The organism is Synechococcus sp. CB0101, assembly GCF_000179235.2.
In the GTDB taxonomy this organism is placed as follows: Bacteria; Cyanobacteriota; Cyanobacteriia; order PCC-6307; family Cyanobiaceae; genus Vulcanococcus.
This window is the reverse complement of record NZ_CP039373.1, coordinates 270,163-325,476: the sequence shown is the minus strand read 5'-3', so window position 1 is coordinate 325,476 and position 55,314 is coordinate 270,163. Positions and strand designations below refer to the sequence as shown.

59 protein-coding genes (2 of these 59 cut by a window edge) are annotated in these 55,314 nt (G+C 66.3%); 35 read left to right on the top strand and 24 right to left on the bottom strand.

The window, feature by feature from the left end; all coding sequences use genetic code 11:
* The 5 genes in view from CB0101_RS01785 to fba are tightly spaced (at most 51 nt apart) and all read left to right on the top strand, a layout consistent with a single transcriptional unit that may run on beyond the window.
* Positions 1–89: the 3' end of an A24 family peptidase gene (locus CB0101_RS01785; RefSeq protein WP_029552994.1), read on the top strand. Its footprint begins 772 nt before the window's first position; 89 of the gene's 861 nt are visible here — the last part of the coding sequence; its start codon lies off the left edge, out of view; the stop codon is at positions 87–89.
* A gap of 35 nt (positions 90–124) precedes the next feature.
* A complete protein-coding gene (accD, locus tag CB0101_RS01780; RefSeq protein WP_010309264.1) occupies positions 125–1,000 on the top strand; it encodes an acetyl-CoA carboxylase, carboxyltransferase subunit beta in 876 nt (291 codons plus the stop codon).
* Complete coding sequence (locus CB0101_RS01775; protein ID WP_010309266.1) at positions 997–1,443, top strand: hypothetical protein; 447 nt, start codon at positions 997–999, stop codon at positions 1,441–1,443. The genes accD and CB0101_RS01775 overlap by 4 nt, the downstream gene beginning before the upstream one ends.
* Positions 1,444–1,460: 17 nt before the next feature.
* Entirely contained in the window at positions 1,461–2,570 is a 1,110-nt protein-coding gene (locus CB0101_RS01770; RefSeq protein WP_010309269.1) for a Gfo/Idh/MocA family protein, read from the top strand.
* A 51-nt stretch (positions 2,571–2,621) separates the two neighbouring features.
* Positions 2,622–3,695, top strand: coding sequence for a class II fructose-bisphosphate aldolase (gene fba, locus CB0101_RS01765; protein ID WP_010309272.1), 1,074 nt, complete (start codon positions 2,622–2,624; stop codon positions 3,693–3,695).
* A 61-nt stretch (positions 3,696–3,756) separates the two neighbouring features.
* Here the strand turns inward: fba and CB0101_RS01760 are convergent, their stop codons facing one another.
* Positions 3,757–6,615, bottom strand: coding sequence for a UPF0182 family protein (locus CB0101_RS01760; protein WP_246833803.1), 2,859 nt, complete (start codon positions 6,613–6,615; stop codon positions 3,757–3,759).
* Between the two features lie 140 nt (positions 6,616–6,755).
* Here CB0101_RS01760 and thrC point away from each other — a divergent pair, with 140 nt between their 5' ends.
* The 3 genes from thrC to CB0101_RS01745 are packed head-to-tail and all read left to right on the top strand — an operon-like array spanning position 6,756 to position 9,391.
* On the top strand, positions 6,756–8,057 hold the full coding sequence (thrC, locus tag CB0101_RS01755) for a threonine synthase (protein ID WP_010309280.1): 1,302 nt from the start codon (positions 6,756–6,758) through the stop codon (positions 8,055–8,057).
* A gap of 40 nt (positions 8,058–8,097) precedes the next feature.
* The gene (locus tag CB0101_RS01750) at positions 8,098–8,373 is read left to right on the top strand and encodes a MoaD/ThiS family protein (RefSeq protein ID WP_010309284.1); all 276 of its coding nucleotides are present in this window, start codon (positions 8,098–8,100) and stop codon (positions 8,371–8,373) included.
* Positions 8,374–8,431: 58 nt separating this feature from the next.
* Entirely contained in the window at positions 8,432–9,391 is a 960-nt protein-coding gene (locus CB0101_RS01745) for a cupin (protein WP_010309287.1), read from the top strand.
* 9 nt (positions 9,392–9,400) lie between these two features.
* On the opposite strand, the gene ftsH is transcribed toward CB0101_RS01745, so the two are convergent.
* On the bottom strand, positions 9,401–11,203 hold the full coding sequence (ftsH, locus tag CB0101_RS01740; protein ID WP_010309291.1) for an ATP-dependent zinc metalloprotease FtsH: 1,803 nt from the start codon (positions 11,201–11,203) through the stop codon (positions 9,401–9,403).
* Between the two features lie 88 nt (positions 11,204–11,291).
* On the opposite strand from ftsH, the gene rpmF reads away from it, so the two are divergent.
* Entirely contained in the window at positions 11,292–11,468 is a 177-nt protein-coding gene (rpmF, locus tag CB0101_RS01735; protein WP_010309295.1) for a 50S ribosomal protein L32, read from the top strand.
* Here the strand turns inward: rpmF and CB0101_RS01730 are convergent.
* From CB0101_RS01730 to CB0101_RS01720, 3 genes are read right to left on the bottom strand one after another with little or no spacing between them, the layout of a single operon-like run.
* Positions 11,432–12,280, bottom strand: coding sequence for a hypothetical protein (locus CB0101_RS01730; RefSeq protein ID WP_010309298.1), 849 nt, complete (start codon positions 12,278–12,280; stop codon positions 11,432–11,434). The genes rpmF and CB0101_RS01730 overlap by 37 nt on opposite strands.
* Positions 12,277–12,618 (bottom strand): DUF565 domain-containing protein, encoded by a 342-nt coding sequence (locus CB0101_RS01725; protein ID WP_010309301.1) that lies wholly within the window; start codon positions 12,616–12,618, stop codon positions 12,277–12,279. The genes CB0101_RS01730 and CB0101_RS01725 overlap by 4 nt, the downstream gene beginning before the upstream one ends.
* Entirely contained in the window at positions 12,618–13,376 is a 759-nt protein-coding gene (locus tag CB0101_RS01720) for an HAD-IA family hydrolase (protein WP_043717696.1), read from the bottom strand. The genes CB0101_RS01725 and CB0101_RS01720 overlap by 1 nt, the downstream gene beginning before the upstream one ends.
* Before the next feature lie 89 nt (positions 13,377–13,465).
* Between CB0101_RS01720 and recJ the strand changes: the two genes are divergently transcribed.
* Entirely contained in the window at positions 13,466–15,394 is a 1,929-nt protein-coding gene (gene recJ / locus CB0101_RS01715; RefSeq protein WP_050778782.1) for a single-stranded-DNA-specific exonuclease RecJ, read from the top strand.
* A gap of 70 nt (positions 15,395–15,464) precedes the next feature.
* On the opposite strand, the gene psb30 is transcribed toward recJ, so the two are convergent.
* Complete coding sequence (gene psb30, locus CB0101_RS01710) at positions 15,465–15,593, bottom strand: photosystem II reaction center protein Ycf12/Psb30 (RefSeq protein ID WP_246833802.1); 129 nt, start codon at positions 15,591–15,593, stop codon at positions 15,465–15,467.
* Between the two features lie 87 nt (positions 15,594–15,680).
* Between psb30 and CB0101_RS01705 the strand changes: the two genes are divergently transcribed.
* The 11 genes from CB0101_RS01705 (at position 15,681) to fmt (ending at position 25,987) form a co-directional block, all read left to right on the top strand.
* Positions 15,681–16,043, top strand: coding sequence for a YkgJ family cysteine cluster protein (locus CB0101_RS01705; protein WP_010309314.1), 363 nt, complete (start codon positions 15,681–15,683; stop codon positions 16,041–16,043).
* A 26-nt stretch (positions 16,044–16,069) separates the two neighbouring features.
* Positions 16,070–16,423: a TMEM165/GDT1 family protein gene (locus tag CB0101_RS01700; RefSeq protein ID WP_010309318.1), complete on the top strand. Its 354-nt coding sequence runs from the start codon at positions 16,070–16,072 to the stop codon at positions 16,421–16,423.
* 34 nt (positions 16,424–16,457) lie between these two features.
* Positions 16,458–16,856, top strand: coding sequence for a TMEM165/GDT1 family protein (locus CB0101_RS01695; RefSeq protein ID WP_246833801.1), 399 nt, complete (start codon positions 16,458–16,460; stop codon positions 16,854–16,856).
* 5 nt (positions 16,857–16,861) lie between these two features.
* Positions 16,862–19,171, top strand: coding sequence for an RNB domain-containing ribonuclease (locus CB0101_RS01690; RefSeq protein WP_010309340.1), 2,310 nt, complete (start codon positions 16,862–16,864; stop codon positions 19,169–19,171).
* A 4-nt stretch (positions 19,172–19,175) separates the two neighbouring features.
* On the top strand, positions 19,176–19,805 hold the full coding sequence (locus CB0101_RS01685) for a flavin prenyltransferase UbiX (protein ID WP_010309343.1): 630 nt from the start codon (positions 19,176–19,178) through the stop codon (positions 19,803–19,805).
* Positions 19,806–19,817: 12 nt separating this feature from the next.
* Positions 19,818–20,348, top strand: a complete 531-nt coding sequence (locus tag CB0101_RS01680; protein ID WP_010309345.1) for a hypothetical protein — start codon at positions 19,818–19,820, stop codon at positions 20,346–20,348.
* Between the two features lie 40 nt (positions 20,349–20,388).
* A complete protein-coding gene (locus CB0101_RS01675; protein ID WP_010309348.1) occupies positions 20,389–20,820 on the top strand; it encodes a DUF2996 domain-containing protein in 432 nt (143 codons plus the stop codon).
* A gap of 97 nt (positions 20,821–20,917) precedes the next feature.
* The gene (gene acsF / locus CB0101_RS01670; RefSeq protein ID WP_010309353.1) at positions 20,918–22,012 is read left to right on the top strand and encodes a magnesium-protoporphyrin IX monomethyl ester (oxidative) cyclase; all 1,095 of its coding nucleotides are present in this window, start codon (positions 20,918–20,920) and stop codon (positions 22,010–22,012) included.
* A gap of 114 nt (positions 22,013–22,126) precedes the next feature.
* Positions 22,127–23,554 (top strand): TldD/PmbA family protein, encoded by a 1,428-nt coding sequence (locus tag CB0101_RS01665; RefSeq protein ID WP_010309357.1) that lies wholly within the window; start codon positions 22,127–22,129, stop codon positions 23,552–23,554.
* A gap of 2 nt (positions 23,555–23,556) precedes the next feature.
* A complete protein-coding gene (locus CB0101_RS01660) occupies positions 23,557–24,942 on the top strand; it encodes a TldD/PmbA family protein (RefSeq protein WP_010309361.1) in 1,386 nt (461 codons plus the stop codon).
* A 7-nt stretch (positions 24,943–24,949) separates the two neighbouring features.
* Entirely contained in the window at positions 24,950–25,987 is a 1,038-nt protein-coding gene (fmt, locus tag CB0101_RS01655; RefSeq protein WP_010309363.1) for a methionyl-tRNA formyltransferase, read from the top strand.
* Here fmt and CB0101_RS01650 read toward each other — a convergent pair.
* The 5 genes from CB0101_RS01650 to CB0101_RS01630 form a co-directional block, all read right to left on the bottom strand.
* The gene (locus tag CB0101_RS01650) at positions 25,984–26,766 is read right to left on the bottom strand and encodes a J domain-containing protein (RefSeq protein WP_010309365.1); all 783 of its coding nucleotides are present in this window, start codon (positions 26,764–26,766) and stop codon (positions 25,984–25,986) included. The genes fmt and CB0101_RS01650 overlap by 4 nt on opposite strands.
* A gap of 18 nt (positions 26,767–26,784) precedes the next feature.
* Positions 26,785–28,008 (bottom strand): DEAD/DEAH box helicase, encoded by a 1,224-nt coding sequence (locus tag CB0101_RS01645; protein WP_010309367.1) that lies wholly within the window; start codon positions 28,006–28,008, stop codon positions 26,785–26,787.
* Between the two features lie 215 nt (positions 28,009–28,223).
* Positions 28,224–28,928 (bottom strand): hypothetical protein, encoded by a 705-nt coding sequence (locus CB0101_RS01640; protein WP_010309369.1) that lies wholly within the window; start codon positions 28,926–28,928, stop codon positions 28,224–28,226.
* Between the two features lie 4 nt (positions 28,929–28,932).
* Positions 28,933–29,283: a DUF6464 family protein gene (locus CB0101_RS01635; RefSeq protein WP_010309372.1), complete on the bottom strand. Its 351-nt coding sequence runs from the start codon at positions 29,281–29,283 to the stop codon at positions 28,933–28,935.
* Positions 29,284–29,288: 5 nt separating this feature from the next.
* Entirely contained in the window at positions 29,289–30,026 is a 738-nt protein-coding gene (locus CB0101_RS01630; RefSeq protein WP_010309375.1) for a TerC family protein, read from the bottom strand.
* Between the two features lie 62 nt (positions 30,027–30,088).
* On the opposite strand from CB0101_RS01630, the gene CB0101_RS01625 reads away from it, so the two are divergent.
* Positions 30,089–30,901, top strand: coding sequence for a hypothetical protein (locus tag CB0101_RS01625; RefSeq protein ID WP_010309378.1), 813 nt, complete (start codon positions 30,089–30,091; stop codon positions 30,899–30,901).
* An 8-nt stretch (positions 30,902–30,909) separates the two neighbouring features.
* Positions 30,910–31,293: a hypothetical protein gene (locus CB0101_RS01620; RefSeq protein ID WP_010309382.1), complete on the top strand. Its 384-nt coding sequence runs from the start codon at positions 30,910–30,912 to the stop codon at positions 31,291–31,293.
* On the opposite strand, the gene CB0101_RS01615 is transcribed toward CB0101_RS01620, so the two are convergent.
* A complete protein-coding gene (locus CB0101_RS01615) occupies positions 31,268–32,008 on the bottom strand; it encodes a hypothetical protein (protein ID WP_010309385.1) in 741 nt (246 codons plus the stop codon). The genes CB0101_RS01620 and CB0101_RS01615 overlap by 26 nt on opposite strands.
* Before the next feature lie 44 nt (positions 32,009–32,052).
* Here CB0101_RS01615 and mfd point away from each other — a divergent pair, with 44 nt between their 5' ends.
* Together mfd and CB0101_RS01605 are read left to right on the top strand one after the other, a co-directional pair.
* Positions 32,053–35,610, top strand: a complete 3,558-nt coding sequence (mfd, locus tag CB0101_RS01610; RefSeq protein WP_010309388.1) for a transcription-repair coupling factor — start codon at positions 32,053–32,055, stop codon at positions 35,608–35,610.
* A gap of 81 nt (positions 35,611–35,691) precedes the next feature.
* Positions 35,692–35,883, top strand: a complete 192-nt coding sequence (locus tag CB0101_RS01605; RefSeq protein WP_010309390.1) for a hypothetical protein — start codon at positions 35,692–35,694, stop codon at positions 35,881–35,883.
* A gap of 34 nt (positions 35,884–35,917) precedes the next feature.
* Here CB0101_RS01605 and CB0101_RS01600 read toward each other — a convergent pair whose 3' ends face one another.
* The 4 genes from CB0101_RS01600 to CB0101_RS01585 all read right to left on the bottom strand — a co-directional run bounded on the left by CB0101_RS01600 (position 35,918) and on the right by CB0101_RS01585 (position 39,664).
* A complete protein-coding gene (locus CB0101_RS01600; RefSeq protein ID WP_010309391.1) occupies positions 35,918–37,261 on the bottom strand; it encodes a S41 family peptidase in 1,344 nt (447 codons plus the stop codon).
* Between the two features lie 79 nt (positions 37,262–37,340).
* Positions 37,341–38,567, bottom strand: coding sequence for a (E)-4-hydroxy-3-methylbut-2-enyl-diphosphate synthase (gene ispG / locus CB0101_RS01595; RefSeq protein WP_010309394.1), 1,227 nt, complete (start codon positions 38,565–38,567; stop codon positions 37,341–37,343).
* 43 nt (positions 38,568–38,610) lie between these two features.
* Positions 38,611–39,255, bottom strand: a complete 645-nt coding sequence (locus CB0101_RS01590; protein ID WP_010309397.1) for a uracil-DNA glycosylase family protein — start codon at positions 39,253–39,255, stop codon at positions 38,611–38,613.
* 10 nt (positions 39,256–39,265) lie between these two features.
* Complete coding sequence (locus CB0101_RS01585) at positions 39,266–39,664, bottom strand: VOC family protein (protein ID WP_010309399.1); 399 nt, start codon at positions 39,662–39,664, stop codon at positions 39,266–39,268.
* 147 nt (positions 39,665–39,811) lie between these two features.
* Here CB0101_RS01585 and CB0101_RS01580 point away from each other — a divergent pair, with 147 nt between their 5' ends.
* The 7 genes from CB0101_RS01580 (at position 39,812) to CB0101_RS01550 (ending at position 46,369) form a co-directional block, all read left to right on the top strand.
* Positions 39,812–41,005 (top strand): pyridoxal phosphate-dependent aminotransferase, encoded by a 1,194-nt coding sequence (locus CB0101_RS01580; RefSeq protein ID WP_010309400.1) that lies wholly within the window; start codon positions 39,812–39,814, stop codon positions 41,003–41,005.
* Between the two features lie 75 nt (positions 41,006–41,080).
* Positions 41,081–42,040, top strand: coding sequence for a putative selenate ABC transporter substrate-binding protein (locus CB0101_RS01575; RefSeq protein ID WP_010309401.1), 960 nt, complete (start codon positions 41,081–41,083; stop codon positions 42,038–42,040).
* 60 nt (positions 42,041–42,100) lie between these two features.
* Positions 42,101–42,331 (top strand): hypothetical protein, encoded by a 231-nt coding sequence (locus CB0101_RS01570; RefSeq protein WP_010309402.1) that lies wholly within the window; start codon positions 42,101–42,103, stop codon positions 42,329–42,331.
* 124 nt (positions 42,332–42,455) lie between these two features.
* Positions 42,456–43,250 (top strand): ATP-binding cassette domain-containing protein, encoded by a 795-nt coding sequence (locus CB0101_RS01565; protein ID WP_010309403.1) that lies wholly within the window; start codon positions 42,456–42,458, stop codon positions 43,248–43,250.
* On the top strand, positions 43,247–44,788 hold the full coding sequence (locus tag CB0101_RS01560; protein ID WP_010309404.1) for an ABC transporter permease: 1,542 nt from the start codon (positions 43,247–43,249) through the stop codon (positions 44,786–44,788). The genes CB0101_RS01565 and CB0101_RS01560 overlap by 4 nt, the downstream gene beginning before the upstream one ends.
* Positions 44,785–45,462 (top strand): GDSL-type esterase/lipase family protein, encoded by a 678-nt coding sequence (locus CB0101_RS01555; protein WP_010309407.1) that lies wholly within the window; start codon positions 44,785–44,787, stop codon positions 45,460–45,462. The genes CB0101_RS01560 and CB0101_RS01555 overlap by 4 nt, the downstream gene beginning before the upstream one ends.
* A gap of 115 nt (positions 45,463–45,577) precedes the next feature.
* Complete coding sequence (locus CB0101_RS01550) at positions 45,578–46,369, top strand: sigma-70 family RNA polymerase sigma factor (RefSeq protein WP_010309410.1); 792 nt, start codon at positions 45,578–45,580, stop codon at positions 46,367–46,369.
* 3 nt (positions 46,370–46,372) lie between these two features.
* Here the strand turns inward: CB0101_RS01550 and CB0101_RS01545 are convergent, their stop codons facing one another.
* Positions 46,373–47,137 carry a DUF92 domain-containing protein gene (locus CB0101_RS01545; RefSeq protein WP_010309413.1) on the bottom strand — a complete coding sequence of 255 codons (765 nt, stop codon included), beginning with the start codon at positions 47,135–47,137 and terminating at the stop codon, positions 46,373–46,375.
* Between the two features lie 141 nt (positions 47,138–47,278).
* On the opposite strand from CB0101_RS01545, the gene CB0101_RS01540 reads away from it, so the two are divergent.
* Positions 47,279–47,671, top strand: coding sequence for a hypothetical protein (locus tag CB0101_RS01540; RefSeq protein ID WP_010309415.1), 393 nt, complete (start codon positions 47,279–47,281; stop codon positions 47,669–47,671).
* A 6-nt stretch (positions 47,672–47,677) separates the two neighbouring features.
* Here the strand turns inward: CB0101_RS01540 and CB0101_RS01535 are convergent, their stop codons facing one another.
* Both CB0101_RS01535 and CB0101_RS01530 read right to left on the bottom strand, forming a co-directional pair.
* Positions 47,678–48,445 (bottom strand): 16S rRNA (uracil(1498)-N(3))-methyltransferase, encoded by a 768-nt coding sequence (locus CB0101_RS01535; RefSeq protein WP_010309416.1) that lies wholly within the window; start codon positions 48,443–48,445, stop codon positions 47,678–47,680.
* A gap of 2 nt (positions 48,446–48,447) precedes the next feature.
* A complete protein-coding gene (locus CB0101_RS01530) occupies positions 48,448–48,909 on the bottom strand; it encodes a DUF3531 family protein (RefSeq protein WP_029553002.1) in 462 nt (153 codons plus the stop codon).
* Positions 48,910–48,980: 71 nt separating this feature from the next.
* On the opposite strand from CB0101_RS01530, the gene CB0101_RS01525 reads away from it, so the two are divergent.
* Positions 48,981–49,637, top strand: coding sequence for an ABC transporter ATP-binding protein (locus tag CB0101_RS01525; protein WP_010309420.1), 657 nt, complete (start codon positions 48,981–48,983; stop codon positions 49,635–49,637).
* Positions 49,638–49,691: 54 nt separating this feature from the next.
* Positions 49,692–50,606: an Hsp33 family molecular chaperone HslO gene (gene hslO, locus CB0101_RS01520; RefSeq protein ID WP_010309422.1), complete on the top strand. Its 915-nt coding sequence runs from the start codon at positions 49,692–49,694 to the stop codon at positions 50,604–50,606.
* A 2-nt stretch (positions 50,607–50,608) separates the two neighbouring features.
* Here the strand turns inward: hslO and CB0101_RS01515 are convergent, their stop codons facing one another.
* The 5 genes from CB0101_RS01515 to CB0101_RS01495 all read right to left on the bottom strand — a co-directional run.
* Positions 50,609–51,313 (bottom strand): CPP1-like family protein, encoded by a 705-nt coding sequence (locus tag CB0101_RS01515; protein WP_010309424.1) that lies wholly within the window; start codon positions 51,311–51,313, stop codon positions 50,609–50,611.
* Positions 51,314–51,377: 64 nt separating this feature from the next.
* Positions 51,378–51,614 carry a hypothetical protein gene (locus CB0101_RS01510; RefSeq protein WP_029553003.1) on the bottom strand — a complete coding sequence of 79 codons (237 nt, stop codon included), beginning with the start codon at positions 51,612–51,614 and terminating at the stop codon, positions 51,378–51,380.
* A gap of 101 nt (positions 51,615–51,715) precedes the next feature.
* Positions 51,716–53,362, bottom strand: a complete 1,647-nt coding sequence (locus tag CB0101_RS01505; protein WP_010309429.1) for a peptide chain release factor 3 — start codon at positions 53,360–53,362, stop codon at positions 51,716–51,718.
* Between the two features lie 12 nt (positions 53,363–53,374).
* A complete protein-coding gene (locus tag CB0101_RS01500) occupies positions 53,375–54,040 on the bottom strand; it encodes a trans-aconitate 2-methyltransferase (protein ID WP_010309431.1) in 666 nt (221 codons plus the stop codon).
* Positions 54,024–55,314 carry the 3' portion of a mechanosensitive ion channel family protein gene (locus tag CB0101_RS01495; protein ID WP_043717723.1) on the bottom strand. 902 nt of this gene lie beyond the right edge of the window, so 1,291 of the gene's 2,193 nt are visible here — the last part of the coding sequence; its start codon lies beyond the right edge, outside the window; it ends in the stop codon at positions 54,024–54,026. Before CB0101_RS01495 ends, CB0101_RS01500 begins: the two co-directional genes overlap by 17 nt.

Sequence of the window (55,314 nt, the reverse complement as noted above, 5' to 3'; positions counted from 1 at the left end):
TGGGCGGGGCTGGGTTGGCGGTGTGGTGCGCCGGCAATGGCTTCTGGCTGCAACGCTTCAGCCTGTGGCTGGGCTGGGGCGCCCTTTAATGGACTGACCTGTAGCTGCGGACACCGCTGGCCCGATGTCGCTGTTCGACTGGTTCGCCGATCGCCGCAAAACCGCACCGACGGTGCGGGTGGTCCAGGAGGTCAATGAAGACGATGGCCTCTGGAGCAAATGCCCGGAATGCGGCCTGGTGGTCTACCGCAAGGATCTGGCCGCCAATGCCAGCGTGTGTGCGGGCTGCGGCTACCACCACCGCATTTTCAGCGACGAGCGCATCAGCCTGATTGCCGATGAAGGCAGCTTCGAGGCCCTCGACAGCGACCTGAGCCCCACCGATCCGCTCGCCTTCAAGGATCGCCGCAGCTATGCCGACCGCATCCGCGACACCCAGCGCTCCACCGGTCTCAAGGATGGGGTGATCACCGGGCTCTGCCGGGTGGAGGGTCTGCCCCTGGCCCTGGGGGTGATGGATTTCCGCTTCATGGGCGGCTCGATGGGTTCGGTGGTGGGCGAGAAGCTCGCTCGTCTGATCGAAGAAGCCACCGCACGCCGCTATCCCGTGCTGATCGTGTGCGCCTCCGGTGGTGCTCGCATGCAGGAGGGGATGCTCTCGCTGATGCAGATGGCCAAGATCTCCGGCGCCCTGGAGCGGCACCGCCAGGCCGAGCTGCTCTACATGCCCCTGCTCACCCACCCCACCACCGGTGGCGTGACCGCCAGCTTCGCCATGCTTGGCGATCTGATCCTGGCCGAACCGAAGGCCTTGATTGGCTTCGCCGGCCGCCGCGTGATCGAGCAGACCCTGCGCGAAAAGCTCCCCGACGACTTCCAGACCGCGGAATACCTGCGCGACCACGGCTTCGTGGATCACATCGTGCCCCGCACCAAGTTGCGCAGCACCCTGGTGAGCCTGCTCAAGATGCATGGTGTGAGCAAGGCAGTGGCGGCATGAATCAGCCCACAGGCCATCAGGGCCTGCTCAGCCGCGGGCTGGCCCTTCTCCTGGGGCTGCTGCTGCTGGGCGGCTTCACGGCGCCGGCCTGGGCCGGGCCGGTGGATTGGCACGAAGTGCCCGCCAGTGCAGACGGCCGCCAGTGGTGGGATGCCGGGAGCTTGCGGATCAACCGCAGCGGCAACCTCACCGTGCTCAGCCGGTTCCAGCCCGCAACGCCGGCCGACCAGCCGCGCAATGCCGATGGCAGCGAGCCACGCCCGCCCGCCAGCGACCTCTACGTGATGGAGATCGACTGCGGCCAGACGCTCTTCCGCGACACCTCCATCAACGGCATTCCCCAGTGGGGAAGCAGCTGGCAGGCCGCCTCCGGCGACGATCTGATCAGCTCCACCATCAACGAAGCCTGCGCCGCTGGGGAGAACCTGCTGGCAGGCTTCTGAGGCGTGACCAACCGCCCGTGACGGCAGCCCCTTCTTCGCAGCGTCCCCTCGGTGTCGCCCTGGTGGGCCTCGGCTTCGGCGAAAAGGTTCACCTGCCGGCCCTGCAGGACTGCCCCCTCACCGAACCGGTGGCTCTCTGGCACCACAGGCCTGAGCGACTCGAACAGGCCTGCGCCGCCACGGGTTTACCAGGCTTCAACAGCTTTGAGGCGTTGCTGGCCGATCCCCGCGTCGACGCGTTGGTGATCGCCACCCCGCCCGAGCCGCGCTTCGCCCTGGCCCAGGCCGCCATCGCCGCCGGCAAGCATCTGCTGCTGGAGAAACCGGTGGCCCTGGAGGCCCCGCAGATCGAGGAGTTGCAACGCCAGGCCCTCAGCGCCGGCGTGTGTGTTGCGGTGGATTTCGAATACCGAGCCGTGCCGGCCTTCATGCAACTGGCAGCGCTGCTGCAGCAAGACGCCATCGGCACCCCCTGGCTGGTGAAGCTCGATTGGCTGATGGGCAGCCGCGCCGATGCCAGCCGCCCCTGGAATTGGTATTCCCAACGCGCAGCCGGTGGCGGCGTGCTGGGCTCCCTCGGCACCCACGCCTTCGACACGCTGCATTGGCTGCTTGGGCCGGCGCGGCAGGTGAGCTGCCTGCGCAGCATGGCCATCCCCCATCGCCCCCTGACCGATGGCAGTGGCCGCCTGGCGGCGGTGGACGCGGAAGACATCGCCCTGCTCCAGCTGGAGCTGGAAACCGCCAACGGCCAACCCCTGCCGGCCCAGGTGAGCCTGGCCTCCGTCACGCGTCCAGGGCGGGGCTACTGGATTGAGGTGTACGGCAGCGAGGGCAGCCTGGTGCTGGGCTCCAGCAACCAGAGCGATTACGTGCATGGCTTCCAGCTCTGGCGCTCACGCGCCGGCGGAGCGCTGGAGGAGATCGCGCCCGATCCGCAGCTGGCGTTCAGCCACACCTGGCCCGATGGCCGCGTCGCCCCGGTGCGGCGCCTGATCCACTGGTGGGCCGAAGCGGCACAGGAAGGCCGGCCGATGCGGCCGGGGCTATCGGAAGCCGTGCATAGCCAGCTGATCTGCGACCGAGCCCTGCAGGCAGCCGACAGCGGCATCCGCCAGCCGATTTAGACGAAAAAGGCGCCAGTTAGGATCGCCCGCATTCATTCTCCCGGTGTCCCCATGGCGCTCGTCCCGCTTCGGCTGCTGCTCGACCACGCCGCTGAAAACGGCTACGGCATCCCTGCTTTCAACGTGAACAACCTGGAGCAGGTGCAGTCGATCATGGAGGCGGCCTACGAGACCGACTCCCCGGTGATCCTGCAGGCCTCCCGCGGCGCCCGTCAGTACGCCGGTGAGAACTTCCTGCGCCACCTGATCCTGGCTGCTGTTGAGACCTATCCCGACATCCCGGTGGTGATGCACCAGGACCACGGCAACAGCCCCGCCACCTGCTTCGGTGCTGCCGCCAACGGCTTCACCTCGGTGATGATGGACGGCTCCCTGATGGCCGACGCCAAGACCCCCGCCAGCTACGAGTACAACGTGGCTGTCACCAAGGAAGTGGTGGATGTGGCCCACGCCATCGGCGTGAGCGTGGAAGGCGAACTGGGCTGCCTGGGCTCCCTGGAGACCGGCATGGGTGAGGCCGAGGACGGCCACGGTTTCGAGGGCAAGCTCGACCACAGCCAGCTGCTCACCGATCCCGCTGAGGCTGCCGACTTCGTCGCCAAGACCAAGGTTGATGCCCTGGCGATTGCCATCGGCACCAGCCACGGCGCTTACAAGTTCACCCGTAAGCCCACCGGCGAAGTGCTGGCCATCAGCCGCATCGCTGAAATCCACAAGGCCATCCCCAACACCCACCTGGTGATGCACGGCTCCTCCTCCGTGCCCCAGGAGTGGCTGGACATGATCAACAAGTACGGCGGTGCCATCCCCGAGACCTACGGCGTGCCTGTGGAAGAAATCCAGGAAGGCATCCGCAACGGTGTGCGCAAGGTGAACATCGACACCGACAACCGCCTCGCCTTCACCGCCGCTGTGCGTGAAGCCGCCGCCAAGGATCCTGCCAACTTCGATCCCCGCCACTTCAACAAGCCCGCCCGGGCCTACATGAAGCAGGTGTGCCTGGATCGTTACCAGCAGTTCTGGTGCGCCGGCAACGCCAGCAAGATCAAGCAGCGCGACATCAACTACTACGCCGGTCTCTACGCCAAGGGCGAACTCGACCCCAAGACCGCTGTGGCCGCCTGATCGTCAGCCTCGATCGTTGAAGACCAAGGGGCCGCAAGGCCCCTTTTTTGATGGCTGCGCGTCAGGGCAACGGCAACGCTGCCGCCGGATCGGGCAGCGTGAGGGCCTGCGGCAGCGGCCGGGGCTGGGCTGCCACCAGCTCCTGCAAGGCCGCATCGAGATTGCGCTCCATCACGAAGCGGCGACCATCGGTGACCACCACCCGCACCAGCGTGGGCAGGCCGTTGTTGTTGCTCTGCAGGTAGATCGGTTCCACGTAGAGCAGACCCTTGCCCACCGGCATCACCAGCAGGTTGCCGCGGATCAGCTTCGAACCGTCCCGGTTCCACAGCCCGAACTGGTAGCTGATCGCCGGATCCTGCTCAATCAGGGCCGACACCTGCTGAGGACCGAGCAGCAACCGCTGCTGCGGGAAGCGCGCCAGCAGCAGCTCGCCGTAATTCGGCGTGTCGTTGCGGGCAGCCAGCCACCCCACCATGTTGGCGCGGCGCAGGGGTGTGAACGGCAGAAGCAGCACGAATTCCGGCCGGGTCTCGCCCGGGAGCTGCATCGTCACGTGATACGGGCGCACCGGCGCGGTGCTGTCGCCGTAGATCTCCTGGGGTATCGCCCACACGTCGTCGCCGTTGTAGAAGGTGCGCACGTCGGTGACGTGGTAGCGGAGCAGCCGCTCCGCCTGCACCTGGAACTGGCTCTGGGGCACCTGAATGTGGGCCAGCAGCTCCGGCGGCATCGCCGACAACGGTTTGAACAGATCCGGGAAGGCCCGCTTCCAGGTGCGCAGCACCGGATCGGTGGGATCGCTCACGTAAAGCCACACGTGGCCGTTGTAGGCATCCACCACCGCCTTCACCGGATTACGGAAATAACGGATGCCGCTGGGATTGGGATCGGAGTAGGGATAACTGCGGCTCACCGTGAAGCCATCCAGCAACCAGTACTGGTGATGGTCGTTCTGGAAGCCCGGCACGTTGTTCACCCGGGCGGTCACCAGATACGGCTTGCTCTCAAAGCGCAGGAAGGGGGCCAGGGCCGTGAGCCGTTCATTCACCTGGCGGCGCATCAGCAGGCGCGAGTCCGCCGTGAGCGAGCCGGTGAACAGCAGCCGCGGCTCCCAGAGGTAGAGCGCCGCCATCACCCGATCCAGCGGTCCATGGATCGGGACCCCCGCCAGCCCGTCGTAGTGGGAGTACACGTTCAGATCACCCTCGGGGTAATCGAACTCACGCACCTGGGTAGGCGCGATCGCGTACGGGGCGCGATCGGAAGCGAAATAGAGCTTGGGGCGACCCACCGGCAGGGCCCGCTGGGCCTGCGCATCGCTGATGCCCAGCTGGGGGATGCCCTGCACCTTGCCGCTGCGGCCCAGGTCTTTCACGAAATAGAGCGGCAGCCCATCGGGCCCGGAGGCATTCACCGTGGACACGGTGAAGCCGTAGCCATGGGTGAACACCAGGTGGCGATTCAGCCAGGTGCGGGAGTTCTTGGCCAGGGCGGATGTATCCAGTTCCCGGGCCGCGATCAGCACCTGCTGCTTGCCCTGGCGTTCTGGATCGGCATTGAGCGGGTAGCGATCCACCGCCGCCGAGGGGAAGCGGTAGTAAAGGCGCAGCTGCTGCAACTGCCGGTTGGCCTCCAGCAGAGGTCCGCTATCCCACAGGCGCACGTTCGCCAAGGTGCCAGGCGCCGCCTTGAGGTCCGCCGGGGTGAGCTGTTGGCGGGGTGTGAGGTCCACCTCCCGCACGGCCTCAAGCCCGAAGGCACGGCGCGTGGCAGCAATCGTGCGCTGCAGATAGGGGGTTTCCAGGGCCAGCTCCCGCGGCTGCACCCAGATGCGCTGCACCACAGGCGCCACCACCCACTCCACAAAGGGCACCAGCAAGGTGGTGGAGAGCAACGGCAGCAGCGCACCACGCCGCAGCCAGCGGCGCGGGATCGGCACCAGCAGGCCAAGGCCGGTGATCAGCAGCAGAAGTGCCAGCAGCAGGCGCAGCGGCAGCCGCACATGCAGATCCACGAAGCCGGCACCAGCCGCCACACCGCTGCCGTGCAGCATCAAATCGAAGGGCGCCAGGGCGTTGCTGAGGGCCCCCATCAGGGCCAGCACCGCCAACTGCGGTTGCAACACCCGCTGCTGCTCACGGCTCAAGCCTGGAAAGCGCAATTCCGAGAGGCTGTCGCCCTCGCTGAAGGTGAGCCAGAGGCATCCGGCCAGCCCCACCAGGCCCTGCACCAACACCACACTCACCAACAGATGCAGGGCCGGCAGGCGCAGCACGGTGAAACTCAGATCAAAGCCCGTGAGGGGATCCCGCTCGCCGAATGGCACCGCCAAAAGAGCGGGCAGCCAGAGGCTCCAGCCGCGGGCCACCGCCGTGGCCGAGCCGGCCAGGGCTGCCGCCAGCGCGACCCGAAGGCTTGTGTAGGGCCAGATCAGCAGCAAGGGCAGCAAGGCCGCCGCCAACCCCAGAAACAGCCAGGGGGGGAGGTCGGCCAGAACCGGAATACCGGTGATCACATCACCGCTGAAGGGAGCAGCGATCAGGTCAGAGGCCTGCACCATCAAGTAGGTGAGCCCGCCGGCCAGCAGCAGCAACAGCGCCCCGAGCAGCGACAACAGCAGCGGCGGAGCGAGGGGCACCAGCGGAGCGCTGGGCAGGGTCTTGCGGGAGGCCTGCTGACGCAACCGCCAACAGCGCTGCAGCTGCTGTAACTGCAGCGGCACACCCAGACCAAACACCAGGGCGAAGGCGAGCAGCTGCAACAGCCAGCGGCGCAACACCACCGACTGGCTCTGGAACTGCGCAAACCACTGGGCTTCGATCACCAGCCGCGGCAGCAGCACCACCAACCCCAGTGCGATGGCCAGCCAGCCCAGCCAGCGCAAACCCCGTTTGAGGGCGTTAACGGAAAGCCGCAAGGAGGGAACCGTGCACAGGCCGAGGCTAGGCAGCTGCACCGGTGGGTCAAGGCGAAACGCGTCGCCCACAGAGGCCAGCTAGATACCCGACTTCGCAGATCGGCTTTTATTCGCCCCGGCGAACAGCGCTGCTAGCTTCCATGCACCTCAACGGTGTGATCGTGACGGCCACCCTTTCCCGCTCCACCCTCGGCCCCACCTTCACCGGGCTGAAGTGCAAGGAATGCGGCCAGCCCTACGAGGCCGGCGCCCGTCACGTCTGTGAAGACGTCTGCTTCGGACCACTGGAAGTGGTCTACGACTACGAAGCGATCAAAAGCCGTGTCAGCCGCGCCACGATCGAAGCCGGTCCCGCTTCGATCTGGCGCTACCGCGAATTTCTGCCGATCGAGGGCGACCCGATTGATGTGGGCACCGGCTTCACGCCGCTGCTCAAGGCCAACAACCTGGCCAAGCGCCTGGGTTTGAAGAGCCTCTACATCAAGAACGACGGCGTGAACATGCCGACGCTCTCGTTCAAAGATCGTGTGGTGAGCGTGGCCCTAACCCGCGCCCGCGAACTGGGCTTCAAAACGGTGAGCTGCGCCTCCACCGGCAACCTGGCCAACTCCACCGCCGCCATCGCCGCCCACGCCGGCCTCGATTGCTGTGTGTTCATCCCCAGCGATCTGGAGCTGGGCAAGGTGCTCGGCACCTTGATCTACAACCCCACCCTGATGGCGGTGAAGGGCAACTACGACCAGGTGAATCGCCTCTGTTCGGAAGTGGCCAACACTTATGGCTGGGGCTTCGTGAACATCAACCTGCGCCCCTACTACTCCGAGGGCTCCAAGACCCTCGGCTACGAGGTGATCGAGCAGCTGGGCTGGGAACTGCCCGACCACATTGTGGCGCCCCTGGCCTCCGGCTCCCTGTTCACCAAGATCCGCAAGGGCTTTGATGAATTCATCAAGTGCGGCCTGGTGGACGAGAAGGCCGTGCGCTTCAGCGGCGCCCAGGCCGAAGGCTGCAACCCCATCGCCACCGCCTTCCGCGAAGGCCGCGACTTCATCACCCCGGTGAAGCCCAGCACCATCGCCAAGTCGATCGCGATCGGCAACCCCGCCGATGGCCCCTACGCCATCGACATCGCCAACCGCACCGGCGGCAACATCGCCGATGTGACCGACGCCGAGATCATCGACGGCATCAAGCTCCTGGCGGAAACCGAGGGCGTGTTCACTGAAACCGCCGGCGGCACCACCATCGCCGTGCTCAAGAAGCTGGTGGAGCAGGGCAAGATCAACCCTGAGGAGCGCACCGTGGCTTACATCACCGGCAACGGTCTGAAGACCACCGAGGCCGTGGTCGATCACATCGGCCAGCCCTACACGATCGAAGCCCAGCTCGACAGCTTCAACGCTGCCTGGAAGCAAGCCCAGGCCGGTCACGGCCAGGCCTGATCCCCAACCCCCACCACAACCCGTTCCAACTTCACCCGCGATGGCCGTTCAGGTTCTGATCCCCACCCCCCTTCAGAAGTTCACCAACGACGAAGCCAGCGTTGAGCTGGACGCCACCAGCGTGGACGCCCTGGTGGATGCCCTCGACAGCCGCTATCCCGGCCTGAAAGGTCGCCTGTGTGATGAAGCCGGCAAGCTGCGCCGCTTCCTCAACGTGTACGTGAACAGCGAGGACATCCGCTTCCTCGACAACCAGGCCACCGCCCTCAAGGACGGTGATGAAGTGAGCATCGTGCCTGCCGTAGCAGGCGGCTGAGATCAGCCCGTAGCCATCACAGCAGTCAACCCACCCTCCGTTCAGCGAGAGTGATTGCATGACCCAGGCACCCGAACGCAAGCGTCACGACCCGGCGTCCGCCAGTAAGGCCCTGCTGTTCGACTACCGGCAGGCCGCCAACCCGGTGCGACCGGGCCTGACGGATCCGATTCCGTACCGCTCTTGGGGACCTGAACTGCACCAACAGGGCCCGAGCGGCATTGTGCCCCTGGATCTCAGCCCTGAACTCGGGGTGATGGGCCCGGCCACCAGCCCTGGCCTGGCGGCCCATTTCATCCGCATCGAGGCGGGCGAGGGTGTTCGCGCCGCGGCGGCCGCCACCAGTTCCCTCTTCTTCGTGCTCTCCGGCAGCGGTGTGTGCCACCACCGCGCCACCGAAACGAGCGCTACGGCCACGGGCGAGATCGCCTGGCAGCAGGGCGATCTATTTGTCTTGCCCGCCGGTGGCACGCCCCTGCTGGAGGCCAGCAGCACCAGCGTTCTTTATTGGGTGCACGACGCACCCCTGCTCAGCTACCTGGGGGCAGCACCCACATCAGCGCGCTTCGAGCCGACCCACTACAGCGCCGCCTGGCTGCAAAGCGAACTGCTGGCCCTGGCCAACCAGCCGGGTTCCCAGAACAGCAACCGCATCAGCCTGCTGCTGGCCAATCGCGACCTGCCGAGCACACGCACGGTGACCCATGTGCTCTGGGCGATGTACGGGATCGTGCCGGCTGGCGCCACCCAGGCCCCCCATCGCCATCAATCGGTGGCGCTGGATCTGATCATTGATTGCAGCCCTGGGGTGTACACCCTGGTGGGCACCGAGCTCAACGATGACGGCAGCATCCGCCATCCGCGGCGCATCGATTGGCAGTCGGGTGGAGCCTTCATCACGCCTCCCGGTCACTGGCACTCCCACGTGAATGAAAGCGGCGCAGCGGCTTGGTTGCTGCCGATCCAAGACGCCGGCCTGCAGACCTACCTGCGCAGCCTCGATATCCGCTTCGCCTGAGCGCAGACCTCAGAGCGCAGCTGCGGGGCTGGGCTGCTGCTCATGGCGCTCCACCAGGGCTGTGAACTCAGCGCCATCGATGGTTTCGCGCTGAATCAACAGCTCCACGAGCTCATCCATCAGCGCGCGGCGGGGCGTGAGCAGGGCCACGGCCTGATCGAGGGAAGCGCGGGCCAGCCGCTGCACCTGAGCATCGATGCGGTTGCCCGTTTCCTGGGAGTAATGGGGATCCGAGCGCAACCAATCACGACCGAGAAACACCTCGTGGCCCTCCCCCTCCAGCGACACGGGCCCCAGCGAGGAGAAGCCATAGCGCGTGACCATCTCACGGCCGATGCGGCTCACCATCTCCAGATCGCCAGCCGCTCCTTGGGTGACCTCACTGGGGCCGAAGACCACGAGCTCCGCGGCCCGGCCGCCCATGGCCACCACCAGGCGGGCCTGGAGGTAGGCCTTACTGATCAGGCCTGAATCGAGCACATCCTCATCAGGCATGGTGCGGGCGAAGCCCCCCACACCACCCGCGCGGGGCAACAGGGTGACCTTGTCGAGCCGATCCGCGGCGGGCAACAGCGTGGTGAGCAGGGCATGGCCGATCTCGTGATACGCGATCAACCGCTTCTTGGCGCTGTCCTGCAAAGGGGCGGCGGTGAGGCCCATGGTGATGCGCTCGAGGGCATCACCCATGGCGCTGTCATCGATGCAGCTGCGCTCCCGCCGGGCCGTGAGGATCGCGGCTTCGTTGAGCAGATTGGAGAGATCAGCGCCGGAGAAACCGGGCGTGCGGCTGGCCCAATCCGCCAACGACACCTCAGGATCGAGGGGCCTGCTGCGGGCATGAACCGCCAGGATCGCCTCGCGCCCGCGGCGATCGGGCAGATCCACGTGAATGCGGCGATCAAAGCGCCCGGGACGCATCAAGGCCGTATCCAGCACATCGGGGCGATTGGTGGCCGCCAAGAGAATCACGCCGGAGTTGTCGGCGAAGCCATCCATCTCGGTGAGCAGCTGGTTGAGGGTCTGCTCCCGTTCGTCGTTGCCACCACCGATGCCGGCGCCGCGCTGGCGGCCCACCGCATCGATTTCATCGATGAACACGATGCAGGGGGCTTTCTCTTTGGCCTGGCGGAACAGATCGCGCACGCGGCTGGCCCCAACCCCCACAAACAACTCCACAAACTCCGAAGCCGCCATCGAGAAGAAGGGCACCCCTGCTTCTCCGGCAATCGCCTTGGCCAACAGGGTTTTGCCGGTGCCCGGCGGGCCCACCAGCAGCACCCCTTTCGGAATCCGCGCCCCCACAGCCGTGAAGCGCTCCGGCTCCTTCAGGAAGGCCACCACCTCCTGCAGCTCTTCCTTGGCTTCCTGAATACCGGCCACATCTTCAAAGCGCACCGGCACCGCCGCTTCGCTTTGCACCATGCGCGCCTTGCTGCGACCGAAGCCCATCGCCCGATTGGCCACCTGGGCCGAACGCCGCAGCAGCAACGCCAGGCCCCCGAAGAGGAGCAACAGCAGCAACCCGTTCGACACCAGGCTGGCCGTCGCCTGGTCTTGACGCTCATCCCGCACCGTGAGAGGCACCCGCGCATCCTGAGCCGTGCGCAACAACACCTGGTCGTTGCTGAACACCGGCACGGTGACCTGTTTGCCATCGGTGTAGGTGACCTTCACCTGCCGCTGGCCAGGGGAGAGGAGCAACTCCTTCACCGATCCAGCACGCAACTGTTGGAGCAGCTGGGTGTAGCTGGGCTGCGGAGCGCGCGCCAGGCCCAGATCAACCGGCAGATCAGAAGAAACGCTGCTGCTCACACCGATCTAAATCTTGGAATTGAGCTTAGCGATTTGACGAAAGGGAAGGCGGCAATGGAAACTCTTGGTTTGGCTGAAATCAAGCGGGATGGCTGTTCCCAAGAAGAAAACGTCCAAGGGCAAGCGCAACCAGCGCCATGCCACCTGGAAGGGCAAGGCTGCCATTGCCGCCCAAAAGGCTCTCTCGATCGGTAAGGCCGTGCTGAGCGGTCGCGCTCAGGGCTTCGTCTACCCCGTGGCCGAAGACGAAACCGAGCAGGGCTGAGCCCAGCGCGCCAGGGCAGCCTCACCGCTGCCCTCCCACACACATCGCCTGCGTTGATCCAGCACCCGCACGCTGTTGGCCAGTGCCAGCACGGGTTGCTGATACAGATCAGGTGGCAGCGACTGCAATGTGGCCGTAACCAGACGGTCGAGCTCCGCAGCGGGCATCCAGCCCCCACCGTTGCGCCGCTGCCGCGCTTCAGCCTGGAGCCGCCAGCGGCGCGGCCAGCGCCAGCTGTTGGGCCACAGCATGACCACATGGTCGAGCTCTTGCCATAGCGGCAGGTAGGCCTCCAACGCTTGGTTGCAGCGCCGCCACCAATCCAGCTCCGCGGCGCTGAAGCGAGCCTGCAACGCCAGTGAGGCTTGCTCCGGATCCGGCACGGGACTGCAGGCGAGCATCCAGCCCTCGAGCAGCAGCGCATCGGCAGGCCCGCGCCAGGGCTCCACGCGATCGCCCTGGCCATTGCACAGGGTTTTATCGAAGCGGGGCAGCTCGAGGATTCGATCAGCGGCAGCGCGCCAGCTGATCACCCCCTGCCGCAGCGCCTCAGGCTCATGGCTACCGGGGGGTACGCGATTGACTCCATAGGGATTGCCCTCCATGGCAGCCAGCCGTTGCGGCCAGGGCAGATAGGCATCGTCGATCGAGGCCACCGCCAATTGCAGATCAGCAGCAGCAAACAGATGCTGGAGGCGCCGAGCGAGGGTGCTTTTGCCGGCACCCACTGGCCCGTTCAAGCCGATCACCGGGCGCTGGCCGCTGCGGATCTGCTGCTGACACCAATGCAGCAGTTGCTCCTCCAGGCTCATGAACCGAGCTTGAACGCTTCCAGCACCACGGCATAGACCACGCCCAGGCGCAGGTTGTCGGTCACGATCCAACCCAGACCGGGCCGCTCCCCCACCAGGCGGGTGCGCAGCCGCACAAGCACTTCCAACAGCACCACCAGCATCAGCACCACAACGGGCCGCTGGCCCACCCGCTCCAACCAAAGCGCTGTGATGTTCTCGCCGGCATAGAACCCCAACAGCAGCGCCAGCACCGCCAAGCTGCGGCGGCGCCAGCTGCCCCGAAATCCACCGAACAGCAGCTCGCCCGCTCGGCGTTGCACGCCATCAAAGCGAGTGCGCTGGAGCGGAAGCGTCATCAGGCGGCCAGCAGCTGCTGCAGATAGGAGAGCGTGATCCAGCCCTGGGGGCAAGCCGGTCCGCGTTGCACCGTGAGGAACTGGTGCGGCTCACCGAGGTGATCCAGCTCCACCGCCGCTGCCGCAAACGCCTCAGGGGCTTCGGTGGCACTGGCGCCGCTGCGGGTCACCAGGGTGGTGAGGCCGGCACCGGTGGCAGCCGCCACACCATTGCCGGAATCCTCCAGGGCGATCACACCAGCCGCAGGCAGATCCAGCAGGGAAAGGGCTCGGGCATAGGCCGCCGGATCGGGCTTTTTGCGCGGCACATCCTCCCCGCACACCCACAGGGCAAAACAAGCGGCGTGATCCGGCAATAACCGATCCAGCAGCGCCTGCACGGCCGTGCGGCCGCTGGTGGTGACGATGGCCTGAACCAGGCCCGCTGCCGCAGCGCTACGAATCATGCGCTCCACCCCGGGGCGCAGCTGCAGCGCGCCCTGCGCCACCAGGTCGTTGTAGTGGCGCTGCTTCGCCGCCTGCAGCTGCTCCACCCGCTCTGGGGCTGGAGCGACCCCATCCACCTGGGTCAGAAACGCAGCGATGCGCTCGCGGCCGCCACTGATCCGAACCAAACGCTGATACGCGGGCACATCCCAGTGCCAAGGCAGGCCGGCATCGGCAAAGGCGCGATTGAACGCGCGGCGATGGCCATCCAGCTCGGTTTCGGCGAGGGTGCCGTCCACATCCCAGAGCAGCGCCGCCAGCTCCGCCGCCATGGCCACCACCGCAAGGGCCTGCAGGTTACGGAGACGCGGCGATCCACCAGCCCAGGCCGTGCCTCCCGGGGCGGCGCCCCTCACAATGGATGCGGTCTGCCCCCCCGGCGTTGCTCCCTCAACCCTCCGAGCAGCGCTGGCAGTTGCCGGCACCGGTTCAGATCGATCCCCAGCTGCGCAGCAGCGGGCTGTGCGATCCACTGCTGGCGGTGCTGCAGCGACGCGGCTACGGCGATCCTGAGGCGATCGCAGCCTTGCTTGAGCCGGCGCCAGCGCCAGATCCGCGCCGCCATTTCCCCGATCTGGGCAAAGCGGTGCAGCGCCTGCGCCTGGCCTGCAAACAGGGCGAGCGCCTGGCGATCTGCGGCGACTACGACGCCGACGGCATGACCAGCACAGCGCTGCTGGTGGGCGTGCTGCGTCACCTCGGCGCCCAACCCCAGGCGGAGATCCCCAGCCGGCTCGACGACGGCTACGGCCTGAACACCGGGATGGTGGAGCGTCTGGCCGAAGAAGGCATTCGCCTGCTGGTGACGGTGGACAACGGCGTCGCCGCCCGCGAGGCCCTGTTGCGGGCCGAAGCCCTGGAGATGGACGTGGTCGTGACCGACCACCACACCCTGCCGGAGGAGCTGCCGCCCCTGATGGCACTGCTGCATCCGGCCTGCACCCCTGAACACTCGCCTTACCGCGGCCTGGCTGGAGTGGGGCTGGCCTACGTGCTGGCCATGGCGCTGGCGCGCAACTGCCGCTCCGAACAGGGGCTGGCCATGGCCCGCGATCTGTTCTGCATCGGCACCATCGCCGACATGGCTCCCCTGCAGGGGGTGAACCGGCGTTGGTTGATCGATGGCCTACCGGGCCTCAAGCGCAGCGGGCTGGCGGGTCTACAGGCCCTGCAACAGGTGGCCGGTCTCGAGGATGCCCCCGTGGATGCCGGTGCCGTGGGCTTTCAGATCGCACCCCGCATCAACGCGGTGGGGCGGCTTGGGGATCCGCAGCTCGTGGTGGATCTGCTCACCACGGCCGATGAGAAAGAAGCCCTGGAACTGGCTCGCCAATGCGAACAGCTCAATCGCCAGCGCCGCGACCTCTGCGATGCGATCGAAGCGGAGGCACGCGCCCTGGTGGACGCCGACGGCGATCAGCGCAGCCCCTTCCTGCTGCTGGCCCAGAGCCATTGGCACCACGGCGTGATCGGCATCGTGGCGGCCCGGCTGGTGGATGCCTTCGGGTTGCCGGTGGCCCTGCTGGCCTCCGAAGGGGATGGCCGCCTGCGAGCCTCCGTGCGGGCACCCCGAGGCTTTGCAGTGGATGCCGCGCTGCAGGCCTGCAGCGATCTGCTGGAGCGCCATGGCGGCCATCCAGCCGCCGGAGGCTTCACGGTGCGGGCCGAACAGATCACCGCCCTGCATGAGCGCCTCAATGCCCGGGCCGAGACCTGGCTCCAGCAGCAGGGCGGCCTGCGGCTGGTGGAACCGGAAGCGCTGGTGCAACTTCAGGAGATCACCCCCCAGTTCTGGCAGCAACTGCAGCGGCTTGAACCCTTTGGCAGCGGCCATCCGGCACCGCTGTTCTGGAGCAGCCGCTGCCGCATCAGCCAGCAGCGGCTGCTGCGCGGCGGCCATCTGCAACTCACCTTGCGCCAGGGCGATGCGGTGATCCGCGCCATCGCCTGGCGTTGGGGCAACGACGAGCAGCAGCTACCCAAGGAGGTGGATGTGGCCTTTCAGCTGCGTCTGAATCGCTGGAATGGCACCGAGCAACTTCAGCTCGAGATCGCTGCGCTGCGGGCCAGCTCAGGGGATGGTCTGGTGCTGGAGCGTTGCAACCGCCGCTACTGGGTGAGCCGCGAGGGCGATGCGCTGGTGATTCGCAATGCAGCCGGTGAGGAGCTGCGCGGACTCCCGGATCCGATGGGCGGCTGCGCCGTGAACAGCGATCACCCCCAAGGCACCCATCCCTACGTGCAGGCGTTACTGCAAGACGCTGCTATGGCCATGGGTTTGGCAGCCTGATCGCTTCACAGCAAAAACCCCAGACCCGCCTGGGCCTGGGGTGTGCAGCGATGCGCTTCTCGGCGTGCGATCAGAGGGCGCCGCGGCGGTAGAAGAGGATGAAGATCACGGCGGGGCCGACGATCGTGATCAGGAACAGGGCCGCAAAGTTGGCGATCAGATGGAAATCGATTCCCATGGGAGAGCGGCTCTGCAGCAAGAACGGTCGTGCTCAAGATTACGGTGCCCACCGCTGCGCAAGCGGCGTTGCTGCAAGCTGCTGTGACGGGTTGTCACAGCTTGAGCGATGAGCGAAACGCTGCACTGGCGCTGCATCAGCGGCTGTGGGTCGTGCTGCCGGCTGGATCCTGGCGAACGCAATGAAGCGCTAGATGCCCTCAACCCCGAACAGCAGCAGCAATACCTGGAGATGGTGGGCCCCGATGGCTGGTGCATCCACTACGACACCGGCTCCAGCAGCTGCCGCATCTATGAGGAGCGGCCCTTCTTCTGCCGTGTGGAGAATCTCGCAGGGCTCTTCGGTGTGGAACCCGATGAAGCCAATGCGTTCGCCATCGCCTGCTGCCGGCAGCAGATCCGCTGCGAACACGGCGGTCGTGGCATGGTGATGAAGCGTTTCGAGCAGGCGATCCGCCAGCCGGCTCCCTGAAATCCGCGCCACCTTCCGCTCAGCCGATGGCCGACCCCAGCGACGCGCCCAGCAACGAGACACCAACCGACGCCAACAAAGCCGGCAGCTTTGGGGCGGTGTTTCTCACCACCTTCACCACGGTGTTCCTGGCGGAACTGGGCGACAAAACCCAGTTGGCAGCACTGCTGCTCTCCGCGGAATCCGGAAGGCCTGTGCTGGTGTTTGTGGGCGCCTCGCTCGCTCTGATCAGCTCCAGCCTGGTGGGCGTGCTGCTGGGCCGTTGGCTCTCTCGGGTGCTGCCGCCGCAACAGCTGGAGCGCCTCGCCGGAATCCTGATGATCGGCCTGGGCCTGTGGCTTGGCCGCCAGGCCGCCATGAGCATGTTTCCCCTCTCCTGATCGTTTGCTGCCGTTACCCCAACACGCCTAAGCCATGGAATTGCCCCTTCTCGCCTCCACCTTCGCCACAGTTTTCCTGGCGGAGCTGGGCGATAAAACGCAGCTGGCGATCGTGACCATCAGCGGCACCTCCAGCCGCAGCGGCGCGGTGTTTGCCGGTAGTTCAGCGGCGCTGGTGCTCGCCAGCCTGCTGGGCGCCGGAGCGGGGGGATCCCTCTCCGCCGTGATCCCCCCCGATGCCTTGCAGTTGGCCGCCTCGGTGGGATTCCTGGTGATCGGCACGCGCCTGTTGCTGAAGGCCGGCAGCGAAACCGAGGCCAACGCATTGATCGCGATCCTAGATTTGGGAGTTCGTGCAGTTCCGGGGGCGTTGGCCGTCTCCAGAACCAGGCACCCAGATCGTCGGGGCGTTATGGCCACCGATGCCCCCTGAAGATCATGAAATTCACGGTCGCCGACCTGATCGACCAGCTGCCCGCCCAGGAGCAGTGCAGCCTCAGCTCCCTGGAAAAGGCCCTGGGGCTCAGCAGCAAAGCCGATCAGGCACAACTGCGCATCGCCCTCACCGCCCTGGTGCGCGTGGGCGTGCTCGAAGAAACCGATGCGGGCATCAGCCGCGTCGACGATGAAGGGCTGATCGAAGCCCGCCTGCGCTGCAGCAGCAAAGGCTTCTGCTTCGCCCTGCGGAACGACGGCGGCGAAGACATCTACATCCGCGACAACCAGCTCAACCACGCCTGGAATGGCGACCGGGTGCTGGTGCGCATCACCCGCGAAGGAGGCCGGCGCCGCTCACCCGAAGGGGGTGTGCAATGCATCCTGGAGCGCAGCACCACCAGCCTGCTCGCTCAGGTGGAGCAGCAGAACGAGCGCCTGCTCGCGGTTCCCCTCGATGATCGGCTGCTGGCCAGCATCGAGCTGCCCGCCAGCGACAGCCAATACCTCACCCCGGCCGATGAAGCCGTGGTGGAGGTGAAGGTGGATCGTTACCCGGTGGGGCAACTGCCCTCCCAGGGACATGTGGCCCGCAGCCTGCCTGTGAATGCCGGTCCAGAAGCCGATCTTGACCTGCTGATCACCAAGCACGGGCTGCGCGATCAACCGGCCGCACCGAAAGCCACCCTCAAGAGCCTCGAAGCCAAAGAGCGCGACGACCTCACCGCCCTGCCCACCCTGCTGCTGCAGCCGTGGAGCAGCGCCGAAGCGCCGATCCTTCCGGCGGTGTCGCTGGAGAGCACCGAGAGCGGCCAGCGGCTGTGGGTGCATGCCCCTGCCGTGGCTGAACGCCTCGGCTTCGCCAGCGCCCTCGACCTGCACCTGCGCGAGCAGGCAGAAGCCCTCTGCCTCGGCAGCAGCTGGCTGCCGCTGCTCACCCCTGCGCTCACCAAAGCGGCCGCCTTCAAACCCGGCAACAGCGAGGCAGCGCTCTCGGTGGTGCTCGACCTCAACGCCGAAGGCCAGCTGGAGCACTACCGCTTCTGCCGCAGCACCATCAAGGTGGATGGCGTTGTGGATGCCAAGGCCCTGCAGGCCCTAGCTGAGCGCAAACCGAAGGCCCGCACCACCCCAGCCGCCCTCAAAGCCCTCAAGGATCAGCTGCCCCTGCTGGAGCAACTGATCGCCCTGGCCCAGCAGTTGCGTCAGCAACGCCTGGCCAGCGGCTCGATCGATCTGGATCTGGCGATGCCGGCGATCGACGATCTCGGCGATCTGGCCATTCCCGAACCGGATGAAAGCCGCCAGGGTTGGCTGGTGCAGCTGGATCCAGCCACCGAACCCTCAGGCCTGTTGCGGGAACTGGTGATCCCCGCCCATCGCGCCCTCGGACGCCACCTGGCCGCCCTCGAGCTGCCGGCGATCTTTGCCGTGAATCCAGCCCCCGATACGGAGGCCCTCAACGATGTGGCCAAGGCGGCCTTAGCCCTGGAGATTCCCCTGGAGCTGTCTGCCGATGGCAACGCCACCGCCCAGGAACTGGCTCAGGCCTTCGCCGGCAGCGATCGCTGCCGTGTACTCCAGCAGCAACTGCGCGAACCGCTCAAGCCCGTCACCTTCAGCAGCGAGGCCGGTGCCAATGCCGTGGCGGGTGAACCCGTCGCCCTGGCCCCCTGGTGCTGCCCCGGCCTGCACTACGCCGACCTCTGGAACCAGCACGTGCTCAGCCTGCTGCTGAGCGAAGGCAAAGACCGGCCATCGGTGCGCCACAAGACCCGCGTCGACATCGCCGGCGACAGCAGCCACGGCTTGATCGACTGGCCGCTCATGCCCCCCAGCCAGATCCAACCGCTCGAGGAGGGCCGCAGCACGGCACTGTTGCACCGTCTGAATGGGCGCTGCCGCTTCGCCGCCGAGCTGCAGAACGACGCCCTGGCCATGGCCCAGGCTCGCCAGGCCGAGCCGCTGGTGGGTCAGACCCTGACCGGCGTGATCAGCGGTGTGCAGAGCTACGGCTTCTTCGTGGAGGTGCCCCCCTCCCAGGTGGAGGGCCTGGTGCATGTGAGCTCCCTCAAGGACGACTGGTACGAGTACCGCTCGCGCCAGAACCGCCTGGTGGGCCGCAAGAACCGCCGCACCTACATGCTTGGAGATGCCGTTGAGGTGACCATCCAAAAGGTGGATGTGCTGCGTCACCAGATCGATCTGGCGGTGGTGCTCCCCGAGGGCTACGAGGAATACGTGCCCGATAGCGACGGCGATCACGGTGCTGACGACAACGGCGCTGACGACAGCGACGCCGGCGAGGAGTGAACGCTTGAGCCACCCTCAGGGGCACGATCCGATTGTGTTGGCCGTCTCGGGGGCGAGCGCCCAGCCCTTGGCCCAGCGTGCCCTGCAGTTGTTGCTGCAGGCCGAGGAACGGGTCGAGCTGGTGGTGAGCCGCGGTGCCATCGGCGTCTGGCAAGCGGAGCTGGGTGTGCGGGTCCCGAGCGAACCCGACGCCCAGGAGCGTTTCTGGCGCGAGCGCACCGGCTGCGAGAGCGGCTCCCTGCGCTGCCACCGCTGGAACGATCAAGCCACCGGCATCGCCAGCGGCAGCTATCGCACCCGGGGGATGGTGATCCTGCCCTGCTCGATGGGCGCCGTAGGCCGGATCGCCTCCGGTGTGGCCACCGATCTGCTCGAACGCTGCGCCGATGTGCACCTCAAGGAAGGGCGGCCGCTGGTGATCTGCCCGCGAGAAACCCCCTGGAACCTGGTGCACCTCCGCAACCTCACGGCCCTGGCCGAAGCCGGTGCCCGCATCGCGCCACCCGTGCCGGCCTGGTACCACCAGCCCACCAGCATTGAAGAGATGGTGGACTTTCTCGTGATCCGGGTGTTCGATTGCCTCGGCTATGACCTGGGCAACCTGCAGCGCTGGAGCGGCCCGATCCAGTCCTGAGCCCTGCCCCCTGTGCCTGTGCTGCAACGCCTCCTGCTGGTTCCGCTGCTCTCCCCCCTGCTGGCGGTGCTGCTGGTGTCGGCCATCAACCCGAGACCCGGCGTGAGCGTGCGGCTCCTCACCTGGAGCTCACCGGCCTGGCCCCTCGGCGGCTGGCTGGCCGCCGCCGCAGGCCTGGGGGCGGCGATGAGCGCTGGCGGCACAGCCCTGGCCCTGCAAGGTCAGGTCGCAGCTGTGGCACCGCGCCGCCAGGTGCGCCGGCGAAGCGATGACGAACGCGACGACTGGCAGGAATCGCGCAGCGAGCCAGCCCGTTCCAATGGGTCGACCAGCGATTCCGCTCAGCGCCCGTTTGCCTGGGCTGGCCCGGCTCGCAGTGCCGGCGAACCAGCACCGACGGTGTCGGTTCCATTCCGGGTGATCCGCAAGGGATCATCAGCGGCCGGCAGCACCCAAGCCGTCAAGAGCCCAGCACCGGCCCAAGCCCCAGCCCCCACAGACGACAACAGCGACTGGAACACCGCGCTCAGCGAGGACTGGTGATCTCTAAAGTTCGCCTGCGTCTTCCCCGAGGCCTGCGACGGTGACCGATTCCGCCCAGCCAGCCCAGGCCAAGCCCGCTGAAGCGGCCCCCGCCAAGCCGGCCAAACCCCCGGCACCGGAGGACAAGCCTTTTGCCGACTTCGTCCCCAACCTGCTGATCCCGGCCATCGCCAAGGAGATCGAGGCCTACGGCGGCCCTGCCTGTGAGCTGCGCTTTGAGCAGGGGCCGATGCCCGTGGTGGGCAGCCCCTGCTGGATGGTGGTGGGCGAGCTCCCCCAGGCCCGCCGCTTCTGGCTGTGCTTCACCAGCGATGCGATCAGCTCCGCCAAAACCATTGCCGTGGCCGAAGCCGGCGCCGAGCCCAGCCTCCTGGAGTCGTTCCTGATCGACGAGAAGAAGATGACCCTGGCGCTGCTGGTGTCGCGTCTGGTGCAACGCCTGAACGGCCAGAAGTGGCTGGGGGCCAACTAAGCCCCTCGCCAGAAGCTCAGTTCCAGCTGGTGAAGCTGAGCCTCAGCACCACCGCGGGTCCCCCTACGATGGAGCTTCCGTCCGTAGACCCATCCCGATGGTGCCTCCAGCCGTTGCTACGCCCGATACCGCAACAGCCATCGGCACACCCGACGCGCCGGCCATCAAAGACCCGGTGAAGGACACGATCCTCACCCCGCGCTTCTACACCACGGATTTCGAGGCCATGGCGGCCATGGACCTCAGCCCCAACGAGGCTGAGCTCGAGGCCATCTGCGAAGAATTCCGCAAGGACTACAACCGCCACCACTTCGTTCGCAACGAAGAATTCGAAGGCGCCGCCGACAAGCTCGATCCCGACACCCGCCGGGTGTTTGTGGAGTTTCTCGAGCAGAGCTGCACCTCCGAGTTCTCTGGCTTCTTGCTTTACAAGGAGCTGAGCCGCCGCATCAAAGAGAAGAACCCACTGCTGGCCGAGTGTTTCGCCCACATGGCCCGCGATGAGGCCCGCCATGCCGGTTTCCTCAACAAAGCGATGAGCGATTTCGGGCTGCAGCTCGACCTCGGCTTCCTCACCGCCAGCAAGGCCTATACCTACTTCAAGCCGGAATACATCTTCTACGCCACCTACCTGAGCGAGAAGATCGGCTACTGGCGCTATATCGCCATCTTCCGCCACCTCGAGAAGAACCCTGACAGCAAGATCTTCCCGATCTTCAGTTTCTTCGAGAACTGGTGCCAGGACGAGAACCGCCACGGCGACTTCTTCGACGCCCTGATGAAGGCACAGCCCAAGAGCGTGACCGGCCTGCGTGCCCGCCTGTGGTGCCGCTTCTTCCTGCTGGCCGTGTTCGCCACCATGTACGTGCGCGACGTGGCCCGCAAGGAGTTCTACGAAGCCCTTGGCCTCGATGCCCGCGAGTACGACAAGTACGTGATCGCCAAAACCAACGAGACCTCCGCTCGGGTCTTCCCGGTGGTGCTCAACGTGGACCATCCGAAGTTTTACGAGGGTCTCGAGCAGCTGGTGCGCAACAACAACGAGCTGGCTGCCGCCGACGCGAGCAACGCCATTGCGCCGGTGAAGCTGCTGCGCAAGCTGCCTTACTGGGTGGCCAACGCCGCTGAGATGGCCAAGCTCTTCCTGATGAGCCCGATCCGCAGCGAGCAGTTCCAGCCGGCCGTGCGCTGATCTCTCGAACCTGCCTCTGCGCTGAAGGCCCCAGCCCCTGTGGCTGGGGCCTTTTTGCTAGGAAATCAACAGCTTCAAGCCCGGTAGGGCTCCACCCTCACCACCCGCAACCGCGTGATCGCTGCAGCACCGCCAACCACTGGCGTCCTCGATAGCCACTGGAGCCCAGCCCTGGAAGATCTGCTGGCCAGCGGCCGTGCCGCCGGGGCCGATCTGGTGGAAGTGTTCCTCGAGCGCACCGATCACCTCGGCGTTCTGGCTGAGCAAGACACGATCACCAGCGTGACCCCCGCCTTCGGCATGGGAGCCGGGATCCGGGTGTTCCTGGGCAAGCGCGATGGCTTCGTGAGCACCAACGACCTGAGCCCCGCCGGCCTGCGCCGCGCCCTCGAGCAAGCGCTGGGCATGCTCGGCTTGGCCACCAGTGCCAACGGCCGCAGCAGCTTTGACGGTCTGCCGGCGCTGCGGGATTTCGCCGCCAGCAAGGGTGACTGGCTGCAGCGCTGCCCCCAGATCCAGGAGGCCACCGCCCGCCTGCTGGAGGGCACCGATCAACTACAGCGCCAGGGCAGCCACCTGCAGGCGCGCCGCGGCAGCTATGCCCGCGACTGGCAAGAGGTGCTGGTGGCAGCCAGCGATGGCACCTTCGGCCGCGACATTCGCCTGCACCAATCGGTGGGGCTAAACGTGCTGGCCGCCGATGGTGAACACCGCGCCGGCGTCGGCCGTCGCTACGGCACCTCCGATCAACCTGATGATCTGCGCCGCTGGGATGCCACGGCGTCTGCCGCGGAGGTGTGCGGCAGTGCCGGCACGATGCTCTATGCCGACTACGTGGAAGCCGGCCAGATGCCGGCAGTGCTCGCCAACCGCTTCGGTGGCGTGATCTTCCATGAAGCCTGCGGCCACCTGCTGGAAACCACCCAGGTGGAACGGGGCACCACCCCCTTCGCCGAACGGGTGGGTGAGTCGATTGCCCATGAGGCCGTCACCGCCATCGATGAAGGCCTCACCGGTGGCGCCTTTGGCTCCCTGTCGATGGACGACGAGGGCATGGAAGCCCAACGCACGGTGCTGATCCAGAACGGCGTGCTGCAGCGCTTCATCAGCGACCGCGCCGGTGAACTGCGCACCGGCCATGCCCGCACCGGCAGCGGCCGCCGCCAGAGCCACACGTTTGCGGCCGCCAGCCGCATGCGCAACACCTATATCGATGCCGGGCCGCACACGCCCGAGCAGCTAATCGCCTCGGTGGACAAGGGCCTCTACTGCAAATCCATGGGCGGCGGCAGCGTGGGCCCGACCGGCCAGTTCAACTTCGCGGTAGAGGAGGGGTACCTGATCGAGAACGGCCAACTCACCAAGCCGGTGAAGGGCGCCACCTTGATCGGCGAAGCCAAGGAGGTGATGCCGCGCATCTCCATGTGCGCCAACGACCTCGAACTCGCTGCCGGCTTCTGCGGCTCTGTGAGCGGCAGCATTTTTGTCACCGTGGGCCAACCCCACATCAAGGTGGATTCGATCACCGTGGGAGGCCGTTGACCATGAGCAGCCATCAAGCCACCAGCGGCAACGGCCTCAACGCCGAACAGCTGCGCAACAGCCTGGCCAGCATCGCCGCCAGCAACGGCATCCGCCGCTGGGATCTCGGCGCCGCCTGCTCCACCGACATCTCCGTTCAGGTGGATCGCGGCGAACCCAAACAGATGAAGGGTGCCCAGCGCAGCTCGATCACCGTGCGGGTGTGGAACGACGCCGGCCTCGTGGGCGTGACCAGCACCTCCGACCTCAGTGACACGGGCCTGGAGCGCGCCCTCACCGGTGCCAAAGAGGCGAGTGCCTTCGGCAACGCCGACGACATCCCCGCCTTCTCGCCCCTAGCGACTGCGCCGCTCGCCAGCCTCGATCAACCGATCCATCAGCCCCAGGGAATCCTGCGGCTGCTCGACACGCTCAAGGGGGCCGAGCAAGAGCTATTGGCCAGCCACGACGCCATCGCCACCATTCCCTACAACGGCCTAGCCGAGCGCAGCAGCGAGCGCATCTATCTCAACAGCGACGGCGCCTGCCGCCAGCAGCAGCTCAGCACCGCCAGCCTTTATCTCTACGCACGGGCAGAGGAAGCCGGCCGCAAACCACGCAGCGCCGGAGCCGTGCGCCTGGCCTATGGCGCCGGTGATCTCGACGTGGCCGGTTGCATCCACGAGGCAGCCGAGCGCACCATCAGCCACCTCAACTACGCCCCGATTGAAACCGGGCGCTACACCTGTGTGTTCAGCCCCGAGGCCTTTCTCGATCTGATCGGCGCCTTCAGTGGTCTGTTCAATGCTCGCGCCGTGCTCGATGGCGTAAGCCTCAGCAACCGCGATTCGATCGGCGAAACCCTGGCGGTTCCCTTCCTCGATATCCACGACAACGGCCTGCATCCCGGCAACATCGGCGCCTCGGCGTTCGACGGCGAAGGCACCCCCACCAAGCGCCTGGCGCTGCTGGAAGGCGGCGTGCTGCGGAACTTCCTCCACTCCGAAGCCACCGCCCGAGCCTTTGGCGTGAGCCCCACGGGCCACGCCGGCATGGGGGCCAAGGTGTCGGTGGGCCCCGACTGGTTCGAGATTGGCACCACTCCCGGCAGCGACGGCGGTCAGGCCGGGCTGAATCGCTTCAAAGCAAGCGAGCCGATTGTCTGGATCGACTCGCTGTCGGCACTCCACGCCGGCGTGAAGGCCAGCCAAGGCTCCTTCTCCCTGCCCTTCGATGGCTGGTTGATCCAGAACGGAGAACCCCGCTCGATCGAAGCGGCCACCGTGGCCGGCGATATCCGCCAGGTGCTGAAGGCGATCGTGGGCTTTGAAGGAGACGCCAAAGTCACACCTGATGGCCTCTGCCCGATGGTGTGGGTGGAGGGCCTCTCGATCACCGGCGAGGCCTGAGGGAGGCGTGAAGATTCTGTTCTGGGGCACCCCGGCTTATGCCGTGGCCAGCCTGGATGCCCTCGTCGCCGCCGGCCACGAGTTGGTGGGTGTGGTGAGTCAACCGGATCGGCGACGGGGCCGAGGCAAAGCCCTGATGCCCTCACCGGTGAAAGCGCGGGCGCTGGAGCTGGGCATCCCGGTGTTCACCCCCGAGCGGATTCGGCGAGAGCCTGAATGCCAACGGCAGCTCGCCGATCTGGGCGCTGATGTCTACGTGGTGGTAGCCTTTGGTCAGATCCTGCCGCTGGAGATCCTCCAGCAACCGCCCCTGGGCTGCTGGAACGGCCACGGCTCACTACTGCCGCGCTGGCGGGGAGCGGGCCCGATCCAATGGAGCCTGCTGGAGGGCGATGCCACCACCGGTGTTGGGATCATGGCGATGGAAGAGGGGCTCGACACGGGCCCGGTGCTCTTGGAGCGCTCCCTCCCGATCGGGCTGCGGGAGAACGCCTACCAGTTAGCCCAACGTCTGGCCGAGCTCACGGGCGAGCTGCTGGTGCAGGCATTGCCGTTGATCGCAGCAGCCGGCCCGGGCCCTGAAGCTGAGCGGCTGCAGCGGCTCGGGGTACGGGTGCAACGCGAAGAGGGCATGACCTACGCCCGCATGCTCACCAAAGACGATCACCAGATCGATTGGAACCAATCCGCCCTCAGCATCCATCGCAAAGTGATGGGGCTCTACCCAGGTGCCACCAGCAACTGGCAGGGCAAGCGGCTCAAGGTGTTGGTAACGGAACCGCTGGTGCAGCGTCTGGCGGCGGAGCTCAGCCCAGAAGCAGCTGAATTGGCGCAGCGGTGGGGACTCCCTCCCGGCAGCACACCGGACGCGAACGCCCCCTCCGCAGGCACGGTGCTGGAGGTGGTGGCCGGAATCGGCGTGGTGGTGGCCAGCAGCGGCTGCCCGCTGCTGCTGCGAGAAGCCCAGCTGGAGGGCAAGGCTGCCGCCAGCGGTACTCAACTGCTGCAACAACTCCAGGCCCAGGCAGGCGATCGCCTGGGCTAGGCCATCAGCAACTGATAGGCGTCGTTCACACGGCGGAAGGCTTCAGCCTCACCGCCCACATCGGGATGGTGTTGTTTCACCAAACGGCGGTGGGCCTTCTTGATCGCCTCGCGCGATGCACCCCAGGCCAAACCCAACTGCCGGTAGGCCTCGGCGCGGCGGGGATCGGCGCCCGGGGGCGGCCCTGAATGGCTCTCACCGGCGCTGCCTCGATCACTTCGGGTGCGGCTGCCGGGCCGGCGACTTCGGCTGGTGCGCTCCAGGCGCTGGCACTGCTGACGCAACTCCGCCACCACCCGGCGCGGCTCATCGGCCAGCCACTCGCGAGCGCTGACGCCATAGAGAGCAAAGGCGGCCAACACGGCCAGGCGCTGCTTGCCGGTGAGGCGCTGCACGGCGTCTTGCAGATCACGCCCCAGCCCGGGGGCAAGGCGATCCAGACGCTGCTCCAGGCTCAGCTGCGGCAGAAAGCTGGAGCGGTTGAGCTGGGCAATCAACCCCTGCAGCCCTGTGTGGTCATCCCCAGCCCGCAGCTGTGTCCAGCCCGGTTGTTGCGTCAGCAGGCGAGCCCAGTCGGCCGCCTGGTCAACGCTGACCCAAGCCGGCTTGGCCGTCGCCCTTGGCTCGCGCTCAAGCCGTTCATAACGATCGAGCAAGCGGCGAAGCCGCAGCACCTCCTGCTTGAGGGCAGCGTTTTCCTGCAGCAAGGCATCCAGGTTGCCGGTGATCGGCCGCGTCCCGCGTGAGCCGGTCGGCCAATCCCGTGGATCAAAACCCATCGCCCTGAGGTGGCTGCCTCAACGCTGGCCCGATCGCCCCGCAGGAGCGCGTCCGCGCCCGGTCCGGGCGCCACCCGCGCGGCTGTTGCCACCGCCACGGCTGCTGCCGCCGCGGCCACGGCCACCGCTGAGATCCAGGGGGGGCGCTGAGTGGATGGTGCGCTCGAAGCCCGGTACCTCCTGCTTGGGCAGTGGGTTGCCGATCAAACGCTCGATCGCGCGCAACAACTCATGCTCTTCCGCCGCCACCAGCGACACCGCATGGCCATTGCAACCGGCACGGCCGGTGCGGCCAATGCGGTGCACATAGTCCTCCGCCTGGTTGGGTAGATCCAGATTCACCACGTGGGGGAGCTGGTGAATGTCGATGCCGCGAGCGGCGATATCGGTGGCCACCAGCACCCGCAGCTCACCGCTCTTGAAGCCGGCCAAGGCACGGGTGCGGGCCCCCTGGCTCTTGTTGCCATGGATCGCCGCGGCCGCCATGCCCTCTTGCGTGAGGCGATCGGCAATGCGATTCGCACCGTGTTTGGTGCGGGAGAACACCAGCACCTGCTGCCAATCGTTGCTCTTGATCAGGTGACAGAGCAGATCCGGCTTGCGCGCCATGTCACAGGGATGAAGCAGATGCTCCACCGTGGTGGCGGTGCGGTTCTCCGGTGTGGCCTGGAGCTGCACCGGGTTATGCAGCAAACCGGTGGCCAGCTTTTTGATCGATGCTTCGAACGTGGCGGAGAACAGCAGGTTCTGCCGCTTGGCCGGCAACAGCGCCAGGATTTTCTGGATGTCGCGGATGAAGCCCATATCGAGCATCCGATCGGCTTCATCCAGCACCAGGATTTCCACCCGGTTGAGCTTCACGGCGTTCTGCTGAGCCAGATCCATCAACCGGCCGGGGGTGGCCACCAGCACATCGGCGCCGCCACGTAAGCGCATCATCTGGGGATTGATCTTCACCCCGCCAAACACCACATCCGAGCGCAGATCGAGGTGGCGTGAATAGGCCGCCACGTTTTCGCCCACCTGGGCCGCCAGCTCGCGGGTGGGGGTCAGCACCAGGGCCCGCACCACGTTGTTGCGGGCGTGGGGGCCGTGGCGCAACCGCTCCAACATCGGCAGGGTGAAGCCTGCTGTTTTGCCCGTACCGGTCTGGGCGGCCGCCATCACATCGCGGCCCTCGAGCACCGCCGGGATGCACTGGGTCTGAATCGGCGAGGGGTTTGTATAGCCCTTCTCCAACACCGCCTGCACGATCGGCCGGCCTAGGCCAAGAGCGGCGAAGGGCGAGCTGTTCAGCTCCTCCTCGGAGGGCGCCGGAATGGCAGGGCTGGCGCTAGCGGCGGCTGAAGGTGTGAGGCGCCTGATGCGCTGCTGCGACGGTCGTCCGGAGCGCTGCTCCTGTCCCGGAGCTGGGTGCGTGGAGGAGGAGATAGGGAGCTGGCACTTGGAACCTCACCCTACGGGCGGGGTGGCGGGCTCGATTCGGTGTAGAGGAAGCGGGCTTGCTCGAGGGTGAGCTCCAGATCGTGGTCGCTGAGGTCGCAGGCTTCCGGCCAGTGCAACTGCAGCCAGGGGCGCAAACCCTGCACCCCCTCGGCGAAGAACGCATCCTGGGCCGCCAGCACGCGGAACTTGAGAAACTCCAGCAGCCGGGCCCGCAGGCGCGCGGGCTGGATCAGGCGGCAACGCCGTCCGTCCACCCAAAGGCGAAACCGATCCCCCGGGCTCAACGCGCCCAGCGGTGGGGCCAGCAGCTCCAGCAAACCAGCAGGCTGGTGATGGGCCTGCTTGGTTTCCGGGTGGGGGTAATAGATCAGCGCTCCTACAGCGGCAAGACGCGCATCAAGGGGCTCCAGCCAGCAGCGCCAGAAGGAGAAGGTTTCCGGGGGATGGCGATCGCTCCAGTGCAGCTGCTCAACCCGCTGATCGGGATCACGGAGCCGCCATTCGCCAGGGCTGAAATCCAGGTTGAGGGTGGCCGGCTGATATGGGCTCAAGTCGATCCCTACGGCCGCAAACAACGGGGTCTGCAGGCTGATGGTGCCGGCGGGATAGGGGCTATCCGCAGCCCGGCCGGAGGCCACACCATGGCCCGCCACCAGCTGGCCAATCCAGGGGGTGTCGGCTTGTTCAGGGCGGGGCAGCGAGCTGATCAGTGCCAAGCGATCACACCTCAGATGCGATCGCCGTGTGGTGGGCGCAGCGCTCACAGGGCCCCTCCGGCAACACCGCGCATCGCAGCAGCGGGCTGCGGGCGTTGTAGCTGCAGCTGGGGTCTCCGATCACCCAGCGCCCCTGCCACCAGCGGGCATCGGCCGGCTGCTTCTGGGCCTTCACCTGCAGGGCAATGGAGCTGAGCTCGTAGCGGCCGCTGCGCAACTGATAGCGGTGGTGGCGCTGCAACACCAAAAAGCTGCGGTCCTCCACCACCAGCCAGCGGCCGGGCTGGGGGATGTCGTCGAGCTCAAGCCTCTCGAGCAGGCGGTTGCTGCCTGCCTGGCGCAGTTCCACACGCATGCCGTTCAGCTGGATTCAGGGGTGGGGTAGCGGCTGGAGAACCCCCAGAGGAACAGCAGGCCCACCACCGCCAGCAGCACCCACTCCGGCGGCACCAGATCAGGTGCCGCTAGGCGCAGCAGCAGGCGCATCCCCACCAAGCCCACCGCCAGGTAGCCCGCCATTTCGAGATGGCGAAACACACCCAACCAGCGGATAAACAGCGCGGAGGTGAGCCGCAACGCCACCACGCCGATCACCCCACCCGCCATCACAAGCCAGAGGTTGTCGCTCACGGCGACGGCTGCAGCAACGCTGTCGAGCGAAAAGGCGAGGTCGGTCAGGGCCAGGGTGCCCACCACGGCAACCAAACCACGATCGTGATGGGGTGAACCGGGTTCGGGGGCGTGGTCTGCGTCCACTTCGGATGCAACCGCGGAGGAGGCGGGCATCAGGTTGCTGATGCAGAGCCAGAGCAGGTAGGCCGAAGCGAGCAGCTGAAGGGGCCAGAAATCGAGCACCCAACGCGCCACAGCGATCAACGCCAACCGGAACACCAGCGCTAGACCCAGGCCAAAGTTCAGGGCCTGACTTTGCTGTTGCGGATCGCGCAGCTGCCTGGAAATCGCCGCCAGGGCAATGGCGTTATCGGCGGAGAGCACGGCCTCAAGCGCCACCAGCAGCGGCAGCAGCAGCAGCCATTCACCCCATTGATCCGCCGCCTGGATCAGTGGTGAGAGAGAAGGAATCGACTCCGCTTCCATCGCGCCGTGCAGAGGATTCCTGGAGCAGGCAGTGTAGAAACGCTCGCCGACCCACTCCGCAGATGCAGACCCCTCCGGTGCTGAAGGCGCGGCTGGTGCACGCCGAGCCCGGCCAACGGGTGGTGCAGGTGAGCGCCTGGCAGGGCAACAGCTGCCTGGGCAGCGCCCTCGGCGAAGCCGCCAGCGCCGAGCTAGCGGAAGAACGCGCGATCACACGGCTGCAAGAACGGCTGGGAACCCACGCTTCACCCCCTTCCGAACCAGCCGCATCGGCAGCTGCTCAGGTGCGGCACCCGGTGATCCGACCTGCAGCAGCACCCACCGCGGAGAGCACGCAACCCGAATCCTCTGAGCCGCCACCACAAGCCACGTTGTTCAGCGCCAGCGAGCCAGATCCAGCACCACGCTCAGAGGCAACAGAAGCAACAGAGGCAACGGCCCCTGCCATGGCTTCGCCAGCGCAGGAGCCCCCTGCTGATCCCGACGACTGGAGCGATGAACTCGCCGAACTGGATGTGCAGCTGCAGCGCATTGGCTGGGACCGCAATCAAGAGGGGCAATATCTGCAACGGGCCTTCGGCCATCCCAGCCGCAACCGCCTCACCGCCTATGCGGATCTGGTGAGCTACCTGCGCTGCCTGCGCAACCTGCCCAGCGGCTGTGATACGGGCAGCGCACCTGTGCCCCTACGCCGCAAAGACCTCCTGGAGCAGTGCGATCAGCTGCTGCGCAGCCTCCAATGGGATGCCAGCCGCGGCCGGCAACTGCTGGAGCAGCAGTTCCAGCTCAGCAGCCGGCAACAACTGAGCGACGAGCAATTGCTGCAGTTCAACATGCTGCTGGAGGAAGCGCTGATGAGCCCGGCCCCGGCGTAATCCAGCCCATGCCCCGCTACGCCCTGCTCGAGCACACCGGCGCGCCAGACGATCCCAACGGCTGTCATTACGACCTGCTGCTGGAAGACGGCGAGCACTGCCGAACCTGGCGATTGGGCCAGATCCCCGTTGCTGGTGGTGCTGAACAGGAGGCGGTGCCTCTGGCGCCCCATCGGCTGGTGTGGCTCGAGCCGCGCAGTGCAGCTGTTTCTGGCAACAGGGGCTGGGCCCGCGGCATCGCCCACGGCGACTACGCCGGTGCCTTGCCCGCGGCAGCCGATGGCCCAGTGGCGCTGGAGTTTCTGGATGGCCCCCTGGAAGGGCGCTTACGGCTGGCGAACGGGCGCTGCAGGTTGGAGGCGAGCCCTACGCCAACCGGCAATGGGCCTTGATCAGCTGAACGCCGAGCTGCAAGTTGTCTTGGTTGGCATAGGCCTCTTCCTCCAGGGCCCGCTCCAAAGCCGTGCTGTTGCGGTAGAGGGGTTCCTGGAGATGCCGTATCGCAGCCCCCTGCACCCGCCGCGATAGGCCCAACAGCTGGGGCTGAGCCGTGAGCGATCCCTGGCGGCAGCTCTGCGCCACATGGATTGCCTCATGGTTGAGCACCCGCGCGAATTCACGGCTTCCCTTGGCCGGGATGTCGGAGCGGATGCGCAACACAGCTCGGGCCGGATCCCACTCCCCCGCGGCGCCTTGCTTGCGCGGTGGCCCGAGCAGCACCGTCACCCCGGCTTGGCGCATCTGGCTGAGCAACAGACGAATCGCCGATCGCTCCGCCGCAAAGCTGGGGGGATGGCGCATCAGCGCCTTGATTTGCTCCAGCGACAGCGGTTGCTCATCGGACCGTTTTTTGTAGACGTAGCGGGTACCGCCGCCCAGGATCGGTTCCGCCCGGGGGACCCAGGCCTGATCGCCTGCGCCCAGCTGGGCCATCAATCCCGGCTCACGTTCGGGCGTGAGCCGGTAATCAGCAGGACCCAGCGTTGCCATTGGCGCCGGGCGCTTGGGCCCATCCGCCATCCGGCTGAGCACAGCCCCGCCAGCCAGCAACAGCACTAGCGGCAGCAGCCTGATGAGGCAACCGGAGCGGTCAGGGGCGCTGGCCATCCACCCATTCTTGCGAGGATGGGCCGCTGTGCCGATTGAGCTCCATGCCCCTCACCGCCCTGGTGCGACAGCTGCAGCAGGCTCCGCTCACCGGCGAAGTGCTGCAGCGCAGCCAGCGCGACGAGCGGTTGCGGATGAGCGGAGCGGGACGAGGCGCGCGGGCCCTGGTGAGCAGCGCCCTGGCCACGGCCGCCGAGGCACCACTCCTGGTGGTGGTGCCAACCCTGGAGGAGGCGGGCCGCTGGGCGGCGCTGTTGGAGCTGATGGGCTGGAGCAGCGCCCAGCTGTATCCCACCAGCGAGGGCAGCCCCTACGAACCGTTTGATCCCACCAGCGAGATCACCTGGGGGCAGCTGCAGGTGCTCAGCGAGCTCCTCGATGAAGAGCGGGCCGCCTCGATGGCGATCGTGGCCACCGAGCGGGCCCTCCAGCCGCACCTGCCCCCGCCAGCGGCACTGAAGGCCCAATGCCTGAGCCTGCGCAAGGGCGACACGGTGGATCTCGAGGAGCTGGGCGAAACGCTCACACGCCTGGGCTACGAGCGCGTCACCTCCATTGAGCAGGAGGGCAGCTGGAGCCGCCGCGGCGACATCGTGGATGTGTTCCCGGTGAGCGCCGAGCTGCCGGTGCGCCTGGAGTTCTTCGGCGAAGAGCTGGAAAAGCTGCGGGAATTTGATCCCGCCAGCCAACGCTCCCTGGATCCGATCGAGGTGGTGCGTCTCACCCCCAGCGGCTATGGCCCGCTGATCGCCGATGCCCTGCGCGACGGCATGCCCGATGGGCTGGATCAGCTGCTCAGCCCGGAAGCGTTGGAGCAACTACTCGAAGGGGGCACCCCCGAAGGAATGCGCCGGCTGATGGGTCTGGCCTGGAGCGAACCGGCCTCATTGCTCAGTTACCTGCCGGCGAACACCTTGATCGCCGTGGATGAGCGGCGCCACTGCCTCGCCCACGGCCAGCAGTGGTTCGACCATGCCAACGAGCACCACGCTGAGGTGTGCGCCGAACTCGGGGTGGAGCTACCGGCAGTGCTGCACCGCACGCCCGAGCAGGCGCTGAGCAGCACGGAGACTTTTGCCGGCTTCGATCTGGCGGAGCTGCACGAGAGCGACAACCACCCCAACAGCTTTGATCTAGCCAGCCGGCCGGTGCCGGCCTACCCCAATCAGTTCGGCAAGCTGGCCGAGCTGATCAAAGGGCTGCAGCGCGAGAAGACACGGGTGTGGCTGCTGTCGGCTCAGCCCAGCCGCGCCGTGGCCCTGCTGGAAGAGCACGACTGCATCACCCGGTTCGTACCCAACTCAGGTGATCAGGCCTCGATCGAGCGGCTGATCGAGCAGAACACGCCCGTGGCCCTCAAAACCAAGGGCACCGCTGAGCTCGAGGGCTTGCAGCTGCCGGCCTGGAAGCTGGCGCTGATCACCGACCGCGAATTCTTCGGGCAGCAATCGCTCACCGCCACGGGCTATGTGCGCCGGCGCCGCAAGGCCGCCAGCCGCACGGTGGATCCCAACAAGATGCGCCCCGGCGATTTCGTGGTGCACCGCAACCACGGCATCGGCAAGTTCATCAAGCTCGAAAAGCTGGCGATCAGCGGCGAATCGCGCGACTACCTGGTGGTGCAATACGCCGACGGCCTACTGCGGGTGGCGGCCGATCAACTCGGCAGCCTCGGCCGCTACCGGGCCACCACCGAGCAACCGCCCGATCTCAACCGGATGGGCGGCACGGCCTGGAGCAAGGCCAAGGAGCGGGCCCGCAAGGCCGTGCGCAAGGTGGCGCTCGATCTGGTCAAGCTCTACGCCGAACGCCACCAGGCCGCCGGTTTTTGCTTCCCCGCCGATGGTCCCTGGCAAAGCGAACTGGAGGAGTCGTTCCCCTACGAACCCACCCCCGACCAGCTGAAGGCGATCGCCGATGTGAAGCGCGACATGGAAAAGCCCCAGCCGATGGACCGGCTGGTGTGCGGCGATGTGGGCTTCGGCAAAACCGAAGTGGCGATCCGCGCCATCTTCAAAGCCGTCACCGCCGGCAAGCAGGTGGCGATGCTCGCCCCCACCACGGTGCTGGCACAGCAGCACTGGCGTTCTCTCTCGGAGCGCTTTGCGCCCTATCCGATCAAGGTGAGCTTGCTCAACCGCTTCCGCACCGCCGGCGAACGCAAGGCGATCCAGGAGGGCCTGGGGGAAGGCACGGTGGATGTGGTGGTGGGCACCCACCAACTGCTGGGCAAGGGCACCGCCTTCAAGCAGCTCGGGCTGCTGGTGGTGGATGAGGAGCAGCGCTTCGGCGTGAACCAGAAGGAAAAGATCAAGGCGCTGCGCAAAGACGTCGACGTGTTGACCCTCTCGGCAACCCCGATCCCGCGCACCCTCTACATGAGCCTCTCCGGCGTGCGGGAGATGAGCCTGATCACCACGCCGCCGCCCCTGCGCCGCCCGATCAAAACCCACCTCGCCGCCCTGGATGAGGAGGCGGTGCGCAGCGCCATCCGCCAGGAGCTCGATCGCGGCGGCCAGATCTTCTACGTGGTGCCGCGGGTGGAAGGCATCGAAGACGTGGCTGAGGGGTTGCGGTTGATGGTCCCGGGCCTACGCCTCCTGGTGGCCCACGGTCAGATGGCCGAAGGCGAACTGGAGAGCGCCATGGTGGCGTTCAACGCCGGCGAAGCCGACCTGATGCTCTGCACCACGATCGTGGAGAGCGGCCTCGACATCCCGCGCGTCAACACGATCCTGATCGAAGACGCCCACAAGTTCGGCCTGGCCCAGCTGTATCAGCTGCGGGGCCGGGTGGGCCGCAGCGGCATCCAGGCCCATGCCTGGTTGTTCTATCCAGGTGATGCATCACTGAGCGAAGCAGCGCGGCAGCGGCTGCGGGCCATCCAGGAATTCGCCCAACTCGGCAGCGGCTATCAACTCGCCATGCGCGACATGGAGATTCGCGGCGTGGGCAACCTGCTGGGGGTGGAGCAGAGCGGCCAGATGGAAACCATCGGCTTCGACCTCTACATGGAGATGCTGCAGGAATCCCTGGCGGAGATCCAGGGGCAAGACATCCCCGCCGTCGACGACACCCAGATCGATCTGCCGATCACCGCCTTCATCCCCGGCGACTGGATCGCCGACAACGACGAGAAGATGGCCGCCTACCGCGCCGCGGCCGACTGCGGAAGCCCCGATTCTCTGCTGCAACTGGCCACCGACTGGGTGGATCGCTATGGCGCCATCCCGGCACCGGTGATCTCACTGCTGCAGCTGATGGAGCTGAAGCTGCTGGCCAAGCGCTGCGGCTTCTCACGCATCAAACCCGAGAAGCCCAACATCGCCCTGGAAACACCGATGGAGGAGCCCGCCTTCCGGCTGTTGCGCCAGGGGCTGCCCCAGCACCTGCACGGCCGGTTGATGTTCCAGGCCGGTTCCGGCACCACCTCCAAAGTGCTGGCCCGGGGGCTGGGGGTGCTGCCAATGGAGAAGCAAGTGGAGGAGCTGATGAACTGGCTCAAGCAAATGGCCGAACAGATTCCCGGCGCCGACGGGCTCACCGATGCCCAACGGGCCGAGCAGATCCAGGCCAAGAACGAAGCGGTGCTGAGCGTCTGATTCAGCCCCGGGCTGCGAGACGCCCTCTCTCAGGTGCGCAAAAGTCCGTTACAATTTTGAGAACTTCTGTAACGGGCTCTCATGGGCGCTGGTCTGGGCGAGGTGATCGATCTGGGTTCCAGCTTCGGCAGCGGTGGCCTGAGCCTGATCTCCTCCCTGGTGGGCCTGATCGCCCTGGGGGTTTACGCCCTGCTGCAAGGCGACACCGGCAACGATGACGATGACTCCACCCCTGGTGGTGGCTTGATGCAGCCTGTGGGCAGCGCCGCCTGAGGAAGTACCGCGGAGAGAATGATTAAGCAGCGCCTCAGCGGCTGCTCCCAGCTCCGCTCAGCGCAGCCGGCACATTGGCGCTCGCTGGGTTGTAGAGCTTCGCTTTGGTGACACCATTGCTGGCCTTCACCTGCTTGAGCAGGGTGGATTCGGCAACGCGGTACTGACTGTCCTTACTCGTACCCAGGTCTTCGAGCCGCAGCTTCTGGGCTTCCTGGGCGGTGAGTTTGGCCCTCACATCCGGATCAATGCCGTGCTTGTGGATGTCACGACCATCCGGGGTGAGGTATTTGGCGATGGTCACGGTCATGCCGGAGCCATCGGAGAGCCCGCGCACCGATTGCACCAGACCCTTACCGAAGGTCTTTTCACCCACCACCACAGCACGGTGGTTGTCCTGCAAGGCGCCGGAGAGAATTTCGCTGGCACTGGCTGAACCTTCATTCACCAGCACCACCAGGGGGCGCTGGGTCAGAGCACGGCCCGTGGCGCGCTTGGTGTCCTGAATGCCATCGCGCGTTTTGGTCGACACGATCACGCCTTCGTCCATCCATTGGCGGGCAATGGCGATGCTCGCCATCAGCAGTCCACCGGGATTGCTGCGCAGATCGAGGACGTAGCCCTGCACGTTCTCGCCCTCCAGCTTCTTGAGGGCATCCGCCATGTCCTTGGCGGCATTGGCGTTGAACTGCTTCAGGCGGATGTAGCCGATGCGGGTGCCATCGGCGCTGGTATTCACCTGGCTATCCACAGCGTGCAACTCAATGCGGGCACGCACCAACGGGGTGTCCACGAGCTTGCCGTCGCGGCGCAGTTGCAGGGTCACGGTGGAACCGGCTTGGCCGCGGATCAGCTTCACCGCGTCCTCGGTCGACATCCCCTTGGTGCTCTTGCCGTCGATCGACACGATCACGTCTTTCGGCATCACCCCGGCCCTGGAGGCCGGTGAACCCTCAATCGGACTCACCACCACCAATTCCTTGGTGTCTTTATCGAGGCTCAGCTGAATTCCCACCCCCGTGAGCTCACCGGAGGTGTCGATCTGCATCTCCTTGAACTCACGCGGATCCATGAACCGCGTGTAGGGATCATCCAGGCTGGCGAGCATGCCGCGGATCGCCTCGTAGCTCTCTTTGGAGCTGCCATAGGTTTTCGAGAGCACCTGGCGGCGCAGGCTGCGCCATTTCTCCGGCGTGTATTTGCCGTTGATATCCAGGTAATCGCGGAAAACGATCTGCCAGGTCTGATCAATCACCTCCTTGGGGCTGTCGTTCACCAACGACGCCGCGCTGGGTCCGAGCAGTGGCGGCAGCGCCACCACCCCCAGTGCACCCAGACCCACCAGCACCAGGACCCGCTTACCCCGAATGCTGCCCATCAACGGCTCCTGAGCCCTTCAATACGTTCAAGCTAGCCCCTACATCGTGGGGTGGAAGGAGGGAAAACCGGAGAATCCGTCAGGGATCCACCCAGCGGCCGTCCTCCTTGATCAGGGCGATCAGGGCATCAACGCCTTCAGCCTCCGGCACGCGGCGGATTTCCTCACGACCGCGGTAGAGGGAAATCACGCCTGGTGTCTTGCCCACGTAGCCGTAATCGGCATCCGCCATCTCGCCGGGGCCATTCACGATGCAGCCCATCACGGCGATATCCAGGCCCGTGAGATGGGCGGTGGCACTGCGCACCTTGTGGAGCACCTCCTCCAGGTTGAACAGAGTGCGGCCGCAGCTGGGGCAGCTCACGTACTCCACCATCGTTTTGCGCAGGCCCAGGGCCTGGAGGATGGAGTAGCAAACCGGGATTTCCTTCTCAGGAGCCTCGGTGAGCGACACCCGGATCGTGTCGCCGAGACCTTCACTGAGCAGGGTGGCGATGCCGGCTGTGCTCTTGATGCGGCCGTAATCGCCATCGCCGGCTTCGGTCACCCCGAGGTGCAGCGGGTAGTGGAAGCCTTCCGCATCCATGCGATCCGCCATCATCCGGTAGGCGGCCAGCATCACCGGCGCCCGCGACGCCTTCATCGAAATCACGATGTTGTGGAAGTCGAGCCGGTCGCAGATGCGGATGAACTCGAGGGCGCTCTCCACCATGCCCAGGGGGGTGTCGCCGTAACGGAACAGCATCCGCTCCGCCAGCGAGCCATGGTTCACGCCGATCCGCAGGGCCTTGTCCTGCTCCTTCAGCAGCTTCACCAGCGGCTCAAACGTTTCCGTGATGCGATCGCCGATCGCTGCAATCTCCGCATCCGAAAACTCAGTGCGGTTGGGATCGGGCTTATCAAACACAAACAGGCCTGGATTGATGCGCACCTTGTCGACGTGCTGCGCCACTTCCAGGGCGATCTTCATGCCGTTGTGGTGCACATCCGCCACCAGCGGCACCGGCTTGTAGGCGCTCTCCAAGCGTTGGCGGATCTCGCCCATGGCCTTCGCATGGGCCAACGACGGCACCGTGACCCGCACGATCTCGCAGCCGGCTTCATGCAGGCGGCGAATCCCAGCCGTAGCCCCTTCGATGTCGAGGGTGTCCTCGTTGATCATCGACTGCACCACCACCGGGTGGTCGCTGCCCATCCAGAGATCGCCCACCCGCACGCTGCGGGTTTTGCGGCGGCGGATCACCGTGTCGTAACGGGGATTGTTCGCTGCCTCAGTTGCCGGAGCGGAAGCCAGAGAGGCGGTCATGGCAGCAGCGCGCGCTAGGGCCGAAGAAGTTGGCGCAAGCCTGTCACAGCGGAGCAGTCAATTGGGCCAGGCGACGCTGCACGTCTTGGAGGTCGTGCCAGGTGAGCCACTTCGGTGATCCCCGCTCCTTCGAGGCGTTGCGCAGCAAATAAGAGGGATGGAGGATCGGCATCAGCCAGCGGCCCTCCAGGCTGCCGCCTTCGCCCTTGCGCCACTGGCCGCGCAACTTGGTGATGCCGCCCTTGATCCCCAGCAAACCTTCCACGGCCGTGGCACCGGCCAGGAGAATCACCGGCGGATCCACCAGCTGGATCTGTTGATCAAGCCAGGGGCGGCAGGCCGCCATCTCCAGGCCCGTGGGCTTGCGGTTCTCCGGCGGGCGGCACTTCACGATGTTGCAGACGTAGGCATCGCGATTGCTGTCGATCCCCACGCTCTCGAGCATGCGATCCAGCAGCTGGCCGGATCGGCCCACAAACGGCTTGCCCTGCTCATCTTCTTGAGCGCCAGGACCCTCGCCAATCACCATCAGCGGTGCGCGGGGATTGCCGCGGCTCACCACCACCTGGGTGCGGCTGTGGCCCAGGCCGCAGCGGCGGCAGCCATCACACGCCGCGGCCACCTGATCCAGCTCCTGCTCCAATTCGGCAGCGGAGAGGCGGCTGGCTTGGGGCGGAAACATCGTCATGGCGGCGACTTTATGGTCGGCCCACCAACAGCAACAGCCCGTTGCCCTCGGGATCGAGCAGCCACACCTCCGAGCCAAAGGGCTCCTGGCGCGGATCCTCCAGCCGTTGCGCGCCCAGGGCCAGCGCCTGCTGCTGCCATTGCGCAAGGTCCGTGCCATCCCCCTGCCGTTTCAGGCAAACCGCGAGCCGGCCACGACCAGGCGCCACCGGCCGCTGACGACTGGGGCGATACAGCTCAAGCCAGCCCAGCTCAGGCAGCGGCACCCGCCAGTGGGAAGCACTGAAGCCAGGCTCAGCGGAGGCGCCCACCAAAGCGGCATAAAAAGCCGCTAAGGCTTGAGGGGCATCCGCCGCCAGCACCAGAGCCGCTGAGCTGGCGGGCCGTGCATCGATCAGCGGATCTGTCATGGCGGAGCCAATCACATCAGGGCTGCGCCATCCAGCAGGGCGCTCACAAAACAGTGTGCGCTGAACGCTTGCGGGGATGCGGCATACGGCAGGATGCACATCACACCGGCAAAGCCCCGCGGCGTTGCCCTTTTCGTCGCTGCGCCGATGCTGCGCCCGCCCTCTCAGCGCACCCTGACGCTGTCCGCCCGGGCCGAGGCTCTTCAGCCTTCCCTCACCCTGGCCATCGCTGCCAAAGCCAAGGCGCTTAAAGCCGAAGGCCAGAACATTTGCAGCCTCAGCGCCGGCGAACCCGACTTCGACACCCCCGCCTTCATCTGTGAGGCCGCAGCCGAGGCGTTGCGCAGCGGTCAGACCCGCTACGGCCCCGCCGCCGGCGAACCAGCGTTGCGGGAGGCGATCGCCGCCAAGTTGAGCCAGGAAAACCAGGTGCCCACCCGCAGTGAGCAGGTGCTGGTGACCAACGGCGGCAAGCAAGCGCTCTACAACCTGTTCCAGGTGCTGCTGGGGCCGGGCGATGAGCTGCTGCTGCCCGCGCCCTATTGGCTGAGCTACCCAGAAATCGCCCGCCTCGCGGGGGCCTCGGTGCGGTTGCTGCCCAGCTCCGCCGCCGAGGGCTTCCGCCTTGATCCAGCCCAACTCGAAGCTGCCATCACCCCAGCCAGCAAGCTGCTGGTGCTCAATAGCCCCAGCAACCCCACCGGCATGGTGCTGAGCCGCCAGGAGCTGGAGGCCATCGCCGCCGTGCTGCGCCGCCATCCCCAGGTGGCGGTGGTGTGCGACGAGATCTATGAGTTTTTGCTGGCCCCAGGGCACACGCACCACAGCCTGGCGGCTGTAGCTCCCGATCTCGCCGATCGGGTGTTCAGCGTGAATGGCTTCGCCAAAGGTTGGGCGATGACCGGTTGGCGCATCGGCTGGCTGGCCGGCAACGCTGATGTGGTGAAAGCCGCGATTGCCTTGCAGAGCCAGAGCACAAGCAACGTGTGCAGCTTTGCCCAGTTCGGGGCGCTCGCCGCGATCAGCGGCTCCCGCGACTGCGTGCACGCCATGGCGGAGCGGTTCAATGAACGGCGGCAGCTGCTCAGCGATGGGCTCCAAGCCATCGCCGGGCTGCAACTCCTTCCACCGGAAGGCGCCTTCTACGCCTTCCCAGATGTGAGCAGCACTGGCCTCGATTCGATGACCTTCTGCAACCGCCTGCTCGATGAGCACGGGCTCGCGGTGGTGCCCGGGGTGGCCTTCGGCGATGACCGCTGCATTCGCCTCTCCTGCGCCGCCGCCAACAGCAGCATCGAAGAGGGGCTGCATCGGCTGGAGCGCTTCATCCAGAGCCTCTGAGGCCATCCAGCCCAGGCTGTTCCCCCTAAAGCAGAGAATCAGCAGGCACCACTGGCGGAAATCCCGCCCCTGCCCATGGTTCTGTTTTCCATCCGCGGCCGAGAACGTTCGGCCGCCGTGCTGGCCGGCATCGGCCTGGCCCTGGCCCCGGCGGCCCTCCCCACCTTCAGTCCCACCCAGCTGCCCCTACCGGCAGCTCACGCGCAGCAGAGCAGCAAACCGGTGCTGCGCATCAGCGCCATCCCCGATCAGCAGCCGGAGAAGCTGAACCGGCTCTACGGGCTCGTGGCCAATGAATTGAGCAAACAGCTCGGCGTGCGGGTGCAATACGTGCCCATGACCAATTACGCCGCGGCGGTGAGCGCCTTCCGCACCGGCAATCTCGATCTCGTGTGGTTCGGCGGCCTCACCGGCGTACAGGCGCGCCTGCAGAAGCCCGGCGCCAAGGTGCTCGCCCAACGCGACATCGATGCCTCGTTCCACACGATCTTCATCGCCAACACCAAAAGCGGGCTGAAGCCGGTCACCTCCGTGAACGGTCTCAGCCAACTCAAGGGCAAGCGCTTCACCTTCGGCTCGGAGAGCTCCACCTCTGGCCGCTTGATGCCGCAGTATTTCCTCGGCCAGGCCGGTGTGAAGCCCAACCAGTTCGCCGGCGGCGCTCCAGGCTTCAGCGGCAGCCATGACGCCACTGTGGCCCTGGTGCAGAGCGGCGCCTACGAAGCCGGCGCGGTGAATGAGCAGGTGTGGCGCGCGAGCCTGCACAACGGCAAAGCCAACCGCTCCAAGGTGATGGCGATCTGGAAAACCCCGGGGTATCCCGATTACCACTGGATTGCCCAGCCGGATCTCGACAAACGCTTTGGCAAAGGGTTCACCAACCGGATCCAAAAAGCGATCCTGAGCTGGCGGCCGAGCAATCCAGAGCAGAAGCAGATCCTCAGCCTGTTCGGTGCTCAGCAGTTCACCGCGGCCAAGGCCAGCGCCTACGGCCGGATCGAACAGGTAGGTCGCCAGATCGGCCAGATCCGCTGAGCACGGGCAGCGGTTGCCAGCAGGCAGCAGAATCGAGGGGCGAGAGCCTCGCCCTTCCCGATGACACTGCTGCTGGATCTGGTGCTGGTGGTGGCCGGGTTACTGCTCTGGCAGCGCAGCTGCAGTGAGGGTGATGACGTGTGGGTGTTGTTCCTGCGCTCCCTGGCCGCCATCGATCTGGCCGTGATCGCCCTGGGCAATGGCGTGCTCTGGCTGGAAATCCCTCTGTTGGTCTTGGCGCTGACCCTGCCCTCGGTCAAGCGGATCGAAGGTGAGGAGAAGCGCTCATGAATCCCCGCGGCCCCGACATCATTGAACTGATGCTGGTGGGGCTCATCCTGGCGCTGCTGGCGTTCCGCTTCAGCTCGCTCTAGTGCAGACGGCGGCATCGACCCGCCAGGCACAGTGGGAGGTCATGAAGACCCCAGGACCAACCCACAGCAGCTTGCCCAGCGAACCGGTGCTGGAGCTGCGCAATGTGGCGGTACCCGGGAGACAGCAGCCCCGGCTGGACGGCATCAACCTGCGGTTGGAGGCGGGCGAACGGGTGGCGCTGCTGGGCCCCAGCGGCGCCGGCAAAAGCACCTTGTTGGCGGTGGCGAATGGCTTGCTCGAACCCTCTGAGGGAGAGGTGCGGTGGTGCGGCGCCGGGCGCGCCCACAGCCAGCGGGCTCGGCGCCGCCAGCAGGCCCGCATCGGCACCCTCTGGCAGGACCTGCGCCTGATCGAAGAACTGAGTGTGCAGCAGAACCTCAACTGCGGTCGGCTGGCCCAGTGGGGCTGGCCGCGCGCCCTGCTCAACCTCCTCCTGCCCCTGGAAAGCGAGGCCTGCGCTGAAGCCCTCCGGCAGGTGGATCTCGAGCCGCAGCTGCTCAACCAACCGGTGGGCGAGCTCTCGGGCGGCCAACGGCAACGGGTGGCGATTGCCCGCCTGCTGCGCCAGCAACCGCTGCTGCTGTTGGCGGATGAACCCCTGGCCAGCCTCGATCCGCGCCTTGCCCAAGACCTACTGCAGTTGTTGATCGCCCAGACCTCGGCTCCCAGAGCGCTGCTGTTAAGCCTGCATCGCCCGGATCTGTTGCAGGGCTTTGATCGGGTGGTTGGCCTGCGCCAGGGGCGCATCCAGTTCGATCGAGCCGTGAGCGAGCTGCAGGCCGCTGAGCTCGAGGTTCTGTACGCCGGGGTACCCGTAGCCAGCGGCAGCCGATGAAACCAGCCGCACCGCTGCTGCTGCTGTTGCCCGCCCTGGTGCTGGTCCCCGTGCTGCTGCTCCTGCCAGGGGTGATGCATGGGGGCGGCTGGGATCTGATCGGTCAGTTTCTGCTCGCGGCCGTGCAGCCCTCGACGGATCCTGTGGTGCTGGCGTCGTTGCTGCGGGGGCTTGGGGTCACCGCCGGCATGGCTCTGCTGGGCTGGTTCGCCAGCCTGCTGATCGGCCTGATCGGCGGTTTGGCCAGCTCGCGGCTGCTCTGGCGCACCCTGATTGGCCACAGCTGGCCGGCGGAGGCGCTGCGCCGCTTGCTGGCCATCCCGCGCTCCATTCATGAACTGATCTGGGGTCTGTTGCTGCTGCAGGTGATCGGTCTGCAGCCGGTGATCGCGGTTGTGGCGATTGCAATCCCCTACGGAGCCCTGGTGGCCCGGGTGGTGAGCGATCTGCTCGACAGCCTCAGCGAGCGCAACCTGCAGGCTCTTGTGGCGGCAGGCAGCCCACCGCCGGCAGCTTTGCTCACCGCCATGGGACCGCCGCTCCTCCCAGGGCTGATCAGCTACGGCGGCTACCGGCTCGAATGCGCCCTGCGCAGCGCCACCTTGCTGGGGGTTTTTGGTCTGGGCGGCCTGGGCAATGAACTGCTGCTCACCTTGCAATCCCTGCAATTCCACGAGCTCTGGAGCGGCCTCTGGCTGCTGCTTGGGGTGATGTTGGCGCTGGAGGCGGTGATCGGCAGGCTGCGGCGGCGCTGGGGCATGCCCAGCCGCTTCAGCCTGCGGGCCAGCAGCGTGGGGCGGCGTGGCCGGGAACTGGTGCTGGCGGCGCTGCTGCTGGTGCCGGTGGTGTTCGGCGTGGGGCAAGCCCTGGCGATCGAACCGTCTGTGCTGCTGCAGTGGCAACCGCTCCCCCCCATCGCCCCCGGCGGCTGGAGCGAAGCCCTGGCCTTGCCCTGGCCAGCGCTCATCTTCAACACCGTGGTGCTCACCCTGTTGGCGGCTGCGCTGGCGGTGGGCGTGGCGCCGCTGCTGCTGTTGCTGGTGGCGCCTTGGCCCTGGGGGCAGCGCTTACTGCAACTGATCTGGGCGATCGGGCGGCTGTGGCCGCCGCCGCTCACGGCCCTGCTGCTGCTGTTCGTGCTCAAGCCCGGGCTGATCACAGCCGCGTTGGCCCTCGGCTTTCACAACCTGGGCATCCTGGGGCGCTTGCTACTGGAGGGCAGCGAGGCAGCTGGGCCCCAACGGCAGGAAGCCCTCAGCAGCAGCGGCGTCGGTCCGCGTTTGGCGCTGCTGTACGGACGCTTCAGCGCCTTGGCGCGCTCTTACCTGGCCTATGGCGCCTATCGCGCCGATGTGATCCTGCGGGAAACCGTGGTGGTGGGCCTGGTGGCCGGCACCGGCCTCGGCAGCCAGCTCAATCAGAGCCTCAGCGCCTTCGCTTTCGATCAACTGCTGCTGTTGCTGGCGGCCTACGCAGTGCTCACCCTGCTGGGGGAAGATCTCAGCGACCGCGCCCGCCAACGGCTGCTGCAGCGATGAGCCTTCCGATTCCCCGCAAGCTGATCGTGATGGGCGACAGCGGTGTGGTGGGCTGGGGGGATCCGGAGGAAGGCGGCTGGTGTGAACGCCTGCGCCGCCACTGGATGGGGCTCCCCCAGGGGCCAGTGCTCTACCCCCTCGGCGTGCGTGGTGATGGGCTCGAGCGGGTGGCCGCCCGGCTCCAACAGGAGGTGAGCTGCCGCGGCGAACTGCGCCGGCAACTCCCCCAGGGCATCTTGCTGGCGGTGGGTCTGAACGACACCGCCCGGGTGGGCCGGCCGGATGGACGCCCCCAGCTCGATGCCGATGCCTTTCTGTTCGGGGTGCAGCAGCTGCTCCAACAGGCCAAATCGCTGGCACCGGTGCTGGTGCTGGGCCTCACACCGGTGGATGAGGCGGTGATGCCCTACGCCGATGTGCTCTGGTACCACCTGGAGCAGGTGCGCCGCTACGAAGGCCTGCTGGAAGAAGCCTGCCTGGAAGCGGATGTGCCCTTCCTGCCGCTGCTGGAGAGGTTGCTGCAGGATCCCAACTGGCTGCACTGGCTGAGCAGCGATGGGTTACACCTCAACAGCGAGGGGCACCGCCAGGTGTACGAGCGGGTGCGGCACTGGCCGGCCCTGTTGCAATGGGCCGACCTGCAACCGCTCACGGTCGGCAGCGTCAGCGCCTGATCACAGCCGCGGCAGAGCGTCATCCCCCAAACGGGGGAGGCCAACTCCACCAGCCAGGTGGAGCGCCAAATGAGCTCGGCCGGCGAGCGTGAAAACACGCAACTGCCCAGGCCCGATGCACACCTTCACCGCCCGCGCTGACTTCAGCCAGCGCAATGCCGCACTGCTGGCCGCCTACCAACAGTGCCGGACAACTGCCAACCGCAATGCCGTGATCCACGCCAACCTGCCGCTGGTGTGGCGGGTGGCCCGCCAGGAATCACAACGCAGCGGCCACAGCTTCGACGACCTCACCCAGGAGGGCTGTTTTGGGCTGATCAAAGCCGTGGAGCGCTTTGATCCAGGCCGCGGTCACAGCCTGAGCACGGCTGCTGTGCCCTGGATTCGCGGCGCCATCCGCCACTACCTGCGCGATCGCTCCCACCCCATCAGCGGCAGCCACCACCTGCTGGAGCTGCATCGCCGCGGCCAAGCCCTTCAGAAGCAGCGACAGCAGCAGGGGCTCGCCCCCCTCAGTGCCGGCGCCCTCGCCACGGCCCTGGGCTGCAGCCTCGAGCGCTGGCAACTGGCCCTAGCGCGGCGGCGCAGCCTTCAGCTGGCCAGCCTGGAGCAGCCCCATCTTGACGACGACGGCGACCTCACCCCCCTGGTGGAGCAGCTGCGCGACAGCAGGGCCGGCGATCACTACGCGCGGGTGATCCGCTGGGAGCAACGGCGCCACCTCTGGCGCATCTTGCGCCGGCTGGAGCGGCGGCAACGGCGCTGGATTCTGGGGCGGCTCCTGCGGCAGGACACCTGGCGGCAGCTGGCCAGTGGCAGCGGCCTGAGTCCCAAGGCGGTGCAACGGCGCTGCGAGCAGCTGCTGCAGGAGCTGCATCAGCAGCTGACGCCCCTGATGGGCAGCTAAGGGTCACCCCAGGCCCAACCACTCCGCCGCTGCCATGGCGATCACAGCGGCGAGGGTGGTTTGCAGAGCATTCACCAGCTCATTGCTGAGCCAGGCGCAACGCTGCTGCACACCCGCACCGATCAGGCTCTCCAGCAGGGTGGCCAGCAAACCCACCAGCGTCACCACCCCCCAGGCCAGAGGGGTCTGCAGCAGGCCAAGCTGCAGCATCACGAGCGCCATCAGGCCACTACCCAGCAAGCTCGCGGCCGTGCCCTCCAGGGAGATCGCTCCCTCGGTGCCGGGAGGCACCGGCCGCAGGGTGGTGATCAGCACGGTGCGACGCCCCCAGCGCTTGCCGATCTCGCTGCCAAAGGTGTCGGCCAATTTGGCGCTGAAACTGGCCGCAAAACCAAGCCGCAGCAGGGTGACCGGCGCCGAGGGAAGCAGGCTGAGCAGCGCCAGGGCGGCACCGGTGGCGGCCGATCCCCACACGTTTTCGGGGCCCCTCCGGCCGCCGCGGGCCTCCGCCAGCCCATCGGCCTGCTTGCGGCGAAAACCCAGCCGCGTCACCAGCGAACCGAGGCCCAGATAGAGCACCACAGCCCACCACCCCGCCCAATCCAGGCTGCCCAGCAGCAGCGTGCCCAGGATGCCGGCATGCACCCAACCGGCGCGGGTGAGGAGCGGCAACCACTGGGCAGCAGCAATCAGAACGGCATTGATCAGCAAGGCCAGCGCCCAGTGCTGCAAACGGTCGGCACTGAGCAACACCTGAAGCTCCAGCATTCCCAGCAAGCCCGCAGCGGCCAACGCAACACAGGCCCAGCACAACACAACCGCAGCCCTTCTGTTGCACTGCCCTAAGGGATCGGCCCTGAAGCCCCGCCGGCAGCGGATAATCCAGCCATCCGCCTCAGAACCGGCGCCATGGTGTTCAACCGCAAGGGCAGCTTCTTCCTCAACCTCGATGAGAAGGCCCCCGCGGCGCCGGCCGCCGTGGCCCCTGTTGCTGAACCCAAGAAGACCGCCGACAAGCCCAAGGCCAAAGCGACCGCTGCGCTGAAGGTTGAGTCCAAACCGGAAGCTGCCGAACCGGTTGCACCCGCGGCTGCCGCCCCCGGCGGCAAGGTGCTCACCACCGCCGAAGCCATCGCCGCTGAACTAGCAGCCGAGCAAGCGGCCAAGCCCGCGGCCACCCTTTCCACCTTTGCCCCAGAGTGCGTCACCGCCGGTGGTGCCCTGCCGATGCGCCGCCGCCGTGGTGGCGCCAACCTGGCGGGCTTCCGCAGCATGGCCGGCGGATTGTTCGGCAAGAAGTGATCGCCTTCAGCCCCTGGCCGCGCGCCAGTGGCTGATCAGAGCCGCACCCGCCACAGCAGCCGTGGAGCTGCGCAGGATCGTGGGGCCCAACTGCACGGGGCTCCAGCCACAGCCCAGGGCCTGCTCCTCCTCAGCGGGGCTCCAACCACCCTCCGGCCCACAGGCCAGCCACACCTGATCGGGGAGCTGGGCAGCCGAGCTGGCCAATGCCTCAACCAACAGCGGCAATCCCTCCTGCCGTGTGGTCGCCCACAACCGCATCGCGGCCACTGAAGCCGTGGCTGCGTCAGTACTGAGCAACTCCGTCAGGGGTGTCGGCGGATCGATCTGAGGCAACCAGAGGCGCTCACATTGTTCGGCCGCCTCCTCCGCGATGCTCTGCCACCGCTCCGGCCGCAGCTGGCCCTGCACGGCGGTGCGCTCACAGAGCAGTGGCACGAGCCGATCCACGCCCAGCTCCACCGCCATCCGCACCACCAGCTCAAAATCCCGCTTCACCACCGCAGCCGCCAGCACCACAGCCGGCTGATCCCGCGGCTGGCTGAGCAGGGGTTGCGCCAGCGGCTGCAGCATCCGAGCCTGCTCGCGATCGAGCAACTCGGCTTCCCAGAGATGGCCGGCGCCATCCACCACAGCGAAGCGGTCACCGGGGCCGTAGCGCAGCACCTTGCAGAGATAACGGCTGTGCTCCGCACTGAGGCCTAAAACGCCATCGGCCATGGCTTGCTGCAGCCGCACTGGCGGGATCAGCACACGCCGGCACTCGCGGGCCATGGTCAGGCGTCTGGGTCGCGCAGGCTGGTGAACAGGTTGTCGGGATCGTCCTCCACGGGCCAGTCCTCGTTGACGCCGCCGATCAGCAACTCCTGGATCTCCACCACATCGGTATCGAGCTGGCGCAAGGTGTTGATCAGCACATCGAGGGCGAGGGCATCACTGGTGCCGAGATCCAGCCAGCAGCGAGCCCACTCGCCGCGATAGTCCATCTCGCCCATGTTGTGCATCAGGGCCGGCATCGCCCGTGCGGCGGTCTCGGCGTCGTACGCCATGCCACTCAGCTCAGCGCCCTCCTCCTGCACCTGCAGGTTTTCGGCGTTGAAGCCACCGAGTTTGCCGAGGAAAAACCAGCTGTCGAACGCCGTTTCGATGTACCCCCGCTCCCCCTGGCCTGGGGCATTGCTGAAGCGCAGCCAGATCCAGCAGTTGAAGGGATCGAATTCGCGAAAGCGGATCTCCATCGGGGCAGGGCGCAGCGCAGCGTTGACTCCATCAAACATGCTGGGGGCACCGCCAGGCCATGCCGCCGTCGATGCTTGAGCTGAGGTCGCTGAACTATCACCCGGCCACGGCCCCAGAGCCCGTGCTGCGGGGCCTCGATCTACAGCTGCAGGTGGGGCAGCCGGCGCTGGTGGCTGGGCGCAGCGGCTCCGGTAAATCCACCCTGCTGGAGTTGATTTGCGGGTTGGCTGAACCCACTGGCAGCGGGAGTCGCTCGATCCGCTGGAACGAGAAGGCGCTGAATGCCCGCCAACGGCGCTGGCTGTGCGGCTTGCTGTTCCAATTCCCCGAACGCCATTTCCTGGGGCTCAGCGTGGGGCAGGAGCTGAAGCTCGGCCAGCGCCGCGTGCCGTCTGAGCGAATCGAAGCGGTGTTGCACCAGGTGGGGCTCGATGGCCTCTCGCTGCAACAGGCGCCAGAGGCCTTGAGCGGCGGCCAGCAACGCCGCTTGGCCTTGGCGGTGCAGCTGCTGCGCAACCCCAAGGTGCTGCTGCTGGATGAACCCACCGCGGGCCTGGATTGGTCGGTGCGAGGGGAAATCCTGGAGCTGCTGGCGGAGCTGGGGCGCGAGCGGGTGCTGTTGGTGGTGACCCACGAACCCGACCTCTTTGATGCCTGGGTGGCACCAGAGGAGCGCTATCGGTTGCAGGCCGGCGTGCTGCAGCCCCTCGAGCACGTCCTGCACTGAATCGAACGCCCTGCGCTGAATACAGTGCCCACTTCGGGCGCAGGCAAGCAGGCAATGGCGGATCAGTTGGTGCGGGCAACGGCGGCCGGCGGTGGCATCCGCCTGGTGGCAGTGAGCACCAGCACCGTGGCCCGCTATGCGCGGCGACGCCACCAGCTGTCGTATCTCACTACCGCGCTGCTGGGCCGCGCCATGACCGCCGGCTTGCTGCTGGCCAGCTCGATGAAGGTGCGCCATGGGCGGGTGAATCTGCGCATCGCCTCCGATGGCCCGATGCGCGGTCTGATGGTGGATGCCGGCCGCGACGGCACCGTGCGCGGCTATGTGGGTAACCCTGGCCTGGAACTCGATCTGCTGCAGGAAGCCGATGGGCTGCACCATTTCGACTTCAAGCAGGCCACCGGCACCGGCTACCTGCATGTGGTTCGTGATCTGGGGGAGGGAGAACCGTTCAGCTCCACCGTGGAATTGGTGAGCGGCGGCATCGGCGACGACGTGGCCTCCTACCTGCTGCACTCCGAGCAGACCCCATCGGCGGTGTTCGTGGGTGAGCAGATCGACAGCTCCGGCTTGAAGCATGCCGGTGGTGTGCTGGTGCAGGTGCTTCCCAAAGCGGCCCGTGAACCGGCGCTGGTGGCCCTGCTGGAGGAGCGTTGCAAGGAAATCAGCGGCTTCAGCCAGAAACTGGCTGCCTGCGAAGGCAACCTGGAATCACTGCTGCGCGAGATCTTCCCCGACCTCGATCCCCAGCTGCTCGACGACGCCGAAGCCTCCCAGGAAATCACCTTCCACTGCCCCTGCAGCCGCAAGCGCAGCGTGAACGCGCTGAAGCTGCTGGGTGAAACCGAACTCAGCGAGATGCTCCAGCAGGACGGCAAAGCCGAGCTCACCTGCCACTTCTGCAATGAGATCTATGAGGTGGGCAGCGGCGAGCTGCAGGAGCTGATTAACGAACTGGCCGCCGCCTGAGCTCAGGCGATCAGCAAGGCACCGAGCAGCAACAGCAGCAGGGCCGGCAGGCTCTGCACCTGGGGCGACGCCAGGGGCAAACCGAGCGGCAGCGAGGGATCGATGGCGCTCACCAACAGCCCACCCAGCAGCAGCCCGAGGCTGAGCAGCAGCACGCTCCAGCCCACTGCCGGCAGCAGCCGGCCGAGCCGGCGCTGCAGATTCACCACGGTGAGCACCGTGGCAAATGCGAGCACCAGCTCGGCATTACCGGCGGGGGCGATCAGCAGCATCGCCAGCAACACCGCGCCACCGGCTAGGGGAAACCAGCGCTCACGGCCCTCTGCCAGGGCCACGGTGGGTAGCGCTGGGGCACTGAGCTTGAGGGCAGGCCTGGGCAGCGCCGGGAGGTTGGGCAAGGAGGGCAGCGAAGGCTTCGCAGCCGATGCGGCAGCGGCGGGTTTGGCGGCCTCGCGTTGGGAGGCGTTGAGGGCAGCGGTGCTCACCTTGCCCTGCTGACGCTCCTTGAGCCGGTCCATCAACACGGCGTCGTAAGCGGCTTCGATGCGCGCCCGGGCCATGGGCTCCTCGCCCACTTCCGCCAGGCGCGCCTGCTTGGCGGCCTGCACCGCGTCGAAGCTGGCATCAGGGGTGATGCCAAGCCGCTCGTAGGGATTCAGCGAGCCGGGCTGGGCAGGGCCACCGGATGGATCAGTTCCCTGGGTCATGCCGCGGCTGAAGATGCAGTGCGATCACACCAGCCTAGAGAGGGAAAGCGGCTGAAGCCTTGGCTCAGAACAGGGGCTCGCTGTGGCGATAGCCGCCCTCGAGCTGAAGCAGCCGCCGCTGCAGCTCAGCTTCATCGCGCTGCAACCAGCAGCGGCGCTTCAGTAACGGCATCTGCGGCGGCAAGTGGCTGCCTTCGCGCATCTCCACCGCCGCCGAACCCGGCGTGGGGCCGGGCACGAAGTTCACGTAATCGCAACCCCCATCGTTGCGGGGTCGTACAAGCCAGAGGGGCCTCGCCATCGCCAGAACCGCCGTTGTGACCTTTCTTCGTAAAGATTCTGGCGGCCCGATCGCGCTGTCGTGGCTTTGGGAGCCACTGGCTCTGGCTTGAAGCGGGCCCGTCAGAGGGCGATCGGTTCCACCCCACTCACCACCGGCGCCACCGCACTGAGTTCCAGATCCGGATGGTCCTCGCCCAGCTGGTTGAGGTTCCACTCGTTCTTGAACAGCAGCACCGGCCGGTCCCAGGCATCACGCACGGTTTTGCAGTTGAAGATGCGGCCCACCTGCCCGAGGGCCGGCCAACCACCCACCACCCAGCGGGCCACGGAGAAGCCCAGGGGTTCAAGGCGGGTCAGCACGCCGTATTCGTTCTCGAGGCGGTATTGCACCACCTCTAGCTGCAGTTGCCCCACCGCCGCCAAGATCGGATCGCGTTTGCTCTGATCGGTGTCGTAGAGGATCTGCACGGCGCCTTCCTCCCGCAACTCATTCACCCCCTTCCGGAAGCTCTTGAAGGCCGACGGGTTGGGGTTGCGCAGCCAGGCAAAGATCTCCGGGCTGAAGCAAGGAATCCCCTCGTATTCCACCTTCGGGCCGAGATACAAAGTGTCGCCGATGGCGAACATCCCGGGGTTGTTGAGGCCGATCACATCGCCGGGGTAGGCGTCTTCCACCACCTCACGGTCTTGGCCGAACAACTTTTGCGGCCGTGAAAGGCGGATGGTCTTGCCGGTGCGCGCGTGCTGCACCGTCATGTCTTTCTCAAACTTGCCGCTGCACACCCGCACGAACGCCACGCGATCGCGGTGGCGGGGGTCCATGTTGGCCTGGAGTTTGAACACAAAGCCGCTGAAGCCCGGGCGCACCGGCTCGATCTCGCCGGCGCTACTGCTGCGGGGGATGGGCTTTTGAGCCAGCTCCAGGAAGGCATCGAGGAACGGGCGCACGCCGAAGTTGGTCATGGCCGAGCCGAAGAACACCGGGCTGAGCTCACCGGCGTGCACCAGCTCAAGATCCAGCTCATTGCCAGCCGCCTCCAGCAGCTCCAGCTCCTCCAGCGCTGCATCCAGCAACTCGGGCTCCACCGCACCACTACTGCGCGCTTCTTCCACGCTCAGCACCTTCTCTTCTGAGGTGCGGCCGCGCTCGGCCCGCAAAAACAGAATCACGTCATGGCTGCGGCGATCGATCACGCCGCGGAAGCGATCGCCGCTGCCGATCGGCCAGTTCACCGGCCAGCAAGCCAAGCCCAACTCCTGCTCGATCTCATCGAGCAGCTCCAGGGGCTCGCGCCCGGGCCGGTCCATCTTGTTGATGAAGGTGAAGATGGGGATGCGCCGCATGCGGCACACCTCAAACAACTTGCGGGTTTGCGGCTCCAGGCCTTTGGCCGCGTCTTCGAGCATCACCGCGTTATCGGCGGCGGCGAGGGTTCGGTAGGTGTCTTCCGAGAAGTCTTGGTGGCCGGGGGTATCCAGCAGGTTGATCGTGCTGCCGCTGTAGTCGAACTGCAGCACGGTGGAGGTAATCGAGATGCCGCGCTGCTTCTCGAGCTCCATCCAGTCGGAGGTCACCTTGCGCTGCTCGCCCTTGGCCTTCACGGCACCGGCCTGCTGGATCGCACCCCCGTAGAGCAGCAGCTTCTCGGTGAGGGTGGTCTTACCCGCGTCGGGGTGGGAAATGATCGCGAAATTGCGGCGCCGCGCCACGGCTTCGGCCAGGGACTGGAGCTCGGGTGTGGCGGCGGGAGCAGAGGTGCTGGTCATCGGCCAAGCCTCTCAGAGCAGCTGCCCCCAGACCTCCAGATAGCGATCCTCTAGGGCCGCCACCTGCAACTGGTCCGCCAAACCAGCCTCCTGCAACTGCTGCTGCACCTCCTCAGGAGTGAAGGCAGCGTGCAGTGAAGCGAGGTAATCACGTTGAAGCACAGGAGGCGCATCTGCCAGGTAGCGGCGTTGCAGAGCGATCGCCGCCTCCGGGGAAGCGGGCCGCCGCAGATCCTTCACATACACACGAGCACCAGGGCTCGCTAGCTGAATCACGGCCTGCCAAAGCACCTGGGGATGATGAAGATGGTGCAGCAGGCTGTTGCTCACCAGAGCGCTGTAACCACCAGCCAAGCTCGGATCAGGCAGGCATCTCTGCTCAAAGCGCAGGCGCTGCTGCAATGCCGGCTCGCCGGCCAGGGCCTGCTCGGCCAGATTCAGCATGGCGGCCGCTCCATCGACTCCAACCACCTGGGCGCCCGGGAACTGCCGCGCCAGCAGAAAGCTGATGTTGCCCGGACCGCAGCCCAGATCCAACAGCACCTCACCGAGGCCTTGCGGGAACAGCTCCAGCAAGCGCTCGATCAGAGCCTGATCACCGGCGCTGAAATCAGCGGCGGCATAGGCGAGCGCCTGCTCCTCGCCATCCATCAATTCCGGCTCAGGGGTGCGTTGCATCGGCGGGGTTGAGCATCAGGGTCTGCGTGGGGAAGGGAATCTCCATCCCATGGATCTCCAAGATCTCGATGATCCGGCGGTTGAGGCCATGCAGGCTCTCCTCGAAGTCATCGTGATCGAGGTGGCTGGAGCGGAACTCCAGCACATGGTCGTAGCTGAAGGCGCCGATCCGCTCCAGCCGGCAGGCGTGAAACTGCAGGGAAGGGTCTTCCTCCACCACCTGCTGCATCAAGGAGGGGAGGCGCTTGAGCTGCTCAGCCGTTGTGCCGTAGGAAAGCCCCAGGGCGATCTCGGAGAGCTCAGCACGCTCCACCAGCTCCTCGAGATGCACCAGCAATTGCTCGCGCAAGCCCAGATAGGCCTCCCACCCATGCAGCTCCACCATGGCCACCACGATCAAGGCGCAGCAGGCATCGTCGGAGCGGCGATCGATCGAGACCAGCGGCTCTAGTAGCGACGGCACGCCGGCAAGAAAACGCCGGCTTTGAAAGAGAACCTCTTCCAGCTGATACGGCGAAAAGGTCTCACCCAGCTGGATCCGCATCTCCAGCGCCTGCATCGGTGGCAGATCACTGCGCATGCCCCGACGTGAATAGTTCACGATCGTGGCCTCATCGGCCACAGCATTCGGAATCGTGACGCGGCTTTCCAGGGTTTGCAGCTCCAGGGAGCGCAAGCCAATTTTGGTGATGTAGCCGAGGTTGTCGCCAACCCGGCAAAACTCGCCAACCCGCAGTGGTCGATCGGTCTGGATCGAAAGACCAGCAAACAAGTTGCCGAGCAACTTGGATGCACCAAGACCGATGGCGAGGCCTGGCACGGCCGAGAAGGCCAGCACCGTGTTGGATGGCAGGCCCAATTCAATCAACAGCCGATAGCCCAAAGCGATTGCCGCCAACGCCCCAATCGCCCGGCACAGGGGCATCACGAAATTATTGATCCGCTGCAGCTGAAGTGTTGAGCCACCGCCGCGCAGGCGCACCACCAACTCAGCACTGCTACGCCCTAAGGCTTCAAACAGATAGAAGAAGAAAAAGCCGGCTGCGATGTACCAGATAATGAAAAAGAAGTAGGTGGCGACCACCAACGGCAAACCGGTGAGATTCACCACATCGTCAACAAAGAGCTTCACCAGCCGGGTGAGCGGCAGCAGTGGCAGCACAACCAGAAACCGACGCCAAGCGAGCGCATCACGCTGCCAATCACTGAGGCCGGCACCTTTCGTCGCACTCTCGCGGTAGGTCTCCAACAGCAGGCTCACCAGCCAAACCAGC

Coding starts and splice junctions, on each gene's coding strand:
- accD (WP_010309264.1), top strand. CDS start 125: ATGTCGCTGTTCGACTGGTTCGCCGATCGCCGCAAAACCGCACCGACG.
- CB0101_RS01775 (WP_010309266.1), top strand. CDS start 997: ATGAATCAGCCCACAGGCCATCAGGGCCTGCTCAGCCGCGGGCTGGCC.
- fba (WP_010309272.1), top strand. CDS start 2,622: ATGGCGCTCGTCCCGCTTCGGCTGCTGCTCGACCACGCCGCTGAAAAC.
- thrC (WP_010309280.1), top strand. CDS start 6,756: ATGCACCTCAACGGTGTGATCGTGACGGCCACCCTTTCCCGCTCCACC.
- CB0101_RS01750 (WP_010309284.1), top strand. CDS start 8,098: ATGGCCGTTCAGGTTCTGATCCCCACCCCCCTTCAGAAGTTCACCAAC.
- CB0101_RS01745 (WP_010309287.1), top strand. CDS start 8,432: ATGACCCAGGCACCCGAACGCAAGCGTCACGACCCGGCGTCCGCCAGT.
- rpmF (WP_010309295.1), top strand. CDS start 11,292: ATGGCTGTTCCCAAGAAGAAAACGTCCAAGGGCAAGCGCAACCAGCGC.
- CB0101_RS01730 (WP_010309298.1), bottom strand. CDS start 12,280: ATGAGCCTGGAGGAGCAACTGCTGCATTGGTGTCAGCAGCAGATCCGC.
- CB0101_RS01725 (WP_010309301.1), bottom strand. CDS start 12,618: ATGACGCTTCCGCTCCAGCGCACTCGCTTTGATGGCGTGCAACGCCGA.
- CB0101_RS01720 (WP_043717696.1), bottom strand. CDS start 13,376: ATGGCGGCGGAGCTGGCGGCGCTGCTCTGGGATGTGGACGGCACCCTC.
- recJ (WP_050778782.1), top strand. CDS start 13,466: ATGCGGTCTGCCCCCCCGGCGTTGCTCCCTCAACCCTCCGAGCAGCGC.
- CB0101_RS01705 (WP_010309314.1), top strand. CDS start 15,681: ATGAGCGAAACGCTGCACTGGCGCTGCATCAGCGGCTGTGGGTCGTGC.
- CB0101_RS01700 (WP_010309318.1), top strand. CDS start 16,070: ATGGCCGACCCCAGCGACGCGCCCAGCAACGAGACACCAACCGACGCC.
- CB0101_RS01695 (WP_246833801.1), top strand. CDS start 16,458: ATGGAATTGCCCCTTCTCGCCTCCACCTTCGCCACAGTTTTCCTGGCG.
- CB0101_RS01690 (WP_010309340.1), top strand. CDS start 16,862: ATGAAATTCACGGTCGCCGACCTGATCGACCAGCTGCCCGCCCAGGAG.
- acsF (WP_010309353.1), top strand. CDS start 20,918: ATGGTGCCTCCAGCCGTTGCTACGCCCGATACCGCAACAGCCATCGGC.
- CB0101_RS01660 (WP_010309361.1), top strand. CDS start 23,557: ATGAGCAGCCATCAAGCCACCAGCGGCAACGGCCTCAACGCCGAACAG.
- CB0101_RS01650 (WP_010309365.1), bottom strand. CDS start 26,766: ATGGGTTTTGATCCACGGGATTGGCCGACCGGCTCACGCGGGACGCGG.
- CB0101_RS01635 (WP_010309372.1), bottom strand. CDS start 29,283: ATGCGTGTGGAACTGCGCCAGGCAGGCAGCAACCGCCTGCTCGAGAGG.
- CB0101_RS01630 (WP_010309375.1), bottom strand. CDS start 30,026: ATGGAAGCGGAGTCGATTCCTTCTCTCTCACCACTGATCCAGGCGGCG.
- CB0101_RS01625 (WP_010309378.1), top strand. CDS start 30,089: ATGCAGACCCCTCCGGTGCTGAAGGCGCGGCTGGTGCACGCCGAGCCC.
- CB0101_RS01620 (WP_010309382.1), top strand. CDS start 30,910: ATGCCCCGCTACGCCCTGCTCGAGCACACCGGCGCGCCAGACGATCCC.
- CB0101_RS01615 (WP_010309385.1), bottom strand. CDS start 32,008: ATGGCCAGCGCCCCTGACCGCTCCGGTTGCCTCATCAGGCTGCTGCCG.
- mfd (WP_010309388.1), top strand. CDS start 32,053: ATGCCCCTCACCGCCCTGGTGCGACAGCTGCAGCAGGCTCCGCTCACC.
- CB0101_RS01605 (WP_010309390.1), top strand. CDS start 35,692: ATGGGCGCTGGTCTGGGCGAGGTGATCGATCTGGGTTCCAGCTTCGGC.
- CB0101_RS01600 (WP_010309391.1), bottom strand. CDS start 37,261: ATGGGCAGCATTCGGGGTAAGCGGGTCCTGGTGCTGGTGGGTCTGGGT.
- ispG (WP_010309394.1), bottom strand. CDS start 38,567: ATGACCGCCTCTCTGGCTTCCGCTCCGGCAACTGAGGCAGCGAACAAT.
- CB0101_RS01590 (WP_010309397.1), bottom strand. CDS start 39,255: ATGACGATGTTTCCGCCCCAAGCCAGCCGCCTCTCCGCTGCCGAATTG.
- CB0101_RS01585 (WP_010309399.1), bottom strand. CDS start 39,664: ATGACAGATCCGCTGATCGATGCACGGCCCGCCAGCTCAGCGGCTCTG.
- CB0101_RS01580 (WP_010309400.1), top strand. CDS start 39,812: ATGCTGCGCCCGCCCTCTCAGCGCACCCTGACGCTGTCCGCCCGGGCC.
- CB0101_RS01575 (WP_010309401.1), top strand. CDS start 41,081: ATGGTTCTGTTTTCCATCCGCGGCCGAGAACGTTCGGCCGCCGTGCTG.
- CB0101_RS01570 (WP_010309402.1), top strand. CDS start 42,101: ATGACACTGCTGCTGGATCTGGTGCTGGTGGTGGCCGGGTTACTGCTC.
- CB0101_RS01565 (WP_010309403.1), top strand. CDS start 42,456: ATGAAGACCCCAGGACCAACCCACAGCAGCTTGCCCAGCGAACCGGTG.
- CB0101_RS01560 (WP_010309404.1), top strand. CDS start 43,247: ATGAAACCAGCCGCACCGCTGCTGCTGCTGTTGCCCGCCCTGGTGCTG.
- CB0101_RS01555 (WP_010309407.1), top strand. CDS start 44,785: ATGAGCCTTCCGATTCCCCGCAAGCTGATCGTGATGGGCGACAGCGGT.
- CB0101_RS01550 (WP_010309410.1), top strand. CDS start 45,578: ATGCACACCTTCACCGCCCGCGCTGACTTCAGCCAGCGCAATGCCGCA.
- CB0101_RS01545 (WP_010309413.1), bottom strand. CDS start 47,137: ATGCTGGAGCTTCAGGTGTTGCTCAGTGCCGACCGTTTGCAGCACTGG.
- CB0101_RS01540 (WP_010309415.1), top strand. CDS start 47,279: ATGGTGTTCAACCGCAAGGGCAGCTTCTTCCTCAACCTCGATGAGAAG.
- CB0101_RS01535 (WP_010309416.1), bottom strand. CDS start 48,445: ATGGCCCGCGAGTGCCGGCGTGTGCTGATCCCGCCAGTGCGGCTGCAG.
- CB0101_RS01530 (WP_029553002.1), bottom strand. CDS start 48,909: ATGGAGATCCGCTTTCGCGAATTCGATCCCTTCAACTGCTGGATCTGG.
- CB0101_RS01525 (WP_010309420.1), top strand. CDS start 48,981: ATGCTTGAGCTGAGGTCGCTGAACTATCACCCGGCCACGGCCCCAGAG.
- hslO (WP_010309422.1), top strand. CDS start 49,692: ATGGCGGATCAGTTGGTGCGGGCAACGGCGGCCGGCGGTGGCATCCGC.
- CB0101_RS01515 (WP_010309424.1), bottom strand. CDS start 51,313: ATGACCCAGGGAACTGATCCATCCGGTGGCCCTGCCCAGCCCGGCTCG.
- CB0101_RS01510 (WP_029553003.1), bottom strand. CDS start 51,614: ATGGCGAGGCCCCTCTGGCTTGTACGACCCCGCAACGATGGGGGTTGC.
- CB0101_RS01505 (WP_010309429.1), bottom strand. CDS start 53,362: ATGACCAGCACCTCTGCTCCCGCCGCCACACCCGAGCTCCAGTCCCTG.
- CB0101_RS01500 (WP_010309431.1), bottom strand. CDS start 54,040: ATGCAACGCACCCCTGAGCCGGAATTGATGGATGGCGAGGAGCAGGCG.